The sequence below is a fragment of the Nitrospira sp. genome (assembly GCA_030692565.1).
In the GTDB taxonomy this organism is placed as follows: domain Bacteria; phylum Nitrospirota; class Nitrospiria; order Nitrospirales; family Nitrospiraceae; genus Nitrospira_D.
In genome coordinates this window covers 1-48,269 of sequence record JAUYAO010000016.1, presented here as the reverse complement: position 1 = coordinate 48,269, position 48,269 = coordinate 1, and the positions used below count along the sequence as shown (strand labels likewise).

At 58.9% G+C, this 48,269-nt stretch carries 46 protein-coding genes and 1 tRNA gene; 10 read left to right on the top strand and 37 right to left on the bottom strand.

The features are described from left to right. Window positions 1-305: 305 nt before the first annotated feature. From Q8N04_04185 to purM, 26 genes are all read right to left on the bottom strand, one after another. Entirely contained in the window at window positions 306-779 is a 474-nt protein-coding gene (locus Q8N04_04185; protein ID MDP3089849.1) for a hypothetical protein, read from the bottom strand. An 11-nt stretch (window positions 780-790) separates the two neighbouring features. Beyond that, window positions 791-1,231 (bottom strand): DUF2231 domain-containing protein, encoded by a 441-nt coding sequence (locus tag Q8N04_04180; GenBank protein ID MDP3089848.1) that lies wholly within the window; start codon window positions 1,229-1,231, stop codon window positions 791-793. Window positions 1,232-1,808: 577 nt separating this feature from the next. Next, a complete protein-coding gene (locus Q8N04_04175) occupies window positions 1,809-3,068 on the bottom strand; it encodes a hypothetical protein (protein MDP3089847.1) in 1,260 nt (419 codons plus the stop codon). 131 nt (window positions 3,069-3,199) lie between these two features. Continuing rightward, window positions 3,200-3,676, bottom strand: a complete 477-nt coding sequence (locus Q8N04_04170; GenBank protein ID MDP3089846.1) for a hypothetical protein — start codon at window positions 3,674-3,676, stop codon at window positions 3,200-3,202. A gap of 61 nt (window positions 3,677-3,737) precedes the next feature. After that, window positions 3,738-4,055 carry a hypothetical protein gene (locus Q8N04_04165; GenBank protein MDP3089845.1) on the bottom strand — a complete coding sequence of 106 codons (318 nt, stop codon included), beginning with the start codon at window positions 4,053-4,055 and terminating at the stop codon, window positions 3,738-3,740. Then, window positions 4,046-4,777, bottom strand: a complete 732-nt coding sequence (locus tag Q8N04_04160; protein ID MDP3089844.1) for a Rieske 2Fe-2S domain-containing protein — start codon at window positions 4,775-4,777, stop codon at window positions 4,046-4,048. The genes Q8N04_04165 and Q8N04_04160 overlap by 10 nt, the downstream gene beginning before the upstream one ends. A 167-nt stretch (window positions 4,778-4,944) precedes the next feature. Continuing rightward, on the bottom strand, window positions 4,945-5,826 hold the full coding sequence (locus Q8N04_04155; protein ID MDP3089843.1) for a fatty acid desaturase: 882 nt from the start codon (window positions 5,824-5,826) through the stop codon (window positions 4,945-4,947). Between the two features lie 241 nt (window positions 5,827-6,067). Further along, window positions 6,068-6,775 carry a hypothetical protein gene (locus Q8N04_04150; GenBank protein MDP3089842.1) on the bottom strand — a complete coding sequence of 236 codons (708 nt, stop codon included), beginning with the start codon at window positions 6,773-6,775 and terminating at the stop codon, window positions 6,068-6,070. A 233-nt stretch (window positions 6,776-7,008) separates the two neighbouring features. Then, entirely contained in the window at window positions 7,009-7,557 is a 549-nt protein-coding gene (locus tag Q8N04_04145; GenBank protein MDP3089841.1) for a hemerythrin domain-containing protein, read from the bottom strand. Between the two features lie 546 nt (window positions 7,558-8,103). Next, window positions 8,104-8,814 (bottom strand): Crp/Fnr family transcriptional regulator, encoded by a 711-nt coding sequence (locus Q8N04_04140; GenBank protein MDP3089840.1) that lies wholly within the window; start codon window positions 8,812-8,814, stop codon window positions 8,104-8,106. A 74-nt stretch (window positions 8,815-8,888) separates the two neighbouring features. Continuing rightward, entirely contained in the window at window positions 8,889-9,389 is a 501-nt protein-coding gene (locus tag Q8N04_04135) for a hypothetical protein (GenBank protein ID MDP3089839.1), read from the bottom strand. Window positions 9,390-9,392: 3 nt separating this feature from the next. Beyond that, a complete protein-coding gene (locus Q8N04_04130; protein MDP3089838.1) occupies window positions 9,393-10,154 on the bottom strand; it encodes a 2OG-Fe(II) oxygenase in 762 nt (253 codons plus the stop codon). A 50-nt stretch (window positions 10,155-10,204) separates the two neighbouring features. Next, entirely contained in the window at window positions 10,205-11,239 is a 1,035-nt protein-coding gene (locus Q8N04_04125) for a hypothetical protein (GenBank protein ID MDP3089837.1), read from the bottom strand. A 126-nt stretch (window positions 11,240-11,365) separates the two neighbouring features. After that, window positions 11,366-12,316 (bottom strand): SUMF1/EgtB/PvdO family nonheme iron enzyme, encoded by a 951-nt coding sequence (locus tag Q8N04_04120; protein ID MDP3089836.1) that lies wholly within the window; start codon window positions 12,314-12,316, stop codon window positions 11,366-11,368. A 46-nt stretch (window positions 12,317-12,362) separates the two neighbouring features. Beyond that, window positions 12,363-13,163: a formylglycine-generating enzyme family protein gene (locus Q8N04_04115; GenBank protein MDP3089835.1), complete on the bottom strand. Its 801-nt coding sequence runs from the start codon at window positions 13,161-13,163 to the stop codon at window positions 12,363-12,365. Window positions 13,164-13,370: 207 nt separating this feature from the next. Further along, window positions 13,371-14,312 (bottom strand): carboxypeptidase-like regulatory domain-containing protein, encoded by a 942-nt coding sequence (locus Q8N04_04110; GenBank protein MDP3089834.1) that lies wholly within the window; start codon window positions 14,310-14,312, stop codon window positions 13,371-13,373. Between the two features lie 183 nt (window positions 14,313-14,495). Beyond that, window positions 14,496-19,436: a hypothetical protein gene (locus Q8N04_04105; GenBank protein ID MDP3089833.1), complete on the bottom strand. Its 4,941-nt coding sequence runs from the start codon at window positions 19,434-19,436 to the stop codon at window positions 14,496-14,498. A 490-nt stretch (window positions 19,437-19,926) separates the two neighbouring features. After that, complete coding sequence (locus Q8N04_04100) at window positions 19,927-21,321, bottom strand: sigma-54 dependent transcriptional regulator (GenBank protein MDP3089832.1); 1,395 nt, start codon at window positions 21,319-21,321, stop codon at window positions 19,927-19,929. A 60-nt stretch (window positions 21,322-21,381) separates the two neighbouring features. Then, window positions 21,382-21,942, bottom strand: a complete 561-nt coding sequence (locus tag Q8N04_04095) for a response regulator (GenBank protein MDP3089831.1) — start codon at window positions 21,940-21,942, stop codon at window positions 21,382-21,384. Window positions 21,943-21,999: 57 nt separating this feature from the next. Then, on the bottom strand, window positions 22,000-24,285 hold the full coding sequence (locus tag Q8N04_04090; GenBank protein ID MDP3089830.1) for a PAS domain S-box protein: 2,286 nt from the start codon (window positions 24,283-24,285) through the stop codon (window positions 22,000-22,002). 36 nt (window positions 24,286-24,321) lie between these two features. Then, window positions 24,322-25,698, bottom strand: coding sequence for a sigma-54 dependent transcriptional regulator (locus Q8N04_04085; GenBank protein ID MDP3089829.1), 1,377 nt, complete (start codon window positions 25,696-25,698; stop codon window positions 24,322-24,324). Window positions 25,699-25,982: 284 nt separating this feature from the next. Beyond that, entirely contained in the window at window positions 25,983-26,222 is a 240-nt protein-coding gene (locus tag Q8N04_04080) for a hypothetical protein (protein ID MDP3089828.1), read from the bottom strand. After that, window positions 26,219-26,476 carry a type II toxin-antitoxin system HicA family toxin gene (locus Q8N04_04075; protein ID MDP3089827.1) on the bottom strand — a complete coding sequence of 86 codons (258 nt, stop codon included), beginning with the start codon at window positions 26,474-26,476 and terminating at the stop codon, window positions 26,219-26,221. The genes Q8N04_04080 and Q8N04_04075 overlap by 4 nt, the downstream gene beginning before the upstream one ends. A gap of 1,265 nt (window positions 26,477-27,741) precedes the next feature. Then, a tRNA-Ala gene (locus Q8N04_04070) sits at window positions 27,742-27,817 on the bottom strand. Window positions 27,818-28,120: 303 nt separating this feature from the next. Continuing rightward, window positions 28,121-28,795: a phosphoribosylglycinamide formyltransferase gene (purN, locus tag Q8N04_04065; GenBank protein MDP3089826.1), complete on the bottom strand. Its 675-nt coding sequence runs from the start codon at window positions 28,793-28,795 to the stop codon at window positions 28,121-28,123. Then, window positions 28,785-29,822 carry a phosphoribosylformylglycinamidine cyclo-ligase gene (gene purM / locus Q8N04_04060; GenBank protein ID MDP3089825.1) on the bottom strand — a complete coding sequence of 346 codons (1,038 nt, stop codon included), beginning with the start codon at window positions 29,820-29,822 and terminating at the stop codon, window positions 28,785-28,787. Before purM ends, purN begins: the two co-directional genes overlap by 11 nt. 149 nt (window positions 29,823-29,971) lie before the next feature. On the opposite strand from purM, the gene Q8N04_04055 reads away from it, so the two are divergent. Further along, window positions 29,972-30,685 (top strand): DUF4197 domain-containing protein, encoded by a 714-nt coding sequence (locus Q8N04_04055; protein ID MDP3089824.1) that lies wholly within the window; start codon window positions 29,972-29,974, stop codon window positions 30,683-30,685. A 44-nt stretch (window positions 30,686-30,729) separates the two neighbouring features. Here the strand turns inward: Q8N04_04055 and Q8N04_04050 are convergent, their stop codons facing one another. From Q8N04_04050 to Q8N04_04040, 3 genes are all read right to left on the bottom strand, one after another. Further along, window positions 30,730-32,124 carry a sigma-54 dependent transcriptional regulator gene (locus Q8N04_04050; GenBank protein ID MDP3089823.1) on the bottom strand — a complete coding sequence of 465 codons (1,395 nt, stop codon included), beginning with the start codon at window positions 32,122-32,124 and terminating at the stop codon, window positions 30,730-30,732. A gap of 103 nt (window positions 32,125-32,227) precedes the next feature. After that, window positions 32,228-34,567: an ATP-binding protein gene (locus Q8N04_04045; protein MDP3089822.1), complete on the bottom strand. Its 2,340-nt coding sequence runs from the start codon at window positions 34,565-34,567 to the stop codon at window positions 32,228-32,230. A 127-nt stretch (window positions 34,568-34,694) separates the two neighbouring features. Continuing rightward, the gene (locus tag Q8N04_04040) at window positions 34,695-35,084 is read right to left on the bottom strand and encodes a DUF1844 domain-containing protein (protein ID MDP3089821.1); all 390 of its coding nucleotides are present in this window, start codon (window positions 35,082-35,084) and stop codon (window positions 34,695-34,697) included. Between the two features lie 130 nt (window positions 35,085-35,214). Between Q8N04_04040 and mazG the strand changes: the two genes are divergently transcribed. Together mazG and Q8N04_04030 are read left to right on the top strand one after the other, a co-directional pair. Then, on the top strand, window positions 35,215-36,096 hold the full coding sequence (gene mazG, locus Q8N04_04035) for a nucleoside triphosphate pyrophosphohydrolase (protein ID MDP3089820.1): 882 nt from the start codon (window positions 35,215-35,217) through the stop codon (window positions 36,094-36,096). Continuing rightward, window positions 36,093-36,710: a hypothetical protein gene (locus Q8N04_04030; GenBank protein MDP3089819.1), complete on the top strand. Its 618-nt coding sequence runs from the start codon at window positions 36,093-36,095 to the stop codon at window positions 36,708-36,710. The genes mazG and Q8N04_04030 overlap by 4 nt, the downstream gene beginning before the upstream one ends. Before the next feature lie 280 nt (window positions 36,711-36,990). Here the strand turns inward: Q8N04_04030 and Q8N04_04025 are convergent, their stop codons facing one another. From Q8N04_04025 to hemE, 4 genes are all read right to left on the bottom strand, one after another. Continuing rightward, window positions 36,991-37,398, bottom strand: a complete 408-nt coding sequence (locus tag Q8N04_04025) for a hypothetical protein (GenBank protein ID MDP3089818.1) — start codon at window positions 37,396-37,398, stop codon at window positions 36,991-36,993. Between the two features lie 58 nt (window positions 37,399-37,456). Continuing rightward, window positions 37,457-38,926: a protoporphyrinogen oxidase gene (gene hemG, locus Q8N04_04020; GenBank protein ID MDP3089817.1), complete on the bottom strand. Its 1,470-nt coding sequence runs from the start codon at window positions 38,924-38,926 to the stop codon at window positions 37,457-37,459. A 3-nt stretch (window positions 38,927-38,929) separates the two neighbouring features. After that, window positions 38,930-39,874 carry a ferrochelatase gene (hemH, locus tag Q8N04_04015; protein ID MDP3089816.1) on the bottom strand — a complete coding sequence of 315 codons (945 nt, stop codon included), beginning with the start codon at window positions 39,872-39,874 and terminating at the stop codon, window positions 38,930-38,932. Between the two features lie 80 nt (window positions 39,875-39,954). Continuing rightward, window positions 39,955-40,980, bottom strand: a complete 1,026-nt coding sequence (hemE, locus tag Q8N04_04010; protein MDP3089815.1) for a uroporphyrinogen decarboxylase — start codon at window positions 40,978-40,980, stop codon at window positions 39,955-39,957. 328 nt (window positions 40,981-41,308) lie between these two features. Between hemE and Q8N04_04005 the strand changes: the two genes are divergently transcribed. Beyond that, window positions 41,309-42,283: an acyl-CoA desaturase gene (locus Q8N04_04005; protein ID MDP3089814.1), complete on the top strand. Its 975-nt coding sequence runs from the start codon at window positions 41,309-41,311 to the stop codon at window positions 42,281-42,283. A gap of 22 nt (window positions 42,284-42,305) precedes the next feature. Here the strand turns inward: Q8N04_04005 and Q8N04_04000 are convergent, their stop codons facing one another. The 4 genes from Q8N04_04000 to Q8N04_03985 all read right to left on the bottom strand — a co-directional run bounded on the left by Q8N04_04000 (window position 42,306) and on the right by Q8N04_03985 (window position 44,214). Beyond that, a complete protein-coding gene (locus tag Q8N04_04000) occupies window positions 42,306-42,773 on the bottom strand; it encodes a hypothetical protein (protein MDP3089813.1) in 468 nt (155 codons plus the stop codon). A 15-nt stretch (window positions 42,774-42,788) separates the two neighbouring features. Continuing rightward, the gene (locus tag Q8N04_03995; GenBank protein ID MDP3089812.1) at window positions 42,789-43,658 is read right to left on the bottom strand and encodes a DMT family transporter; all 870 of its coding nucleotides are present in this window, start codon (window positions 43,656-43,658) and stop codon (window positions 42,789-42,791) included. Between the two features lie 95 nt (window positions 43,659-43,753). Next, on the bottom strand, window positions 43,754-43,957 hold the full coding sequence (locus Q8N04_03990) for a hypothetical protein (protein ID MDP3089811.1): 204 nt from the start codon (window positions 43,955-43,957) through the stop codon (window positions 43,754-43,756). A gap of 80 nt (window positions 43,958-44,037) precedes the next feature. Further along, entirely contained in the window at window positions 44,038-44,214 is a 177-nt protein-coding gene (locus tag Q8N04_03985; GenBank protein ID MDP3089810.1) for a hypothetical protein, read from the bottom strand. Window positions 44,215-44,378: 164 nt separating this feature from the next. Here Q8N04_03985 and Q8N04_03980 point away from each other — a divergent pair, with 164 nt between their 5' ends. The 6 genes from Q8N04_03980 to Q8N04_03955 all read left to right on the top strand — a co-directional run. Continuing rightward, window positions 44,379-44,693, top strand: a complete 315-nt coding sequence (locus Q8N04_03980; protein MDP3089809.1) for a zinc ribbon domain-containing protein — start codon at window positions 44,379-44,381, stop codon at window positions 44,691-44,693. Between the two features lie 62 nt (window positions 44,694-44,755). Further along, window positions 44,756-45,577: a substrate-binding domain-containing protein gene (locus Q8N04_03975; protein ID MDP3089808.1), complete on the top strand. Its 822-nt coding sequence runs from the start codon at window positions 44,756-44,758 to the stop codon at window positions 45,575-45,577. Window positions 45,578-45,598: 21 nt separating this feature from the next. Next, window positions 45,599-46,063, top strand: a complete 465-nt coding sequence (locus Q8N04_03970) for an IPT/TIG domain-containing protein (protein ID MDP3089807.1) — start codon at window positions 45,599-45,601, stop codon at window positions 46,061-46,063. Between the two features lie 213 nt (window positions 46,064-46,276). Beyond that, window positions 46,277-46,519, top strand: a complete 243-nt coding sequence (locus Q8N04_03965) for an AbrB/MazE/SpoVT family DNA-binding domain-containing protein (GenBank protein MDP3089806.1) — start codon at window positions 46,277-46,279, stop codon at window positions 46,517-46,519. Beyond that, window positions 46,519-46,857, top strand: coding sequence for an endoribonuclease MazF (gene mazF, locus Q8N04_03960; protein ID MDP3089805.1), 339 nt, complete (start codon window positions 46,519-46,521; stop codon window positions 46,855-46,857). The genes Q8N04_03965 and mazF overlap by 1 nt, the downstream gene beginning before the upstream one ends. Window positions 46,858-46,945: 88 nt before the next feature. Continuing rightward, on the top strand, window positions 46,946-48,269 hold a 1,324-nt coding region (locus tag Q8N04_03955; GenBank protein ID MDP3089804.1), incomplete at its 3' end, for a hypothetical protein.

Here is a 48,269-nt window from a genome sequence, read left to right as displayed (position 1 = left end):
CGGTCGCGATCTTGCGCCGACGCGATGGACACAATGCCGACCGGCAGCAGCATGGCTGCGGCCACTGCGATGGAAAGAATCATTCTGGACTTCATCTGACACCTCCTTGTGCACGTAACCGTGAGCGACATTGCTCGCGGCTAAAACAGGCCACAGGCCTGCTTCCTTACGCTCGCCATCCGGCCATAGCGATCACGTTGAGTAGGAGTCACCGTTCCTGAAATGGATTCAGCCTTCCCTGAAATCGCTCGCCCCCTTCACGATCCTCCGAACGCATTCTCCTGCTGATAACTGAACGCTGACGGTTACTTATCCACGCCGAATCGATACAAATCGTGGCATGTCGTGCAGCGCGCCGTCATGCTCGACAGACGCTGTAGAATCTGTTGCGGCGTTTCCTTCTGCGCGATCGCGTCGGCCAGGGCATCCATATCGCGATGGATCGACATTCCCATCTGTTTGAACGGCAGCGGGAGCTTCACCATGATCGCCGGATTCACATCTGCCGCCATACCCATGCCGGCGGCGCGCGCCGCCTGTTCAATCTGCTGCCGGTCTGCCGGCTGATCCTGCCCTGCCACGCCGGTGACCACTGCATGCACCGCCTTCAGCAGCTGTCGCATTTCCCCAAGGATCAGATCCCGCTCGCTTGGAGCCAGTCGTATTTCCATGCGACCGTCAGCTCCTTTGGTCGTCAAACCGTTCACGAAAAACCAACCGGCTCCGACGAGCGTGACGACCCAGAGCACAACCGCAACGATACAGAAGCGTGCTTTCATCTTAGTTCCTTTCAAGGAGCTTTCGCGGGATACCCCGCCACGCCGGCGCCATAGTCGTAGACCAGACTCCCGCCGTAGTAACTGGCCGCTAAGAGCACGACAATTCCTACAAGGCCAAGTCCCACCGAAACTGCGCGCCGCTCCCTCACGAACCCGAGCCCCATGATAACTCGCCATCCCAGCAGCCCGAGGAAAATCCAGAACGTCGCAAAACCCAACCCCTCATGCAGCTCAAGCACCGACTCTGGAACGCCGCTGGGCTCAACGGCTTCTTCAGCCATATGACCGGAGATTACGGCCGCGAGCGCGCCTGCAAGTCCCAACACCAGTGTATAGAGGCTGGCGATTCGGCACTCTTCAGAACGCCACTTCCCTCCCAGCAGATCGAAAAAGACCGCAGCTGATAAGAGCGCGATCGGAAAGTGCACCAGCATGGGATGAATGGGATGCATGGTTGTCCTCCGAGATCTGGGTTCCTTATTTTGGCGCTTCCGGGTTTCCTGTGGGTCAGAGAACGATCTCGCACCCCCGGCTTGACGCTCTCCACGTTGCGTCATCCCCCTCCTTCGTAAGGAGGGGCCAGGGGAGGTCGAAGACTTGGGGGCCATGCGGACAAGCACGGCAAACATACGCGCACGCTAGCCTTCGGAGACTCGACCCCACCTCCCCTCCCCTTACGAAGGGGAGGTATCGGAGAAGGGGAGGTATCGGAAAGGGGGACGCGACGCGGTAGACCGAGCCCCAGGCCCTTGACCCACTCGATTTCCGGATGCCCTTATTTTGTAGAGTGCAAGCAGAGGGCCGAAACTACGGCCAGGATCCGAAGCTATTCCCGGCAGGAACTTCCAGCAATTCCACAGTCCCAGACAAGCGGATGGGCTTCAGGAGGGGAGTCTTTCCCCAGCCATTCGATTTGCACTGAGGCAGAACGGGGCACTTGCGGGGGATGAGCCGGGCAGGGCTGGATCAGCCCTTGAGAAACAGCACAGGCCTCCGGACATGCATCCGGCGGCCTGTGCATCGCACTCGTTATTTTCTCACCGCGATTCCGTGAGTATCGGCGGTTTCTTTGTCGTCTTTCTTATTCGTAATGACCGCCTGTCCCTTGTAATGTCCGACTTTGCCGTCGGCATCCACATGGATCACACCGACACCGGGGATGGTCCCCTTGGCGTTGTGCGCGACCTTATCGTTCCCGGTTAATGGATTGGGGCCGCGAAGACCGACGAAGACGTACTGTCCATCCGGCGCGACATCCATCAAATCGGGAGCCGGATCCTGGTTCGCATCGCTCACCAGGTCGATTGAACCTACCGAGAAGTTACTGAGCGTGTCGATGATCTCAACGTTGTTGCCGGCCCGATCCGCACTCCAGACATAGCGGCCGACGCCGATCATGCCGTGCGAATCGGCAAACTTGTCGTCCCGCTGCGAGACCAGCTTGGCTGATACTTTGGCGGGCAGGCCCGAGATATCGAGCGCATACACATCGTAGGAGAGCGGCGCCACCGGCCACCCGCCTCCGGAATTGATATACATCGTGTCGCCGACTTGCACTCCGCCGCAGCCGGCCGGATGAACCTGGTTATTGTCCAGCATCGCCACCGCCTTCATCGGGGTCACCGTCACGTCAAACACCAGCAACCCGCCGCCACGCAGCGTCACAAACGCATAGCGGCTCGACGATTCGGTGATCGGGCAGATCGGCGATGTATCCGGACGCTCGCCCCCTTCGAACGCGACCAGGTTCACAACATCTTTCTCAGGATCGAAGCTGAACTTATGCGCGGCATAGTCCGTCCAGATCCGGATGAATTTCTTCTCTGCAATGTTCGCGGCAATCGCCATCTTCTGATCCGGCGTCGGCCAGGCGGCATGGACGTTCTTCCCCATGGACAGACAGGCATCCGGCTTCTTCGTCGCTGCGTCTATGAACAGGACGTGGCCGCTCAGGAAAGAAATAATGGCATGGTCCTGATTCTTATTGAAAAACAGCATGTGCGGGCGACGCACGGCCTTCTTGGTCGCCTCCTCGCAGAACTTGCCGATGTCGCCGGCAAAGTCGATCGTCATCGTCGGCTTCGCCGAGGCAGGATTCGCCGCGAGCTGCGCCCCATCATAGATGTGGAGATAGCCGCCGCTTTCCTTCCCGGTATCGGACTGATCGGTCAACCACACTTCATAGGCCCAGGCGGGCGCGCCGCCGCCAAGCGTCACCCCCAGAGCAACCCACGCACCAACGATCGTGGAGAAACACCATGTCCGCCTTGTAGTGCTTATCTGTCTCATGATTGTTGGCCTCCTTCTGCCTCGCGTGACGCGAACGAGAACAATTCCTCGCTCGCCACCTCGCACTCTGTTGTCTAGCTTAGAAGGATTACTGAATGAGAGCAACTGACCGGCCCTGGCATCTGCAATGGCTACGATCGAGCCAGCACCACCGCTGCGATCATCACTGCCAGCGCGACCAGCAGGGAGAGGCGCGGCACCCAACGAGCCGTCCGCACGAGGATCTGCTCCCACGCCGTCCTTGCAGCGGCTGGTGTCACGCTGATCTGACTGACCCGCGGCCCGAGCAGGAGATCATGCAGCACCGTGAGAAGGAGAAGGAGTCCGACGAGGGACAATTTTACGATCAAGATCGCGGGCCAGCCAGTCACAGCGACCAACGACAGTCCTCGGTTAAGAAGCAGCACGGGACCGGTCGTCAGCAACACGGCAATGGCACTCCACACAACGAGGCGGAATCGCAACGCGGCGGATCGAAACAGCGCCATGAATTCAGGCGCAGCCTTGCGGCTTCTGACAAGAGGGGCCAGGACCAGCGAGAGAAAGATCATCCCGCCGATCCAACTGATCGCGGCGAGCAGATGGAGCCAGATCAGAACAATCGTCATGCGTCACGCCCACTTCTCCGCCTATTTCCGAGTCGAGCGGAATCGGCTTTCGCATAATCCATCAGGTGACCCATCTGAGCGTGACCTTCTCCGGAACCGGATGCTGCGGGTTGGGCACGCCGGCCGATTTGTCCAGATGATACTTCTGCAACTGGCGGTACCAGACGGCCAGTCTGTCAGACTCCAGGCTCAAATTCATCGCGCTCTTGTGACAATGCCCCTGCTCCTGCAGTTCAATAATACAGCGGTCCTGCCGAAGGACGATCCCGCCTATCAGCCGCGCGAGCCAGACGAGCGGAAACACCCCGCGGAGAAAATTCCACCCCATCGTGAAGTCCAAGCGCGTGGAGTGTTCCGTGAGCGGCGTGATCACGACCATGATCGCCCCCCCCAGCGCGCGCCCACCTCGAACGTTTCCAGATGAATCCCCGGCATAAGGAAATCCACCGTGGTCTTCGCCGGCGCGAGCGTCGGAGTCACGGCGCGAAAGACAATCGTGTTCGGCAGGAGCACATTGGTGGACACGGTTCGAAAGCCCTGCGGCAACCGTATAAATTCTTTCTCCTTCAACCTCTGGGCCTTCCGCCGGCGAAAGATGCCGGTGTGAACGAAGGGGACGTGGGCCGGATCAATGAAGTTGTCGACCGCGAACTCCATCCTGCTCTTGACCGGCATGGACATCCTCAACATAGACACCGGACTGCCGTCCGCAGGCACTGGAAACGTCGGCGGCGGGGCCACCGGTATCGGACATCGTTCGTTCCCCACATAGACCCAGATCCATCCATCTTGTTCCTGCACCGGATAGGATCGGACACAGGCCGACTTCGGCGCGGCGCCAGCCCCTAGGACCGGCGCCTCCAGACAGGCCCCCGAAGTCGAAAATCGCCACCCATGATACGGACACTGGATAGATTCACCCTCCAACCTGCCGGACGAGAGAGGGACTCCCCGATGAGAACACCGATCCTCCAGCGCCTGCGCCGTTCCTGAACGGTTGCGGACCAGGACGATCGCTTGATTCGCCAGCGCTGTGGCCGTCAGATGGCCTGGTCGAACCAGCCGAGATTCGGCGGCAATGTACCAGAAACCGGCGAGCATTGTGTTACGAGGTCCTTTCTCTGATCATGACCGCTTCTGCTGCAATCGCCGCTGTTCAGGCGAGAGGCACGGGGCCAGAGGCTAGGGGTGACCAAAAGAAATATCTTCCCTCTCGCCTTGTGCCCCTGGCCCCTCGCCTGGTTTGTATCCGACTTCGCAACGAACCATCATGAATAATGTGACCTGACACCATCCTCCGAATCGAATCGGACCAGCCCTTCGGCGAGTCCAAACCGGGATAACCCGTAGATGAGCCACTTCGACGGATCAAAGTTGTACCACAGAGGCCCGTTCCGGTAGTCTCGCTGGAAGGCGTGATGGTAGTTGTGATAGCCCTCCCCCAGCGTGATCAGCGACACCCACCAACTGTCCCGACTGGTATTGGCCTGACTGTAGGGCTGACGGCCCCACAGGTGACAGATGGAATTGATGCAGAACGTGGAGTTCAGCACCAGAAAGACCCGCCCGACGCCGGCCAACAAGAAGCAACTGAGACCATCCCATGCCCCTCCGGCCGACAGACCAACCACAAACGGCAGCGCCAGGCCGGACAGGACGATGGGAACATACCAACGGTGCTGCCACATCACCACGCGATCTTCCCGCAGCCAGGGCGCGAATCGTTCGGTCTTGTGCGGATCTTTCGTGAAGAGCCAGCCGCAGTGGCTGTACCAGAATCCTTTCGTCGCATTGTAGGGATCCTCCTCCTGATCCACACGCGCATGGTGCCGCGCATGATCGGTGCCCCATTTCAGCGCCGAGTTCTCCAGCGCCCAGCCGCCCGCAACCAAAAACACAGCCTTGACCCAGTCGGGGCACCGGAAGCTGCGATGGGAAATCATCCGGTGGTACCCCACGGTAATGCCCAGTCCGCTGATGAGATAGAGGATGCCGCCCATGGCCCAGTCCAGCCGCGTATAGCCATGGACGTAGCCGAAGAGCGGCACCCCGATGAGGGCCGTCACCGCGACCAGCGAGAACAGCGCTGCCGTCGGGATATCCCACGCTCTTCGACCGTTCTCTACGACCGCATTCAGGTGATGGCTCATAGCCCCCGCCTCCTTATCCCGTGAGTGGCAGCCGCTCCAACGTACTGATCGTCGGAAAATTACAGAAGCTGGATCGTGTTCCTGTCTGGATCGACGAGACAGAATCAATAGCTGCCATCCCAATGGCGTCTAGCAGGAAATCCCGGAATACGTTGCTTCATTATCCTGTTCAAGCACGCGGCAAGAGGCGCAAGGCAAAGGGAAGAACAGCCCTCACCCCTTTGCCTTGCACCCGCATTGATCAGAACGAGATCCCCACGTACGGGCCAACCTGGAAGTAATCGTTCACCGTGTTGGTCATGCGGGCCGTCAGGTGATAGCGGGCATCGACGCCGACCTTGAACGCCTTCCACACCTGCACCTCAAATCCCGCGCCGAACTGCAGGCCCATATCGAGATATTGCGTCTTGTTCGACGGCGGGCTGATCACGTGAAAATCGAGACCGATTGGAATGATCCAGGGCCGAAACATGCTCCCCTCCATGAATTTAATCTTCGGCGCGACGTTAATCGTCATCATGGTGAGCTGGACTTCCTGCGGATCAAGGGCAGTTGCGCCGGTCAGCACATGGGTCGCGATGCTTCCTGCGGCATTGTTCACCCTGTGAGAGTTAATCCGGTTGAACTGTAGCCCGATTTCCCCGAGCACCGAGGTCTTGTCCATTGCCCCCCACACATCTTTCGAGAGCATCAAGTCGAGCCCCGCGCCGGCATACCACCCCGCATTGCCTCCATTGACTCCACCGGCTCCCAACACGCCGTTCGTATCCGAAAAAATCTGCGTACCACGATCCTGGTTCAAATTCATGAACCCGCCCTTGAAGAACACCTGATTGCCGGCGCCGTCCTCAGCCGAAACCGGCGACACACCAGAGGCAACGAGCCCCCCGGCGATCGCAGCTCCGACACACCACACTCCAATGCTCCGCACAATTCTCTGAACCTGCATGATATCCCCCTCCTTGATGTGGCACAGGAGAGCCTGATGGGCTCTCCTGTTGGCTTACCGTCTTGCACCCGCCGACCCGAGGCATGAGCAGGGTAAGCACGCGGTTTACTCTTCTGAACATCGTGACGTTCCTCTTCTTAGCCCTGCGACGATCGTCGAACGCATCGGCGGCACTCGTGTGGCCTCACTCAAGCGAGTCGCGCTCATCACGCCTTTCCCGCTCATAGTGGACTTCACACTTGCAACATGCGCCGGCTGATCCGCCGTTTCTGCTCGGTCGTCAGCCGCATCTCGGCCAAGACAAACAGCACCCGTTCCTCGCAGGAGATATGTCCGCGATAGCGACGGATCAGCGCGCAAAGTGCTGCGTTCAGCGGTCCCAGTCCACCGAGATTCCCCGCCACCGCTGAACTTCGACCATCGGCCCGTTTTCCTCTGAGCCTTCTCATCACCGCGGTCGCGTCGGCTTTCAGCATCCGGTGTTCGTCTAAGAAGCTCTGGAACTGTTCTTGCCCTTCCTGCTTCCGGCCAAGGATTCGCTGGAGGTCTGCGACCAACATCTCTTCCCGTTTGAAATGAACTCCCACGCGGCCGGTAAAGAATTGGAGCAGTTCCCGCAGCGTGCTCCGATCCGGTCCCACCGCCACGCCGCTCCCGGCGGAGCGAGGGCTCATCGCCGTTTCGATCATCGCCAGTTGGTCCAAAATCATTCCGTGCTCCCGCTTGAGAAGGGCCACTGGATCGACTGTGACACTCGTTCGCCTGCATCCTTGAGGCACCATCGTTCGCGAGTCCCATGTACAGAAGCTCGAACGTGCGAGCACCGTGGCCTCCTTACGTCGCGCTCACTCTACCGAAAAGAAAGGCGGACCCAGACTGGGATCGGTCAATCCGGCCTATGATTCATATCAATACTTTGGGATAGGCCATTGGACCTATGCCGCAATGGCGTGGCGAGGGGTCCGAGGCCAGGGGTCCGAGGCCAGGGGCGAGGGGGCGGAGCGACTTCTCAGACGGGAATCCTCAGGCGGGACTCCACGTTTCACGTTCCACGAATGAAGCTCCCCGCAGCAGCCTACTCCGCCGAAGTAGCCACTTCGGCTACGAAGGCCGGAAGCTGCGGGGTATCTTGCGAAATTCTTCGACCCGTCGGCCAGAGCCTTTGGGCGGCGTGCCGAAGCCACTACCCTCCTTCGCCAAGGCTACGGAGGGTTCTCCCCGCCTTCATCCCCGTAGCAGCCTACTCCGCCGAAGTAGTCACTTCGGCTACGAAGGCCGGAAGCTACGGGGTATTCGGCGAAGGAGAATAACGTTTGACGGGTTGTGGCTCAGCGTCGGGCAATTCTGGCGAGACGGTCTGGATTCAGCAATGTGATCGTTCTTCCATCGATAGTGAGCACCCTCTCATCCCGGAACACACTGAGCAGGCGGATGGCGGTTTCAACCGTGATCCCGGCCATCTCCGCCACTTCTTCCCGTTTGAGCGTGAGTCCAACCCGGACTTGATCGGCGTCGTGTTTGCCGAATCGGTCGCCGAGGTCCAAGAGCAGGCCGGCCAGCCGCTCGCGGGCCGTCTTGAACGTGAACTGGTCGAGATGATCCATATTCACCCCAACCTCATTACTGAGGAGTTGGATCAGCTTGATCGCCAGTTGGGGATTCCGGTGGATGACCGCGAGGTAGCGCTCCTTGTCGATAACGCAGACTTGAGAGGCCTCCAACGTCTCGCACGTCACTTCATGAAGGGCTCTATCTCCGAATACGTGTTTCTCGATCAGCTCACCAGGGCCCAAGATCCTGACGATCTGCCGCTGACCTCGCGCCGAAGAACGAGTCAGCTTGACCTTGCCCGCGCACAACACATAGAGGCCCAAACACACGTGGCCTTCGTAGAAGACGGTCTGGTGAGACTCGTAATCGAGGGAGCGTTTGATGTGCTGAAATTCGGCGAGGTCGTCTCCTTCGATGTCGCACAACACCGCCTTCGCGCGAAACGCGCAGGTGTCGCAATGCTCGATGAGACAGGGCTTCCGTTTCACGACCTGCCGATCATTGTGGCGGCACGCTCTGCATGCAATTCAACATTCACCATTGAACATTCACCATTCACCCCTCATCCCTCAGGCAGCCTGAGATTCGGGCACCACTCCACTTCGGCGTGTATCGCAATCGCCTTCAATTGAGCGCGAATGGATGGGACGCCGATCTCCCGAACGACTTGCAGGCAGCGCGCACAGATGAACTGGCAATGAGAGACACAGGCGCGGTCCGGGCAACTGCCCGCATCGCCGATCTTCGCGGCCTGCCGCGCGCAATAGGCCTGAGGGTCGAGTTCAGCCAGGCTTTCGCGGTAACACCTCAGCGCGCTCAAAAACTTCGTCAGACCTTCGACAGGTCGTTCATTGATCGACACCTGGACACCCGGAAGCTCGGCCGCCGCGCCGATCAGTCGCTCCACGAGATCGAACGACAGAGAAAGATCCGGAAAGGTCGCCAGGTATACCGGCGACCGGCCCTCCGTCTCCATTTGAAACATCGGAGCTGAACGGGCCAGGCTGAGCACCAGAGGCAATGTCTCGGACTTGGACTGGGGAATCCGCAGAGCCAAACGCATGACTTATCCTTTCCTCTTCGACGGATTCCACCGGAGCAGCGCGGCGGGTCCAAAGTAGGCAAACGCATCCTTGAGATTGGAAAACGTCTTCTTGAACGGTCCCATCTCCTGATTCGTCACGTACTGCAGCGTGAGCACCACCCGTTCCTCGCCCTTTCCGAGGGGCGTGACGGCATGCCAGAGTTTGTCGCCGTTGAAGAGCACGGCCGTCCCAGGGTCCATGGGAATCCGTGTTTCCCTGATTTCTTCGGTCTCTCCGCTCTTCCGGACGCGGGCCACCAGCCGGCAGCGTTCCGATCGCTCAACCAACCCGATCAACACCGTATATCGTTTCCCTTTGTAGTAGGAGGTATCGTAATGAAAGCCGATGTGATCGCCGGGCTGCTGGTAATAGTACAGGGCGCACGAATGGGGATCGTCTTCGGGACAGAGCAGGAGGGGCGCCTCCACGAGCCGGCTCAGGAATGTGAGCAGGGCCGGCGAGCGATAGAGGAAGAGGATGGCCGACGCCTTGTCGAGGAGCGTGTAGAAACTGACGCTGCCTCCCTTCTTGTGTCCGGGAACATAATTCCGATTGACGTCGGGCGTCAGCAGATCCACCTCGTCGAGCAACTGATCAACCACGGGCTGCGTGAGCGTGAGAAAGCGCTCCAGGACAACAAACTCATTCTGATCGCGGTAGCAACGGCCTATTTCCTCAAGATCCACCCCTTCGGTCGCTCGTATGACCTCACGTTCGATGCTGAGCTTGAGATTCCGCATCATCTCTCCCGACGGGAACAGCCCGCGCCTGTTCTTAGCCCGGACGGCCTCTTTCAGGGACTCATCGTCGCCTGAGCCTGACACTCGCCGGGCGTCATATACAGCAGATAGTTCCCCATCCCATGGTTGGGCTGGGGATCGTGAAGAGGCCGGTGATGCACCATCACCACCTCGTACGCATCGCGGCGATTCACGCCGAACCCCTGGGCGCTGTGATAAATCTGATGCGGCAGGAACGACAAGAAGGCTCCATCCGGTCCCACGTCGGGCACCGTTCGAAGCAGCGTCCGTTGCGCCGTCTTGTTTTCCAGCGCGATCAGCAACACTTGGTCGTGCCCGTGCGGGTAGGCAAACTTCACGCAGCCATCCATGCTGAACGTGAGCGGCGCCTTGTCCACCTGCACGCCGGGTTTGACTTCGATCCCCTCATCGGTTTCGTCCGCGCGCCGTTTCGGGAATTGGCTGTAACAGACCGTGTTCACGCCGACCTGGTAGACATCCAAGGCTTGTAGTACGGTCCCCTTGGGCGCCATCTCCATCGTGAAGCTGGCCATCACATCCTTCGTCGGAGGCACGCCGTGATAGAACGCGACGATGGCCATGAGTTTCTGGGCTTTGGCGATCTTTACGCCATACCCGGCGGGAAATCGCGCCTCCGTCATCTCCAGACCGGCCCCGGCGAAAAACAACGGCTCACCTGGGCACGAGACACTGTCTTTATCCTGGTTGATGAGCAGAATGTGGTGAAGATACTGGCGCGGCAGATCCACCCCGTCCTTCGTAAACACCCTCGATTGATATCCGACCATCGTCATATCGTCGGGCAACGTAAAGACGTGTTTCGGCAGGCTGGCCGCCAGGTCACCATCGTGTCCGGACGGCAAGTCCACCGGCCCGAATGTCACCGTCACACGGTTGCCCTCATACGTGACCGCCGTCCTCGTCTGCCCCAGCAGTTGGGGCACCTCATGCGCGCTGTGCGTGCCACCGGCCAGCGCAGTGCCCGTCAGAGCGAGAGCGAGGACACAGGCGCCCGGCGCCGACATGACGCCTGGGCGAGACCGTAGCAGAGCGGAGAATCGAATCATCTTACTAGCCCTCCTTGATAGCCCTTCGCGACTCGTCATGCGCCAACCGTCACTGACAGGACGTCACACGCCAACCGTCAAACGTCATTCGATCAGCGGCTTTCACGGTTGACGAATGACGACGACTCACGACTGACGGTCACCGCTTGACGGCTGCGCCGACTGCGCGCAACGAAATCCCATCCAATTGATCTTGGTGTTGGGATCGGTCCCGTTCCGCATGGCAACGCGCATCGTCGTCGTGCTGTCCATCCACCCGCCTCCGCGGAAGGCCTTCTGCGTGCCCGTCTCCGAGCCTTTCGGATTGCGATCCGGCGCGGACGCGTAATAATCCTTGTCGTACCAGTCGGACACCCATTCGGACACGTTCCCGATCGTTTGATAGAGCCCATACGGGCTGACGGCTTTGTCGTACCGATCGACAGAAATGATCGGGGGATAGAGCAGCAACCGCTCCGGACGATCGCGCACAGGACCGGACAGCCCGGTCCGTCCAAAGTTTGCCCTCGTGGGTCCGGCAAGCTCCGGTCCCCAGGGGAAAAGCCGCCCATCGGTGCCGCGCGCCGCCTTCTCCCATTCCGCTTCCGTCGGCAACCGCCGCCCCGCCCACTTGCAGTAGGCATCCGCGTCATACCAGGACACATGCATGATGGGATGGTGCGCCATGGTCTCCTGGAAATTCCCACCGTCATACCGCCAGTCCAATTGCGGCTTCCGATCGGTCGCCAGGATAAACTTCAGATATTCCAGCGCCGTCACTTCGTACTTGCCGATTTCGAACGCATCCAGATAAACCCGGCGCTGCGGCATTTCCCCGCGATAGGCAAGCCGATCCGTCTTTTTATCGCTGCCCATGATAAATTCACCGGCCGGCACCAGGACCATTTCATCCTTGGACTTCCAATTCGCCACCCGATCAACAGCGATTTTCTTGCCCGCCTCAGTCCACTCGATGACGATGTCTTGAGTATCCAACCCCCAGGCCACCTTCGCCATGACCAAGAGTGCAGCCGTAATCAACACCGCGTTGATCACCCACTCCCACTTTCTGAAATGCTCCGCTTCCTTCCGTTCCATACTCGGCCTCCTCGTTATTGAAGTGTCAATCGTCATGCGTCATACGTCAATCGTTCCGGACGGTGAGGCCCTTGACGACATCCTCACCGGTTGACGATTGACGAGTGACTATTGACGGTCTTTCTGATCGTGCACAGCGAAATCCTGTGAGGTAACTCTTCCTTGTCGGCTCTCCGCCGTTGCGCCCGGCGGACCGCGCTACTTCCGGATCTTCGTTCCATGAGCCGCCGCGAAACACTTTCAACTCCCCCGTCTTCGGACCTTGCGGATTTTCGTTAATCCCCGAGCGGTAATAGTCCGGATCGAACCAATCCGACACCCACTCACTGACGTTGCCGGCCAGCTGGTAGACCCCGTAGGGACTCACCCCTTTGTCATACCGATTGATGTTGGCCAACGGCGGATACTTGGCGCCCCGCTTCGACCCGGAATGCGCGATGTTACTCTTGATCCAGCCGGCCGGTTCATCGCCCCAGGGAAACATCCGGCCATCGGAGCCCCGGGCCGCCTTCTCCCACTCCGCTTCGGTGGGCAGGCGCTTGCCCGCCCAGCGGCAATAGGCATCGGCCTCCTGCCAGCTGACATTGATCACCGGATGGGTGGCCATCTTGTCGGGGAACGGCTTGGCCCGCCAGAACTGCGGCCAGCTCGCGCCGGTTGACAGCACAAATCTCAGATACTCCACGTTCGAGACTTCGTAGCGATCGATCTCAAATGCATTGAGCGTGACGCGGTGCAGCGGTTGTTCTTGCGGCCCGGCCGCCGGATCCTTCCGGGGATCGCTGCCCATCAAGAATTCACCGACCGGCACCGTGACCATGCCGCCCGGCACGTCCATTGTGGCCATGTACTCGACCTCGTCCAGCGGCGTCCAGAGCGGAGGCTGTGCCGAGGATTCATGATTGGCGTGAGCTACGCTCCGGGCTACGAGGCAAGAGGCAAGGGGCAAGAGGCAGGAAAGAACACCCGCGTACAACAAACCGCTCCTCCTTTTGCCTCTCATTGTCTACCCTCTCGCCCCTAGGCTCTAGCCCCTCGCCGTTTAGTATAGCCTTCAGTGATCCTGCATGTGGTCCTGCTTGTGGACCAACGGATCAATCTCTTTCTTGGTTTCCTCGGTCACGTTATAGCGCGTGTACGCATGCTCTAACACCTCGTTGGCGTAGAGCCTTCCCGTCGGAGCCGGAACCCCGATCGTGGTCTCGACAGTGGCCTTCGGGCCGATGGTGACCATCTGCTCGGTCGCGGTCCTGACATAGGGATGCCATACCACCAGCTTGTAGGTGCCCGGTGGCACATCCGTGATCGTGAACCGCCCCTGCTCGTCTGTCTTGGCAAAGTACGGGTTCGTAACAGCCACTCCCCAGCTTTCCATATAGGCGTGGAACCCACATTGCATCACAAAGATCCGGCGGTTCTTGCTGAGCTTCACCAGTTCTTTCATCGGCGGGCCGGCCATGTGTTTGTGATACATCCCGGCTTCGGTGCGATCCTTAAAGTTGCGCGGATGTTGCGGATTCATCGGCAGCGGCACGTTGAAGAGGACGCGCGCGCCCAAGTTCGACGTTTCGTAGGCCTGGATATCATGCATGACCGGATCCATGTTGACCACGGTCACCGATTGATCGTCCCGCACGACCGTGGTGAACGGCAGGAACAGGCAATCTTTGGCTTCGATTTGCGGCACGCCTCCTCCATTGAATGGCTTGCCTTTCTCGATCCCTTCCAGATAGACCACGACCTCGCGAAACTCGCCCGCCGGGCCGACTTGGAATGGTTGCAAGATCCGCCAGCCCTGTCCGTCCGAAATGCGCCCGCAATAGAACGGGTCAGGCAACGTAGTCAAGTTGTAACCCTTGGGCTTGGGAACTGCCCCCTCAAGCGTCACCGCCCCCTTGATGGTGCCTCCATCAGAAACCGTGATTTCTTCATAGGCCAAGGCGGGACTTCCCAGTGCCAGCGCCAGTATCGCTGCTATGAATTGTGTCCTGATCATTTGTGTTCTCCAGCCTCCTTCGTCATTCCGAGGTTGAGGTTAAAGTTGAGCATCCATCCATTATACAGAATACAGGGACCTCAACCCTAACCTCAGCCACGCCCTGACCTTCAAAAACACAAGTGGGGGAGCCGCATGTTACAGGCAGCTCCCCCACGAGGTGTTACACCATGTCCGCTCCGCTTACTTCATCGCGGTCGGAATGGCTTTCACTGCGGGCTCCACTTCCGCCTGCTTGGCGCCCATCCCGTGGGTACCGAGCGGTTGGATCCGTGAATCGCCGGCCGGCAAGACACGGAGGTAGCCCCACTGTCCTGACTGCGTGTAGGGCAGCCGTGCGTTGGACCACACGAAGTCTCCCACCTGACGATACGGGCCGCCCGCACCGCCACGGAGGAACACATCGAGGGTCTCCGATCCGGCATACTCCACCACACTGATCTGGTCGGCACCGGGCATGTACGGCTCGATCGGCCACTCATGGCCTTCGACCGCAAACATCCCGTTCTGCTCGCTGTTCGCACCGATGACATGGATGCGAACGGCATCACCCGCATGCGCCTCGATCAGAGGCGTGATGGGATCCTCGGGCTTATCCACCGCACAGGGCTGGAAGATCTTCCCGAGCGAGCAGCCTTGCTCTTCGCGGAACTTGTACGGTTCGGCGCGGTAATTTACCGACGTCAAACCGGCGACGTTCTGCACATAGGGCATGAACGCGGTTCCGATGATGTTGTCTTCATCCTGGAAGAACAGGGCGACATCGCGATAGTTCCGCTTGCCAACGTTTTCAGGCAAGCTGGCATCGACGATGACGTCCGCTCTCCATGAATTCTTCTGAGAGCTGTCGGCACCGGTCACCGGGTCGCGATACTGCGACCCGCGCGGACCGACGACGATGGCGCCGTACAATCCGTTACGCGGATTGACGACAACGTTCCCACCGTCCCACACCAGCGACGTCGTTTCCTTATTGGAAGGATGCGCGTAGTAGGTATAGCCGCGGCTTTCGCCAGGAGCGATGGTTTGATCGCCGGGGTTGTTCCCGACGTTCAGGCCCTGGCTGTCTTTCGGATCAAAGGCCAATCCTGGCGCAAAGAACGACGCCCGGCTCGCCTTCATCTTGTTCTTCAGATTCACCTTGATGCAGTCACCAAGGTTGACGCGCAGCGTCAGCGGATTCGGTGTTGCCCCGCTGGCTACCGTCGTGGCTTCCGCTTCGAGCGCGAAGATCTTGCCTTCCGGCATGGTCATTTCAATCTTCCGCTCGAAGTCCACCTCGATCGCATCCGGCGCCTTCGGATGGAGCTTCATCGGGCGATCCAACGCCACGACGTTGAAGCTCTTCACCGGAGCGTCAGCCGGACAGACTGAGCTGGGGGTGGCTGGGATCCCGAGGGGATTGGTCCCCTTGGGGAGCGGCTTCAGATCCGCCGTTTCCTTATCGAGCACACGCACGATGCCCCATCCACCTTCGGCGAAGTGCGACGTTCTGCCGTTGAAGTGGATGTAGTCACCGGGCATACCCTGGAATCCGCCCGCCTTGGTCACGAGGTCATACCGCTCGGCGATCCCGACGTGAATCGAGTTCTTCCGGTTGGCATCCGCCGCATACCGTTCCGTGAGGAAGGTGTGGCCGGCGATCGTCCAGACGTGCGATTCGTTCATCAGCTGGTGCAACAGACGGAACACCATGGTGTCGCCCGTGTACGCCCGCAGGAGCGGTGTACCCGGATCCCCATGGATCGCACTGCTGAACAGCTTTGACGTATCCGGATTGTTCGAGAGGCGCTGCGCAAACGGGGCCGCGCGGAAGTTGAAACCGCTGCCGGTCGTATGCGTCCCGCCGTTGATGTACTTATTCGGCGCGTTCAAGATCTTATCGGGCATCTGGAACGACACCGTCTTCCCGGCTTCCAACGCCACTTCGATCGGCTGTCCCGGAGGATTGCCGGCTTCGATGACGTTGACCGTGTGCGGCACCGTGTCGTGGATGGAGACCATCAACTCACGGAAGCTGCCGCTCACACCGGCGCCGATCGGCTCGTTGCTGTGAATGTCCGCGATCGGACCGCTCCACACCAGCTTGCCGTTCTTCGGATCGTGATAGGTGGACCCGAACGGCTCCACGATCGTCACGCCGAACCCGCCATGCGGCCAGGTCGTCGCGCCGAACGCGTGGTCATGCCAGAACACCGTCCCCAAATCCACATCCACCCACCACCGATAGCGCACAAACTCCGGCGACACGAGGTCGTTCGCCGGATGATTGTTCTTTAACGGCTTGAAGAACGTCACCTGATCGCCCTTGATGTCCTTGATCCTGACGACTTCGGAACAGCTCTTGTCCCGCGGCAGCGACGCTGTGGCATCATTGCCCTTCTCCAAGCAATCCATACCCACCATCAACTCGGTGTTGGGGTGGAACAGCGCCGCTCCCGGCGCCATCTGGATCTTCACGGAGGTGGCGCCGGCCTTTGCCTCGCCCACGAGCTTGGCAACCATCGGTGCAGGCAATCCGTGCTTCGTTTTCTTCCCCCACATCGTGAAGGGGCGCACGGACATTTCATACTCCATCCCGGAGATCACACCGTCCGAGTTCCCTGTATCGAACTGGAAGAAGTGGGGATGGATATTGATCTTGGACGACTGGAAGTTCGTGTAGTCGTCGTCGTCCCACTCACTGGTGAGAACCAAGTCCACACAGTCATACACGTTGGCGCGAATGACCGCCGGGAGCTTGAGATCGTCGTTGGCTCTGGTCAACCGCTCTTCTTCGTGGAGCAGATAGATCAGACCATCCTTGTCCACCATGGCCGGCTCTTTTCCTTGCTTCTTGGCGAGGGTGATCGGCATGCGGACAAAGTGAATGTTATAGAACTTCCGGTTCGCATTGACCGGGCAGAGACTCCAACGTCCCTGCTCACCGGGCTGTGCCGGTTCGGACGTCCGCTCACCGTTGGCATCCTGGTGGATCGGCTCCAGCCAGGGCGCACCACTGTGGTTCGCGGAGAACGGATTGCGCTTGCCGAAGTGCGGCTTCAGCAACGGCCAGGCCATCTTCCCTGTCGTCGGATCGAACAGGATTGCAGGCCTCGTGCTGTCATCCCACTTGGCTGCGGCGGGATACTTTGGATATTTCGCTGTACTTTCCCGCTCACCGACGGCCACGTTGCCGTTCCACTTCCAGTCCCACACGGTCGCATCATAGGCCATGATCTGGCCCTTTTCGTCGTCCGTATGGCCCGGCTTGCCCTGAGCTGGAACGAACATCTCCACCCAATCCTTGACGCTCACGATGATCGGGTCGGACTTCCAGTTGGTCTTCTCGTTCTTGTCGACGATCTTGAAGGTCTTCCCGAACCAATCGACGGTCGTCCCGATCAATTTGTCGGACGACACGCCGAGCCTCATCCGGCCTTTCCGGTCCGGCAATTCCTGCAGGTCCGGCATCGTGTCGGTATGCGCCGCGCCGACTTGCAACGTGTTATAGAACCGGCCGTACCCCCACATCCCCGCCACATAATGGTGCGCGACGTGGCAGTGATAGAGGAATTCGCCGGCCAGATGCTGACAGCCGCCGCCGCCGCATTCCGGCTCCAGGTCCAACGCTTCGGACGGACCGATGACTTCCACGTCGACACGGTCGGACTTCGTCCGGACGACCGGGTACTTCACCGGACCATCCTGACCCATGGCCCACATGTTATTAGGCTCGGTGCCAGGGCTACGCTGCCAGCGGATGGTTCCGCTATGGGGATGGTGGGAATGGAACACTTCCGATCCACCGTGCACGACCCGCCACTTCACCGGCTCGCCCAGATACCCGCGGGCAACCGTGGTCGGCGGATCGCCGAACGTATAGCCGCTATAGGCCATCGACTCATCCTCGAAGCCGAAATACTCGTGCTGGAGGTGCATTTCATCGATGCCGAACGGCTCGCTGCGATAATTCAGCGCACGACCGCCCGGTCGATACGCATCCGTCAACGGATCGCGCTGCGGCAAAAAGTCACCCTTCTTGTTCAGCGGCCGGAACGCCTCGTCGCCGATTTCGTGATAGAAGATCACGAACTCGCGGAAGTCCGGTCCGGATCCGTTATCGATGTTCACCTGCCAACCACTCGCGACTTCCTTGTCAGGGCCGCTACCGATTGAATCGAGATACTTCGACCCCTTCGGCTCCACGATAAAGGCGCCGAAGAGACCGAGCACCGTCAACTCACGGTCATGGCTGTAGGAATGGAATTGGCGCACCCCTTCCTGCATCTGCGGATGGATGTACCATTCGAATTCCTGGCTCTTGCCCGGCGCTACGATCGACTCCGGATTGGTCGTCGTCGCCGGCTTCCCGGTGGCGCTCACGATCATACTGGAGGCGCTGATGAACAGACTGCCATCCTCGCTCTCCATCTGGTTGCGGAGAGTCATCTTGACGCAATCGCCCTGGTTCGCGCGAAGCACCAGCGGCTGAATCGCGTCACCCTGCAGGCCCGTCGTGACCGCGCCCGGATCAAACCCGTCCTTTTCACGAGCCGCTTTGTTCTTGGCTTCCTCGCCGCGAACCTTGCCGAGATCCTGGGTCAGCGCATACATATAGCCGGGATAGAAATCGAGCCAGCGGTTTAACGTGACCTCGATGTTGATCATCGAGACATCGTACTGCTTGGTGGGCGCACCGGCCGGGCACTTCCCACCGGACGTCATGACGGGCTCGCCCTTCGATCCATCCGACATGAGCAGGAAGCTGCTGCCGTCCTGTCCCATGTACTGGTGCATCATCGACATGTCGTTGAATGCACCGGACGCCGGGGTCGCCTGCGCATCTTTCTTCGCCTGGCTCCCCAGCTTCTCCATCAAACGATGGTGCTGCATCTCCATCTTCTCTGCATTACCGGCACGACCCTCGATGGCGTTTTCCACCACCGTCTGGCCCTTGAGCTGTTGCGTCCAACCCGGCATCGCGACCGGAGTCGCGTGACCGTCATGCGACGGTTCACCAGGCCCTGCCGCAAACAGCCCTGGTGCAACCACCAGGCTGCCCGTCAGCAACACGCTGTGCAGCATCAACGACAGGCGGCTACACCGCCGCTGACGCTGAGATTGAAGTTGAAAAACCCTCATACACGGCCTCCCCCTGTTATGACCGCCTCTTCCATGGGCGGACTGTTGAAACACACCGATGAAACAACCGACTATGAATACCCTTCAACTGCCCTCCGAGTACCTTCTTTGCTAAAAGTACCGGCCTCCGACTCTCTCCGGCCTCTCCCCTGGAGGGAATTAGAGCTGGTGAAGGATCCTTCTTGCGAAGGAAGGGCTATTCGGAGGCCGGTCCAAAATGACCCAGACCTTCACCAGCGAGACGTTTTACCCGCAAGCGTTGTGCCTAAGTGACGACCGTTCCAGCATATTTTCGATTCTCCAGTCCTGGAGCGGCTCCAGTGCCGTTCACTCTTTCCTCACCACCTGTCACTCGACAGGCATGATTCCACATCCGTAGACAGTCCAACAGGCCACGAACTTCCAAGGCCTGCGTTTTCAGATAGTTGCACTGTCTACACAACTAGACAGTACGGCATGATCGGTTGGGGCAAATGAGGACACAAGAGGATTATTGGAGGCCGTATTCTCTGAGCTTATTGTAGAGGCCCGCCCTGCTGATCTTGAGCATCTTGGCTGCTCTGAGTCGATTCCCGCCGGTCTTCCTCAAGGCCTCGACGATGCGCGCCCGTTCGGTATGACTGACGGCATCCCGGACCACCATGCGCAGTCCTTCCTCAGGCGCCTTGGATCCCAACGCCACAATATCGCCGCAGGTCAGATCCGGACCTATCGTTGTGACGACCGCCCGCTCAATGTAGTGCTGCAACTCACGAACGTTCCCCGGCCAGGCCGCCTCACTGAGCGCATGCATCACATCGGAGGATACCGTTCTCGGCGACTGACGATGGCGTTTACAGGAGGCAACCACAAAATGGTCGACTAACAAAGGAACATCTTCTCGCCGCTCTCGAAGCGGAGGGAGAAACAACGGCAAGACCGCTAGACGATAATAGAGATCCTGCCGGAACGCCTTGGCCTTGACCAATTCGGTTAGGTCTTTGTTCGTCGCCGACACCACCCGCACATCGACTTTGATCGGCTGGTTGCCTCCCACCCGTTTCACTTCCCCTTCCTGCAGCACCCGCAACAATTTGGCCTGGAAGGTCGGCGTCGTATCGGCGATTTCATCCAGAAAAATCGTCCCGCCGTCAGCCTCTTCGAATAGACCCCGCTTATTGGCCGTGGCCCCGGTAAATGATCCCTTCATATGGCCGAACAACTCACTCTCCAACAACGTCTCCGGAAGCGATCCGCAATCCACCACCACAAACGGTTTATCCCGGCGATCGCTGAGGCGATGAATGGTCTTGGCGACCAATTCCTTGCCCGTGCCGCTTTCGCCCTGGATTAAGACCGTCGCCTGACTTTCCGCCACCAGCGCAATCATGTCGAAGAGTTGCTGCATCGTCGCACTGCGGCCGATGAGGTCACCCAGATGCTCCCGTACCATCGGAGCCGGAAGATCCTCCGGCACCTGAAGTGCCGGTCGAGGGGTTCGCTTAGTGGGAGGGGTAAACAGCACCAGCATGGACGCGATCTGCCCGTCACTTCCAACCAGAGGAAACGCCTGATACATCCCGCAGGCCGCTCCGTCCCCTCCGGCCGTGCAGGAGACCGACTGAATCCCCGGCGACTCAAACACCTTGGTAGCCGGACAAGCACCACAGGGGTCACTGCGATGCGCAAACGCCTCGTAGCACTTCGCATGAGACGACTCACCCTCGTCGGCCCCATGGTCCGTCCAAGCCGCCGAGTTGGCGTACACCACATTGAAGTCGCGATCCATCACCGCCACACGATCCGATATCCCGCCCGCAAGCTGCCGGATCGCTTCAATCCGCGCCGCGATGATTGGATCGTCGAAAGGGGAACCCACAGCTCCATCCGCCTGAGATCCGGCCATCTCATCTACTCCATTCCATTTGAGCGCACGTGAACGATAACCCGCCGTGGCCACTCCGTCTTAGCTCATAGACCAACTTTTATTGCCAAGCAACTGCTTCACACAGCACTTCAATTCTGCCAGGTGAATCGGCTTACTGAGGTAGGCCGTCGCGCCAGCCCGAAGCACATCCATCCTCACTCCGTCGTCCCCGAACGCCGTCATGACGACGATAGGACAATGCGGAACGACCGCCCGCAGACGATTCACATAGTCAACACCGCCCCCGGTCAACCAAATCTCGGTCAGAATCAAATCCGGCACTGCCCGGAGGACCAAGTGAAAGGCCTCTTCCCCGTCTCCGGCTTCCCGAAGAACGTATCCTTCACTCCGCAACCCGTCGAGCAGGAGGCTGCGCATCTCTCCATCGTCATCCACCACAAGTACTGACGGCTTGCCTTCGATCACAACCACACCTTCCTGAGCAATCCCCTTCCACGGCCCATCCGTGTGTCCGACGAAGTCGCAAAGACAGTGCCATTGCGACAGCTCACCGTCCCTCACAAATCTGGCTATTTTACAGGCGATTTGTAACGAAGGACCGGTCCCGCGACCGTAGGCTGAAGAGAAACACCCCAACATCTGAGCATCCGACTGGTGCAAGATGCCCCAACCGAGACACGACGCGATCGGCGACCGCTACCCGCTCTTGGGCAACAAAATCGTAAACGTCGTTCCCTTACCCTCCAGACTTTCAGCTGCGATCGAACCGTGATGCTCTTCGATAATGCCTTTCACCACTGTGAGCCCCAACCCCGTTCCTTTGCCAAACTCTTTGGTGGTGAAGAACGGGTCAAACACCCTGGCGATCACCTCCGGAGGAATCCCGTGGCCCGTATCAGCCACCGTGAGCTTGACCATGGTGTCAGCCTGAGCCATCCCGATGCGGAGCTGCCCGCCTTCCGGCATGGCGTGGACGGCGTTCATGATGAGATTGATGAGCACCTGATTCATTTGGTCGGCATCAGCCTGCACTTGGGGGCACGCCTCATCCAGTTGCATCTCGACCTGCACCCGGCTTTTCGCCAGCCGTTCCTGGAACATCTCGACACTGTTCTCGATGACATCCCGCAGGACCAGCGGGCCGCGCGCCGGCGGTTTCCGCCGGGCGAACGCCAGGAGCTGATTCATGACACGCGTAATCCGTTCCACCTGCGCCACGATCGTCTGCAAGCCCTTCTTCACCGTCTCATCCGTCACGCGATCCATCAGATATTCTGCGCGGCCCAGAATGACGTTCATGGGCGTCCCGATTTCATGCGCCATCCCTGACGCGACGGTCCCAAGCTCCGCGATTCTCTCCGTCTTTCGCAAACGGTCCTGCAACCGTTTCCGCTCGCTGATGTCGCGCAGCATCACCAAGATGGCCGGACCTTCTTCATCGGAGAATCCCGCCGAGCTGACCTCGACATCCATGGCTATGCCATCTTGCCTGGTGATCCGCTCCTCAACCATCGGTGTCACCTGGCTGCCGCCAAGCAGTTCACCGGCCCGCTCGCACATGGCCTGATGGCAATCCTGATGAAAGAGATCGAAGGAAGACCTTCCGACAATCTCCTCGGCCTTCACGGCGCCGAACAGCTTGAGCGCCTGATCGTTCGCAAAAATGACCCGATCGGCCCGGATCACGAGAATGCCGTACGGTGACACCGCGACCAGACGCCGATATCGCTCTTCGCTCTGCCGGATCAGATGTTCCACGCGCTTGCGAGCGGTCACGTCCTGCGTGGTCCCGACCACACGAGTCACTCGAAGGCCGGCGCCCGCTCCTTCAAAAAACGCCTGCGCCCGCACCACCATCCATCTCACTTCCCCGTCGGGATATTGCATCCGACACTCTGACGTAAACCGCGCGTCAGGCGCGTCAGGCCGATGCGTCGCCGTCATCAGCTCCTGCAGGGCGTGAAGATCGTCGGGATGCACGCAGGCCATCATGGCTCCGAGCGAAACGCCGGTCCCGCAGCGATAGATCGCCTGGGCACGGGCATCCAGCTGGACCAGATCTGTCTCCACATCATGTTCCCAGGCCCCGAGCTGCCCGGCTTCAAGAGCGAGTCTGGATCGCTCTTCGATTCCCCGCAGTTGTTCTTCGGCCCGCAGCCGCTCCGTAATGTCTCGAAGAATGACGGTGTAAAACGTTTTGCCTTCCACCACGATATGGGAAATCGCGGCTTCGACCGGAAACTCTTCGCCGTTCGCGCGAAGCCCCATCACCTTCCCGAGCTGCCCCATCTTCCGGCTGGTCACGCGGGATCGTCCGAACTCCTCCACATGATGCCGATGGGCTTCTCGAAACCGCGCCGGCAGAAATCTGTCTACCGGCTGACCAATCGCCTCGCGAGCAGGGCATTGAAACATCTCTTCGGCGGCCGCGTTGAACAACAGGATCTGCATCCGGTCATCGCTGGTGATAATGGCATCCATGGCGGACTGGACAATCCCGTCCAATCGGAGGCTGCTGAGCAGTAATTCGCGGGCGGCTTGCGACTCCCGGTGAATCGCGCCGGTGGCACTGGCTTCAGCCAGTTCACGCGCCGCCACCGCCGCTTCCCGCCCGGCTTCTGCCTGGGCCTGCGCGGCCCGGGCACCGACGAGCTGGCTGCGCGCCTGCTTCTGCCGGACGATCATCCAGGTGACGCCCCACATGACCATCAGGCCGAGCACACGATTCATCAGCGCCACGGCCGGATGAATGTCGCGCGGCGAAAAATACCCGCCTAAGGCGGTCAACAAGGTGACCACCGCGGCAAAATTGTAGGAATCACGATCGCGAGGAGATTGCAGGGTCAACACAAGGGGGATGAAATACAACAGCCAGTCAGCCCATCCCAATGGAGTCAGGAGATCGAGTATAAAAATAGATAGGGTGAGCAGGACAACAGCCCCTGCTCCCAGGCGGGTAGATTTTTCCAGCGGCGGATTCACGAGGGTCTTGGACCGGCGTGCATGGTGGACGATAGTCTACTCGTGAGTCTTCGCTTCTTCAATCTCGCCGAGCTTGCGGTAGAGGGTCTTCCGGTCGATGCCCAAGGCCTGCGCGGCCTGATACTTGTTCCCGCCGGTCTTGTCGAGAATCTTCTTGATATACTCTTGCTCGATCTCATGCAGCGGCAGCATCTTTTCCGCCGCTTCGTCGAGCACTCGCCGGTCCCCGCGAGCCCCCTGCACCGCCGGCGGCAGATCGTCCGGCGCAATCTTCTCGCCGCGATTGAGCGTCACCGCGCGCTCCACGACATTTTCCAACTCTCGGACATTGCCCGGCCAGCTGTAATCCATCAACATCGCCAAGGCTGACTCGCTGACGCCTTTGACCTCCTTGTTCCGGGCCGCGGCGCATTTCTTCAAGAACGCTTCCACCAGGATCGGAATATCCTCCCGGCGATCCCGCAACGGAGGCAATACCACTTCGATCACATTGAGGCGATAGAACAGATCGTCACGAAACCGTTTTGCCTTCACCTCTTCCGCGAGATGCAGGTTGGTGGCGGCAATGATGCGCACATCGACGGCGATCGGCTTATTGGCGCCGACCCGGCGAATTTCCTTTTCCTGGATGGCGCGCAGCAGCTTCGCCTGGAGCATGATCGGCAGCTCGCTGATCTCGTCGAGAAAGAGCGTCCCCTTTTGCGCCTCCTCAAACAACCCGCGTTTGTCCGACTTCGCATCGGTAAACGCCCCGCGCATATGACCGAAGAGTTCGCTCTCCAACAGCTGCTCGGGAATCGCAGCGCAATTCACCGGGATGAACGGGGCGTCTTTCCGGTCACTGTTGTAATGAATGGCTTTCGCCACCAGCTCTTTCCCCGTTCCACTTTCTCCGGTGATGAGCACATTGGTCGGACTATCCGCGACGCGACGGATCAAATCGAACACCGCCTGAATCGCCTTGCTCTTCCCAAGAATGTGATGAAAACTGTACTCCTTGTGCACTTCTTTCCTGAGCCGGCTCACTTCTCTCCGAAGCGCGGATTCGCGTACCGCGCGCTCGACGACTCGAATAATTTCCTCGGTCTTGACCGGCTTGGTGAGATAATCGCTCGCGCCTCGCTTCATCGCCTCCACGGCCGTTTCGACAGACCCGAACGCGGTCATGAGGATCACGCCGATGTCGGGGTACAGCCGCTTGATCTCCACCAACAGTTCGGTCCCCAGCATCCCCTTCATTCTCAAATCGGTGAGCACGACGGCGAAATCTTCTTCGGCCAAGAGCTTCAGCGCCTCCTGCCCGCTTCCCGCCGTCGAAATCTGATGGCCGCGATCCTTGAGCACGTCAAAGACCAGCTCGCGCATCTCAGCGTCGTCATCGACAACCAGCACCGCGCCCCATTCTTCCGTCATACTCGACTCCTTCATCTCGTCATCGCTGGGGCAGCCTAATCCGCCTTCGCTGGCTCTTCAAGCCCAAAGTGCCCCGAAATGCCACAGTGAAATTTCGACCCCTGTGGGCTTATGCCCCAAAGAGGATCCTTTACGCGAGGAATTTTCCGGTTCCCACGCTACTAAGCAAAGGGAAGGCCAGGGGAGAGGAAGGGCAGAAAGGAAACCGGCAGGCTAAACGCAAAACACCCGCGCAAAGACTGAGAAACAACACGGCATCCTAAATGTCTTTCTCAGTCTCAGCATTACGCAACGTGCTGCATCTTGGTGGCGAAGTCACGCCCGGAGGTTGGAAGAGGCAACGGCTTACCATCCTTGGTATACAATTCGATCGCCTCCTCAACCACCTGGCAAAGCTCGTTGAAGACTTCTTTTTCATCACTTCCGTGGCAGCCTCCATATATGAGACCAGGAGCACTTCCTACGTAGCACTGATCCTCCTCCGACCACTCAACAATCTTCACGTATTTGGCGCTATCTTTCATTTCTTCGCCTCCTCAATTGCAAGCTGGACAGCTCGAACCTGATAGTGTTTCGCATCCTCGCCTGGTTTGCCAGAAATAGTCACTGGTTTGGTCGCCTTCGGGTGGACAAAGTTTCTGTGGCTTCCTTTGCCGCCTCGGTTCACGAACCCAGCCTGTTTCCCTCCGCCTGTTACACCATCAATACGAAGCCCATGGAAGGAATACGCCAGCACCGTTGCTGTTTCAATGAGCCGCACATTGCAGGATGCTTTCACGGCTTATTCTGATGAAGAAACGGAAACATTCTAAGTTCTTCTAGTTTCCATGATCGAAAATGAGCCTGTGGCTCGTGACCAGGCTTCCTCACGGCCAGAAGTGTAGAGTGTCCCCGATTTCTCTCTCAAAAACCGGGATGCAATAACTGGCAATGCCCAAATGTCATGCGGACACGGCGTTTAATCGCGGAGCCTCGAACCCGCTCGGCGTAAAACGGGCACTTTTTCATGTACTACCCTGCCCCGCGACTGAACGCCGCCCTTGTTGGGTGCTCTTCTACCAAGCTCACGAACTAGAAGTGCCTCGTTTCCGTACCACAGGTACGCTGTTAGAAACATGAGTCGTTGAATCAGGCCATCCATCGTCGGCAGGTAGACCATTAAGATAGGAATGATGGTTGCAGTTACCAGGGCTGCAACATCGAATGCCCGACTGTACAAGTCGTGTCTTTCTCGTTGGAGCAGCCGCACCAAGACCCCTAACGCGAACGCGAAGCCCATCGCCGTAGCTGTGAACGAGTGCAAGAAGTCTTCGACAGGATCGAAAGGGGCACTGGCCACCCATGGTCGATGGGAGAAGGCAGCCGTCGCTATCATAAACACACCGAAGGCCGCATGCAGCCAATTCGCGCCGCGTGCCCACACGGACCTCAAGGATGCAGCCAGCCACAACACCGCCAATCCGAATGTGAGAAACCCGAGGCGTGCGAGCCAAGCACCAGCGACACCCTGTGCGCCGGACTCACTAGTTGTATTCGATAGCCACGAGTAACTCTCTGGCATAACCAGCGGCGCAGCCAGCAGTGAAAATGCCGAAACTGCTAGAACCAGGAGCACGCCAAGGGCCGCGAGCCTATTGCTCTGCTCTGTGGTGGGCGAAGGAACGCTCTTCATTGAAGAAAGCATGCTGAGGACAGCACCCAACAATATTTAGGCGGATCCGGATAAGAGCCGGAGTCGAAGTCGTCTGTCCGTATAACACGCCAGGAATCTTCGTGAACGATACGCCACGACCAAGGCCAATCAATGGGTCCCAACGTCGCAGCCCTGCGTTACGGGTTCTTATGCGGATCGGCATAACAAGCGTTCGGCCCTTTTGCTGAGACTTGGGCCGACGAGGTTATACAACCGCTATCGCACGGAGTACGGGGAAACTACCCAACTGTGACTGAATCAAAACAGAGACTGGCAAGAGCAAAGGGTGCGGCGTTGCTGCCCAACCTATTTTTACTGGTTGGCCGGCCAACCGAAGCTTGAGCGAAGGTTGGTGGAGGGCAGGGGAGTTGAACCCCCGACCCCTACGTTGCGAACGTAGTGCTCTCCCAACTGAGCTAGCCCCCCACCTGGCGGAACTGATGACGCGAGCCGCGGATCCCACAGGGTTGGTTGCGCATGAGCGCGCAAACGATTTACTGCGGTAGAAGAACGGGGAGGAAGTATGGCTCGCATCCTCTTCGCAGCCGGATTATACACAACCGGCCCCCGACTCTCTAGCAGGAAGCTGAAAAAGTTTGCCGGCGTCGTTCTCGCGTCGCTCAGACCCTCAACGTACCCGCTGGGGTACGCTTTCGGCCCTTCGCTCGCTGCGGCTTTGCTGACAACCTTTTTGAGCATCCTGCGAACGTATTTTTCTTCACGGCACTTTTACGACGGACCGATGACGGCCTCCCCGACCGGCCTCCCCTGCTCGATCAAGACCCGGCGCCCCTCTACGCGCAGACGGCCTTCGGCGAACAGCTGCACGGCTCTGGGATAGAGCTTATGCTCCTGCACCAGAATCCTGGCAGCCAACGTCTCGGGTGAGTCGTCATCCAAGATCGGTACGGCAGCCTGCAAAATGATCGGCCCTTCATCGACTCCCTCGGTGACAAAATGCACGGTGCAGCCGGCCAGCTTACATCCCCACTCTATGGCTTTCTTCTGCACATCCAATCCGGGGAACGACGGCAACAGCGACGGATGGATATTCATCATGCGATTGGCATAGGCGTTCACCAACACGGCCGTGACAATTTTCATGTAGCCGGCCAGCAATACCAGTTCCACATCATGCTGCTGCAGGATGGCCAGGAGCGCCCGATCGTAGGCTTCCCGGCTGTCGGGCTGCCCGGCAAACGGCTTCGGATCAACAAAGAGATCCTTCAGCCCGTGCTTTCTGGCCCGTTCAAGCGCCACGGCGTCTTTTTTATTGCTGATGACGGCGACGATGGTCGCCTGAACCGCATTGGCTTCGATACTATCGATGATGGCTTGGAGGTTGGATCCGCGCCCCGATGCGAGGACGGCCACTCGAAGAGGAGCGGTTCTCTTACCCGACATACGTTACCTGTTGATCCGTCTCAGTGCCGGCGACGATTTCGCCGATCACATATCCTTGATCGCCTAACGCCTTCGCCCCCGCAATGACGGCATCAGCCGACCCGGCGGGGACCACGAGGATCAACCCGATCCCCATGTTAAACACGCGATACATCTCGTCACGCTCGACGGAACCCAGCCGGCTGATCAGCGAGCAGATCGGCGGCACGGCCCAGCGATCCCGATGGATACGCGCCCGCACGCCGGACGGGAACACGCGCGGCAGATTTTCGGTGATCCCGCCGCCTGTAATATGTGCGACGCCCTTGATGGGATGCTCCTGAATGAGTGCCAGAATCTGCTTGGCATAAATTCTGGTGGGAACCAGCAAAGCCTCGCCGACGGTCGTCGCGAGTTCCGGCACGCGGCTGGTCACGGTGAGCTTGGCCTGTTCAAGCAGTACCCGCCGCGCGAGCGAGTAGCCGTTGCTATGCAGTCCGGATGACGCCAGCCCGATGATGACGTCACCCGGCACGATGGACCGGCCGTCGATAATCTTCGGGCGGTCCACGACGCCCACGGCGAAGCCGGCGAGGTCGTACTCTCCGTTTCCATACATCGACGGCATCTCTGCCGTTTCACCTCCGATGAGCGCACAGCCGGCCTGGCGACAGCCCTCGGCGATGCCCTTCACCACTTCCTGGGCTTTGGGAACCGATAACTTTCCCGTAGCGAAATAGTCGAGGAAGAAGAGGGGTTCAGCGCCGCTGACGACAATATCGTTCACGCACATCGCTACGAGATCGATGCCGATGGTGTCATGCCGATCCATGAGGAAGGCCACTCGGAGCTTGGTGCCGACCCCATCGGTCCCGGACACCAGCACCGGGTCCTCATACTTCTTAGCCTGGAGACGAAACAGCCCTCCGAATCCGCCAAGATCCGTCAGAACTTCCGGGCGAAAGGTCGAGCGGACGAGCGGCTTAATGCGATCGACAAATTCGTCGCCCGCATCGATATCCACACCTGAATCGCGATAAGTCGTCATAAGAGGGTCGCATCTTATACGGAGCGTCTTGTGAGGGTCAACGCAGGAATTCCGGCCCCCGACTTTTCCTCCGATGCGCCGAGACAGAGGCTCAACATTTCACTATACTGAAGCGCGCCATTCCCCCGGGCACACGAAGGAGACTCACGGTGCGACAACTGATTCCCTGGTTGGGACTGTTTTTTCTGTCATTCGCGGCCTGCACCGAACTTTCTCAATCGCTTCAGCTGTTCGGACTCCCGGCGCCGGCAGGTCTCACGCAAGACCAGATCGCCGCCGGACTCAAAGAAGCGCTCCGCATCGGGACAGAACACGCGACTGCCCTGACGGGGAAACCGGATGGATATTACCGCAATCCGTCGATCAGGATTCCTATGCCGGAACAGCTGCACTCATTTGAAAAAGGCCTGCGCGTATTCGGCTTCGGCCCGCAAGTCGACGAGTTCGTGTTGAGCATGAACCGGGCGGCAGAACGAGCCGCTCCGCAGGCCGCAGAAATATTCGCCGGTGCGATTGCGCCGATGACGTTTGCCGACGCTCAACAGATTCTATCGGGCCCGAACACCGCCGCCACCGAATACTTCAAAGCCAAAACCTCCGCGCAACTGACCGCCGCCTTTCGTCCCCATGTCGAGCAAGCCATGAACCAGATCGGCGTCACACGTCAGTACAAAGAGTTGGTCCAACATTTCAGAACGATCCCCTTCCCCAAGACCGAGCTTGTGGACCTGGATCAGTATGTAGTTGGGAAAGGACTGGAGGGGCTATTTCTGATGCTGGGCCAGGAAGAGCAGGCCATCAGGACGAATCCGGCCGCCCGCGTCACCGGCCTCCTCAAGCAAGTGTTCGGACAATCGCCTTAGGATTGCCCCGACGCCTCTCAACACGCTCCCGAAGTCCGTGACTGCTAGACCTCCGGTCGCATCTCTACTTCCAATAACTTGATTTTTCGATGGAGATGGCTGCGTTCGATCTTGAGATCTTCGGCGGTCCGCGAAATGTTCCAATGGTGCTCGCGCAGCTTCCGGCCGATATAGTCCTTTTCAAACGCATTCCGGGCATCGCGCAAAGAATCGTAGGATTTCGATAGCAGCGAACTGCTCGCCTGGGCACTCGCCGCCACACTCTGGCTGCTTCCCCGCCCCTGTAGAGACATCGCCGCCTGCGGCGCATCGATCACGCCCCCCGGCACCATGATCATCAACCGCTCAATGAGATTGCGCAATTCGCGGATATTGCCGGGCCATTCATACTGCTGAAACACCGCCATCGCTTCGGGCGTCACTTCTTTGATGCGCAGCCCCTGCTCCTCGGCATGGATCTTCATGAAATGACGGACCAGCGCAGGAATATCTTCGCGGCGTTCCCGCAACGGCGGCACGATGATCGGCACCACGTTCAGCCGGTAATACAGGTCTTCGCGGAACGTTCCCTTGGCGATTTCCTTTTCCAGGTCTTTGTTCGACGCGGCTAACACCCGCACATCCACCTTCATCAACTTGCCGCCGCCGACCCTCGTGAACTGCTGTTCTTGAAGTGCCCGCAACACCTTCGCCTGCGTGTTCAGGCTCATATCCGCGATCTCGTCCAGAAACAGCGTCCCGCCGTCGGCCTGCTCGAATTGCCCCCGTTTCATCGAGGTCGCGCCGGTAAACGACCCTTTTTCATGGCCGAACAATTCGCTTTCAATCAACGTCTCGGGAATGGCGGCGCAATTCACCGCCACGAACGGATGTTCGGCCCGGGCGGAGTGAGTATGAATCGCGCGCGCCACCAGCTCTTTGCCCGTCCCGTTCTCGCCGCCGATCAAGACCCGGCTGTTGGTGGGACCCGCCGTTTCAATCAGCTGCCGCAACTGCTGCATGACGGGAGACTGGCCGACGAGCTCGAACTTTCGCTGCACCTTCGTCTTGAGCGTCCGGTTCTCCTGCTCCAGCCGGTATTGATCGAGCGCATGCTTCACACGGAGCGTGACGTTCTCCAAAGACAGGGGCTTTTCGATGTAGTCGTAGGCCCCCAGCTTGATCGCCCTGACCGCGGTCTCGATGGACCCATGCCCCGACATCATCATGACCTGGGCCGTCGGCACGAACTCTTTCACCCGCTTCAGAGTCTCCAACCCATCCAACTCCGGCATCCAGATATCCAGAATCATGAGGTCCGGCGGATCCGTCGTGTAGATTTTCAAGGCCTCGACCCCACTGCTGGCCACGGAGACGTCATATCCCTCGTCCTCAAGGATGCTTCGCAATGAGGTCAAAATAGCGGCTTCGTCGTCGACGATTAAGATCGATGCTGACATGCGTCCCCCATATTCAGTGACTGGTAACGCGTGACAAGTCCGAGGCACACCCCCTGCCTCTTGCCACCCGTCACTCGTCACATGTCACTCGTCACTTCTTCAATTACACCGGCAAATCGAAGGTAAACACTGCGCCCTTCGGCTGATTATTCGAGGCCTGAATCTGGCCGTCATGATCGGTAATGATCCGGCGCACGATCGCCAGCCCCAGCCCCGTCCCGGTTTTCTTCCTCGTAAAGTATGGCACAAACAGCTTCTCTTGATCCTCGGGCGTAATCCCGACGCCTTCGTCGGCCACACTCACGATCGCCCGCTTGCGCTTGGTGTCGTACTTCGTACTGACCCAGACCCGCCCCGTGTGATTCATCGCCTGGATGGCATTGTCGAATAAATTCACGCAGACCCGCTTCAGCTGTTCACGATCGAAGTTGAGCACGGGAAGATCGTCATCCAACTCGACACAGAATTCGATGTCCTTATGCGCCGCGCGATAGAGCGTCAGCACCTCCTGGATCACCTCGTTCAACGACTGTCTGGCCATCTGGGGCGCAGGCAGGCGGGCGAACTTCGAGAACTCATCCACCATATGCTTCAGGCTGCCCACCTCCGTCACGATGACATTGGTCGCTTCGTCGAAAATCTTGTCGAAGTCCGGAGACTTCTCGAAAAACTTCTTGCGCAAGCGCTGGGCCGACAGCTGGATCGGCGTGAGCGGGTTCTTGATCTCATGGGCCACTCGACGGGCCACTTCCTGCCAGGCGGCGACTTTCTGCGCCTTGATCAACTCCGTCAGGTCGTCGAAGATCAGCACGTACCCTAAGTCTTTATTCGCCTCATCCCGCATGCGCGATCCGCTCAGTCGAATCTTCACCGGCTTCCCTTGCACATCCACTTGTCCTTCCAGCGACCAGTCGTCCCGATCATCGGCTTGCATCCGATCGTAGACCGCCTGAAAGACATCCAGGCCAAACTCTTTAAAGACCTCGTTCGCCTGACGATCACGAATCCGGTCGGCGGACAGCCCGAGAATACGCTCTCCGGAAGGATTGAAGGTCGTGACTATTCCGTTCCGGTCGATCGACAGCAATCCGGCGGCGATCGTCTCCACGACGGTTTCAATGTACGCCCGGCGGCGATCCAGCTCGACGTTCGTTTGCCGCAGCGAACGGTTGGCATCTTCCAGCTTGAACTTGCTGCCTTGCAAGTCCCCGGTCATGCGATTGAACGACTCGATCAAGGTGCCGATTTCGTCGGTCGCCTTGGCATCGATCTTCACCGACAAATCCCCTTGCGCCACCGCCTCGGTCGCTTCGGCCAGCCGCTGAATCGGCACCGTAATGCTGCGGGCGACATAAAATCCGAACCAGGTGGCGCTGAAGAGAATCATCACGGTCACGACCGCCACAAAGAGGTAGGCGCCGGCCTTGATCGGATTCTTCATGGCCTTGATCTGCTTATACTCTTCGTATTGCCGCCCGATTCCTTCCATCTTGGTCAACAGCGATTCCGGCACATAGGCCTCGACGACCACGACTCCGGCCAGCTCACCTCGATTGTTCCCGGCGGCCACCGGCACCCCGGCCCGCACCAGCCGGCCGGTCTGGGCCTCTTGCACGGAGGTGAACTCTTGCTTCCCGTTAATGACCTGCAACACCAGTTGGCTGACCGGAAGGTCCAACACCCCGGCGGGAATTTCCGCATCAAGCGCTTTGGTGAGCGTCTCCATTTTCGACGAAAATACTTCGATCCCCGCCACCCCGTATTCCATCCGTTTGCGGGCCATGGCCGCGATCAGCAAATCGCGCTGCTCGGACGTCAACATATCCTCGCGAAACAGTTCCTGCCCGATCGCGCGTGCGCTGTTGACGGCCAGCGCAATATGTCCGGCATGTTGCATGCGCGCCACTTCATACGAATCCTTCATCACCCGATCGATCTGATCGCTGAACCAGACATCGACCGCCTTATTGACCAGCCCGCTCGCCACAATCGCCAGCAGGATTGTCGGGATCAGCGAGAATCCGATAAAGGCCGCGATGAGCTTGGTGCGAAATCCCGACCCGACCAGCCGGTGACGCCGTTCGAAATAGGCCTTGATCAGGTTGCGCGAGAGCAGCAACGTCAGGACAACGAAACCGATCAAATCGAGGTTCAAGAGCAGCAGGACAAAGGCGTAACTCGTCGTCGGCAGAAACGAATCGGCTTCCCCCCCGCCGGGTACCGCCATCTGCGAATAGTAGAAGGTCAACGCCAGACTGGGGATGAGGAGGATCAGAACGATCCAGACCGGACGGAGATGAGGAGCCTTACGCTCAGGCTCTGTGAGACGTGAGGATTTGGTGGAGACAGCGGAACCGGACGCCCCTGCGCCGGGCAGAGGACGTTCCGCCCTGCCAGATCCCGCAGAGGAGAATGCGCGCGATGGCTGTTCCGAATCCGGCATGGGGTCGCCGACGCTCCTCGCCTGGTTGCACGAACACTGAGCCCACTATAACGGAATTGGCGGACCGTCTCAAAAGTTCCGCCATGAGCGGATCCGCAGACAACAGGTGAGCGCTGCCCCGTCGGGTCTATTTACCGGACGAGAGGGACACGTACTTCATGCGAAGCGCATAGAGCATGTCCCGTAAGACCGTCTGCTCTTCAGAGGTGAGATTCCCTTTGGTCTTCTCTTCAAGCACGGAGAGCAAATCGATAATTTCTTTGGCTTGCGGGAGATTGACGGGAACGGCCTGTTGCTGAGGGTCGAGTTTCTCCCCCATCAGCATCAGCGACGAGGAGCCCAGGGAAATGACGAAGGAGGAGAAGGTGACGGGAAACGCAGGCGCGTGATGCGCCGCATCCGATTCCGAGGACGCCGCCGGGTTGGGGGATTCGCTTGGACCAGAGGCTTTCGCGGCGGTCTCACTACTCCCACCCCGCCGATCCCGAACGACGAATCCTTCTTCTTGTTCCGCCATGGCTCCCTCACCGAGGACGCTGACTTCGTGCGCGGTACCCTACCATAGGCCCCCGGAGCTCGCAAGCCACGGACAACCGTTGAAGCCGGCATTCCTATCGGTATAGAGTGGGCGCTCAATAGAGGAACGTATGTCCGATCGCTTTTCTAAATTGATCGATCTTATGGCCACCCTCCGGGCTCCCAACGGATGTCCGTGGGACCGGAAACAAACGCACGAATCGCTGAAGCCCTACCTGCTTGAAGAAGCCTATGAAGTCCTGGAGACCATCGACCACCGGGACACCGCCAAACTCAAGGAAGAACTCGGCGATGTGCTGCTCCAAGTCATCTTCCACAGTCAGATTGCCTCCGAGGCCGGCACCTTCACCATCGACGACGTCGTCGACCACTTAGCCGCGAAACTCGTCCGCCGGCACCCGCATGTCTTCGGCGATCCGGATGCGGCGACGACGCCGACCAATGGCGAACAAGTCCTGAGCCAGTGGGAAGAGATCAAGCGGACCGAACGGCAGGCCGCCGGCGGAGCCCAGTCGGCGTTAGAGGGAGTGCCCAAAGCGCTCCCGGCTTTGCTCCGGGCCTATCAAGTCCAAGCCAGGGCGTCACGGGTCGGATTCGACTGGTCACACGATGCCACCGGGCTCGCGGATGTGTTCAAGAAGATCGCGGAGGAAATCGGCGAACTGCAAGCAGCCCTGGCAGCAGAAGCCGCGCTAGGCTCTTCCCCATCGAGCCGCGACGAGGTTGCGGGGGAACTCGGCGACCTGCTCTTTTCGCTCGTCAACCTCGCCCGCTTTCTGAAGGTCAATCCCGAAGATGCCCTGCGGCTCTCGACCAACCGCTTTGTCGACCGGTTTGTCCTGGTGGAATCCCAGGCTGCCGAACAACAACGTCCGCTGTCCGGCATGACGGCAAGTGAATTGGACGGGCTCTGGAAAAACGCCAAGCGTCGGCTTCGTGAAGCCGCCGGGCAACCAGGCACCACGATACCGGCAAAGGATATCCCCTCATGAGCGACGAGCAGAATCCCTATCAAGAAGGCAAGCGCGCCGGAGCCCACCCCCTCGTGGTAGTCTTTGCCATCTTGCTGGGCCTCTGGCTGTTTGTCGCGTTGATCGTACCCAGCTCGCGCAACAAACAAGCAGCCGGTACGGAGGGCCCTGCGGGACCGGCAGTAGAAGATCCGGAAGCCGCCCCGGTCATGTACACAGTCCACAGCAACATCACAGACATGAACGTGGTCGCGATTGTCGTCCCGCCGGAAGCCACAGATAGCCAAGTGGCCGGCCTCTTAAAACAGCTGAAGAGCGAACGGCTGGCCGGCACCCTGGGAGACCATATCCCGGCCACGACGCCGGGACATACGCTCGGCGATCATGCCGTCGCCGACATTTATGTGTTTTCGGATAAGCAATATGCGGGAGCAGAGGCGCTCAAAACCCTGGCGCTTGGCGCTCATGCCCCCGGGACACTCCTGCCGCGGGCGATTCCCTTTGAAGTAACGATGGAAGAGGTGCGTGGCCACTACCGGATCGACCTGAACGATACCGGCGCGCCGGACAAGGGATCGCTCGGCTATACCGACGAATCCGGCGTTCATTCCAAGCGCTATCGATCGATTTTCTAATGAAATCCGGTGGATTTGGCTGCTTCTTGACAGGGTCTGTCCACAGGCCCAGCACGCTTGTCAAGAGCCATTCAGGCTGTGATCGTCTCTACAAGATCTAGTAGGGGGCGACGCAGACCCCCCAATGCCTAAATCTCGGGCAGGGAGCTCGTCGGCAGATCTCGCAAGCAGATCCTCGCTTCCGGATAGAGCTGTCCACAGACGTATCCCCAGAAACTGTGTGTGAATGCATCCTGAGCGGAGGAGTATGAACAATCGCTTTTAAAGGAGGGACGATCTGCTACAAGCCAACCCGTTTCCTGACCTCTTCCCGCAAGGTCGCCTTCTCCTGCTCGAACATGGCGTCAAGCTTTTGAAATAGATGGACCAAGGGGCCCACAAAGGGGGCGAGCATCACATCGCGCCGCTCAAGCAGCATCCCCTCCGCCTCGGCAATTTGCACTTTCCAATCCGCGATCGTCCGCGACAGAACCTTGCCGATCACCATCTGCTGCCCGGGAGAACCCGCCACCGGTCCCAGCAACCGCTCGCGCAACACATCCAGCTCATCGGGAATCGAAACCTTGACGCGAATCCCGACCGGCGTCGCCCAGGCCTGCCGTTGAACGGAATAGTCATAGGAAAAGATCGGTTCCCGCGGCTCACGGAACGGCCCGCTCACATCGAAGATCGTCAGCTTGTTATCCATACACCTCGTCCCATTGAAACCATATGAACCATGTGCAACCCGTATGACGCTTTGACGCTCAGCTCCGGCCGGACGAAGCAGCGTGACGGGGCTTGAAGAGATACCCTAGCACTTTTTCTGCTGCGACTGCTCCATCGCGGATACAGTCAGGAATCCCCACGCCACGATATCCTGCGCCAGTAAGCACTAAGCCTCCGTACCGGCTCAATGCTGCATCAAGTTGGGTCAGACGATCAAGATGCCCGAGCGTGTATTGCGGCATGGCTTTCCACCAACGATTCACTTCGACATAGGTTGGCATCGCGTTAATGCCGCACAAGGCGGCCAAATCCGCCCGGATCTTCGCGACCAATTGGTCGTCGCTCAGCTGAAGAATGGCTTCACGCCCCACCCCGCCGACGTAGCAACGCGCCAGAACTTGGTCCGCCGGCGCCCGATGAGGCCACTTCAGCGATGTCCAGGTCGCCGCAATCAGATCTCTCGCCTCCGCGCGCGGCACGATGAATCCAAACCCTTCCACCGCACCCGCAACCGCCTGAGCGGGAAACGCCACGGCAACGGTCGCCGTCGATGCATAGGGAATCATCTCCAAGAGCCCGCCGGCAATCGGCGTCAAGGGACGAAGCAGCTCGGCGGACACGTACGCGGGCGTCGCCAACACCAGCGCCTCCGCCGAAAGCGCCGACCCATTATTGAGAATGAGGTCGTACATCCAGCGGCCCGGTTCATGAGATCGCACGCGCAACGCCTCGACCTGACAGCCCGTGCGCAACTCCACTCCCTGCTGTGCGAGACGCGCCGTTAAGGCCGTCACCAGATCGCCCAGCCCGTTCCGCAAACTGACGAACATGGTGCGTTTAGGTCCGCCTGCAGGAGCCGGCGGCTGCTTCTTCTTGGCGGCCATCATACCGCGAATGATGCTGCCGTATTCCTGCTCCAGCTCGACGAATCGAGGGAAGGTGGCTTTCACACTCATCTGATCCGCATCGCCGGCATAGATCCCGGCCATGAGCGGCTCTAACACTCGCTCGAACGCTTGCGATCCGAATCGCCGCCGGAAAAATGATGCGAGCGATTCATCCCCTTGTGCGGGACCGCGCGGGACCACCACGTCCAGCCCCATGCGCGCCAGTCCGGTCCAACTCAGGAGGCCGCTCCGGAGAAACGGCCCCAACTGCTTCGGCACAAAGGTGATGAGCCCCTCGGGCAATTCATGCAATCGCCCGCGCGAGAGAACAAACGCACGCTTGGCGGTCTCGTTGGTATTGATCAGTTGATCGGTCAGGCCCAGCTTCCGGCATAACTCCAGCCCGGCCTGCTTTTGCGAGAGGAAGGAGTCCGGCCCGGCTTCGGTCGTCAAGTCGCCGATTCGATGCGTCACGATCTTGCCGCCCCAGGATGGCCCGGCCTCCAACACCATGCAGCGGATATGCTGTCCGGCTGCAGCCGCTTGCTCCTGAAGAGAAAACGCCGTGGCCAGCCCCGAGATGCCGCCGCCGACGATGACGACTGTGCGAGGAGTGCTCACGAATTACTGTGCCTGAGACGATTGGTGGGCATCGATCACCGACACTAAGGTTTCAATCAGTGCCGGATCGGCGTTGAGCATGGACATCCGTTCTAATTGCATGCCTCTCTTCGCCGCCAACTGCTTCAATTCAATGTCGATATCGAACAACGTTTCCACATGATCGCAAATGAAGCCGATCGGCGCTACGAGCACCTGCCGAGGTCCTTCGCAATGTAACGCCTCCAGCGCAGACTCCACGGTCGGGCCCAGCCACGGCTCACTGGATCGCCCCTGACTCTGGTAGGCAAACCGCGTCGGCTGGGATCCGAGGCAAGCCGTGATGGCATCGACCGTGCCTTTGACCTCATCGGGATAGGGATCTTTCATGGCTACGATCCGCTCCGGCAGACTGTGGGCCGTAAACAGAATCGGAACCTGGTTCCGGATGTCCGCGGAAAATCTCAGCAGCCCCTGCCGGATATTTTCAACGATCGCCGCAATCAGTTGCGGATGCCGGTTCCAGCTTCCCACATAGCTGACGGCGCAGGTGCTCTGCAGTGCGGAACGTGCCTCTTCCACCTTTTTCCGGTAGGCCCCGGTGCTCAACGACGACTGTTGCGGCGCCATGCAGAGGCCGATGACCTGCTCCGGAGCCTCGCCGAGCAACTCGGCATAGGTCTCCTTGATGAAGGGATGCCAATGCCGCAAACCTACATACACCCGATACCGTGCGCCTCCAGATGCATTCAATCGGTGTTCAAGTTTCTTTGCGACCTCTTGCGTAATGCCGACTGCCGACGACTTCCCACCGGTGGCGCGATAGCGTTCGCGGATTTCTTCGACGAGTTCGGGAGGGGTCGGACGCCCGCCACGGACATCCAGCAAGAAGGGCTCAACGTTGTCGAGGGAGTCGGGTCCTCCCATCGCCATCAGGAGAATCGCCGTAGGGTGTTGCGGGGTCGCCATCTCACTCCTCGTCATTCGTCACACGTCAACCGTGGCAGAGTCCCCACGCTTGACGCAGGACGATTCACCATTGACGGATGTTAGCGTTGGCTGAGTTTGTGGATCATGTCGATCGTCGCCGCCACATGATCGACCGGTGTGGTCGGAAGAATGCCATGACCGAGATTGAAAATGTGGCCAGGCCGATTGCCGGCACGCCGTAAGATATCTTCGACGCGGCGTTCAATTTCATGGAGCGGCGCAAACAGGACCAGCGGATCCAGATTCCCTTGCACGGCCCGATCATGTCCGACCATCGCCCAGGCTTCATCCAGATGGATGCGCCAATCGATGCCGATCACATCGCCGCCGGCCTCGCGCATCTGCCGGAGAATTGCGGTCGTGCCGGTGCCGAAGTGGATGAGGGGAACACCCTCGTGCTTGAGCCCGTCGAAAATCAATTGGACATGAGGCTTTACATACTCGGCGTAATCCCCCGCCGAGAGACAGCCGACCCAGCTGTCGAACAGCTGCACCGCCTGCGTCCCGGCCTGGATCTGCCGTCGCAGATACCCGGTGATAACCCGCGCGAACTTATCCATGAGCTTATGCCAGCTCGCGGGATCGCTGTACATCATCTGCTTGGTGTGGAGATAGTTTCGCGATCCGCCGCCTTCGATCGCATAACTCGCGAGCGTAAACGGCGCACCGGCAAATCCGATGAGCGGCACACGCCCGTTCAACGCCCGACGCGCCTGCCTGATGGCTTCGGCCACATACTCGAGCTCACTGCCATCCACCACTTTTAGGCGTTCCACCGCAGCACGGTCACGGACCGGATTGTGAATCACCGGGCCTTCCCCCTCGGCAAACTCCAGATTCAGCCCCATCGGCTCCAGCGGCAGGAGAATGTCCGCGAAAATGATGGCGGCATCGAGTGGAAAGCGGTCGATCGGCTGCATCGTGACTTGTGCGGCCAATTCGGGCGTCTTGCACAAATCGAGCATGGAATGTTTGGCCCGCAGTGCACGGTATTCAGACATATACCGACCAGCCTGGCGCATAAACCAGACCGGCGTACAATCGACCGGCTCACGCCGGCACGCTTTGAGGAAACGATCGTTCATGAGTCGCGCATTTTAGAGACGCAGGGGCAAGAGTGTCAAATCAACAAGCGCCGATGTCTCGCCCGTCAAAAACAATAGACACTCCTCGTCACTCACATATAGAGAATAAAAGTTGGAGATCAGAACCGCTGTTTCATTTTTCAGCAGTCCATGTATAATAAGATTCTGATATCAAGCTGGCCCCCATTAGCGTGACCAGAACGGCAAATATCGGCGGCCTGCCTTTTCAGATTTCTCCAAGTGCGCCGATTACGTTGAGCATAATTGGGATCTCGCCCCATGGCGTCCTACGAGCCAGGCCGAAGTATCCCTGACCTGGAGGTAGCGAATGTCTGACGTGAGCACCTTACAACCGACCAGAGGCCAGGATCTGTGGCTGACCGTCCTTCGCTGGTTCGACTCCTGGGCGGGTCTGGAATATATGAAAACGGACGGCGTGCCGAAGATGGACTGGCTTCGCGCCATCCCCCTGATCGCCGTCCATTTGATGTGTCTCGGGGTCATTTGGGTCGGATGGAGCTGGACGGCTGTGGCGGTCGCCGTGGTCTTTTACTTCCTCCGCATGTTTGCCATCACCGGCTGGTATCACCGCTACTTTTCGCACCGCACATTCAAAACCTCCCGGACCGTCCAGCTCGCTTTCGCCATCCTGGGTGGCTCCTGCGCCCAACGTGGTCCTCTCTGGTGGGCCGGGCATCACCGGCACCATCATATTGCCTCCGATACACCGGACGATGTCCATTCGCCGAGGCAAGGCGGGTTTCTCTGGTCGCATATCGGCTGGTTTACCTCACGGACGCATTTTGCGCCGCGGCTCAAAAATATTCAGGACTTTGCTAAATTTCCAGAATTGCGATTCCTGGACCGATTCGACATTCTCGTGCCAACCCTTGCCGGATTTGGCATGTTCGGACTCGGGAAATTGCTTGAGGCCTATGCGCCAGGACTCGGCACCAACGGCCCACAGATGCTGATTTGGGGGTTCTTCATTTCTACCGTTGCGTTGCTGCACGGCACCTGCACGATCAATTCGCTGTCCCATGTCTTTGGCTCACAGCGTTACGTGACGGGCGACGACAGCCGGAACAATTTCATTCTCGCGCTCATTACGATGGGCGAAGGCTGGCACAATAACCACCACTACTATCCCGCCTCAACGAGGCAGGGATTCTATTGGTGGGAAGTCGACATGACTTACTACTGCCTGAAGATGATGGAGAAGGTCGGGTTGGTGTGGGACATTCGCGACGTGCCGGACTACGTGCGGGAGGGGAAGAGCAAACAGGACACCCTCACCGCCTGATACGAGGGCGCGTCTTCGCTACTTAGACCCAGTCGGATTCCTCGGGTGCGGGCTTTGTCGCCACTTGGCCGGCGAGCGATGCTCGTATGCGTTGGCTCTGCGCATCAAGGGCCAATACTGCATCCCCCTTTACAATCCACGCATCTTCCGGCTCCAGCTCGAAGCGGTAATGATTCTTCCGCAACGAGAACCATTCGATGTAGGGATGCGGCACCAGATTGGGATGGGGATCGAAGGACATGAGATTCACATCACCGATCTGCGGATTCTCCATGTCACCGATGACCTGCCCGGCCACATCATCGTCCTCAAAGTGCCGGTTGCGGAACTGAATCAGCTGCCCGGCGATCTCGCCTTTAAAATCTCCACAAAAATAGACATCAACCGGTCCGATCGCGGCAAAGGTAATGCGGCCGACGACAGTCCCCTCGATCCGATTATCCAAAAATCCTTCCTGTACCCACCGGCCGTTCCCGAATTTCTGCGCCATGCTAAAGACCTTTCATCATGCAGCCGGTGAAATCTGGAGCGGGCGATCGGATCCAGCCACACTCGCCCCCAACGAACCAATAATCACCGCGATCAAAATCAATCCGCTCCCGACCCACCCGAGCCAATCGAGCGACTCCCCGAGAAAATACCACGCCAGCCAGGCCGCGTAGGCCGGCTCGAGTGAAAAAATGAGCGCCACCTGTTGCGCGGGGAGCAACTGCTGCGCCCACATCTGTACAGCAAAAGCCAGGGTCGCCAAAACTCCGGTAACCGCGAGGCCGATCAACAACACCGTCGTGGGCTCAAACGCGCTTAACGTCGGATGCTCCCAGGCCATGGCCACCAACATGAGTCCGGACATGGCGACCAACTGCCAGACAAACAACGACGTCGCATCCAACTCTCGCGTGTACCGCTCCAGACAGGCCATGTGGGCGGCAAATGCCAGTGCACACCCAAGTGTTAACAGGTCTCCTAGATTGACGCTCGTTGTCGGCTTGACCAAACACCACAAGCCGATGGTGGCGATCCCGGCCGCCAACCACGAGCGCGGGCCGAAACGCCGCAAGATGAGCGGAACGAACACGACGTAGAGCGTCGTGATAAAGGCAGAATTAGACGCGGTGGTGTACCCGAGCCCCACGGTTTGCAGCACATAGCCAAGAAAGAGCCATCCGGTCGCGATCGCGCTGGCTCGGAGGACCGCCCGGTCCATCGAGACCGGGCGAGCCATCAGAACCAGGCACAGCCCCACGAGTGCCGCCCCGAGGAGAAATCTCAAAAAAAGGAACGACAAGGGGGGAATTTGGTCAAGCGCCGCTTTCGTCGCAGGAAAGGTCGCTCCCCAAATGAGAGTGGTCAGAAGTAACGCAAATCGGGGCATGGGATTGAAAGAGCACTGAGACTTGGGTGCTGAGTGCTGGGCTCGAATCTCAGAGAACGACTCAGGACCGAGCACTCAGAACTCGGCACTGCCTCTTACGGTCGACACAACGCACAGCGCCGCTGCACGTTCGTCCCGGCCTGCTCCATGGCCCGAAGAGCCCGCTCTTTATCAGGGTAATCGAACCAACCGCCCTCCCAAAAGTCGCTGGAGAAGACGTTCGCGGGAACTTCCGAGCAACGTTCTTTATGGAGCGTCACGCGATCAATGGAGCGGGCGATATGGACCCAATAAATCATGACGGCCAATCTACACTGGAAAGGGAGTGCCGGACAGAATCACCGAGGCGATACTTCGATGACCCCGCCCGACAATCGAATTACGGAACGAGAATCCACTCGTCTTTTTCGATGACGACCTTGACTCCGGTCTCCAACTTCTTCACATCGTCTTTGTCGAAGAGACGCATATACCGTTCAATGCGATCCTCGTCATCGATGCGCTCTTCCTGCATCATTCCGTTGTTCCCTTTGTACTTTCTAATCAACACCGACATCGACAGCCTCCTGTGATTCACGCTGGCAGTTCAACTACTTGGTTGTGTACAATAAGACAAAGTTCGTCGGCCGGTCAAGGGCACCGGTGTGGTATTTGCCGGGATTCCTCCGTGTGTAAAATTCACCGACGGAGCGGATCTGCCAAGAGAAAGGGAACTCGATCATGCCTGTGTATGAGTATCGGTGCGGGCAATGCTCAAAAGCATTCGAGGCGACGCAATCCGTCCATGCGCGACCGGAAGATACCGAATGTCCGTTCTGCCAGGCGCAGGACGCCACGCGGCTCCTCTCCTCCTTTGCCTCAACCGTCAAAGGCGATCACAAACCGGGCTTCGCAGAAATGAAGGCCGGCTCGATGCTCAACGAGCGCATGGACCGATTCGCCAAACTCCCCCCCTTGAACGCCAAGCGCAACGTTCCCCAGCCCAATGCCGCGTCGACCTCCGATTCCGGATCGGGCCCAGGAGCAGACTCCTAGCACATGACCACCAGGTGGCACTCATATCGACTCAGTCACGTCTCGACCACAAGGGAGCTGGCATGATCGTCAGACTGCTGTGTGCCTGTTGGGTAAGCGTCGTAGCTCTCGTGGGCTTCTCTTCCCTTTCCCATGCAGAAGTGGCGGGAAGCCTGGTGATCGCGGGCAACGGGCCGGAGAACACCACCATTGAAGCACTGGCGCACGCCTTTGAGAAAGCGAACCCCCGGGCCTACGTCGATCTCCTGTGGGAAGACAACTCCAAGCCAGTCGACATGGTGAAGTCCGGACAGGCCCATATCGCGATCACAGGATCGGAGGATCCAACCCTGGCCGGCAAACAGATTGGATGGGACGGGATCGGCATCCTCGTCCACCTCTCCAATTTCACCAAGGAAATCACCAAGCAGCAGGTCGCTGAGCTCTTTTCGGGGAAATTCACGACCTGGGCAGACGTCGGCGGGCCGGACACGCGAATCCTCCTGATCGACCGCCCGCGCAATCAGAATATCCGCGAGGCGTTTGAGTCACAACTAGGCATTGCAGGAAAGATCCCGGAGACAGCCAAAATCATCGGCCATGATGATAAAGCTGTGAAGACGGTGGTCGGCACACTCCCGCCGCTCTCCGCCGTCACCTATATTTCACTGAGTACCGGCCTCTCAGTCGTCTCTACGGGAGTTGCCGTGCGCCTGCTCCCGGTCGATAAGATCGAGCCGGAAGCGCCGACCGTCAAAGACGGCCGGTACCCGCTGCGCCGGCCGATCATGCTGCTCTCCAAGAAAGAGGCAAATCCTCTCGTCGAGGCGTTTGCGCAGTTTGCGCTGTCCGCTGCCGGGCAAGCCATCATTGCTGAAACGTACGTGCCGATGCCGAGTCCCTAGATCTTCATTAAGGAGGTCAGCATGCAGCCCCGTTCTTTACTCGCTCTTTTCGTTCTCTTCGGTTCGTTTCTTATGCTTCCGCTCTCGTCCATCCAAGCCGGTGCGGAGGACAATAACGGAGCCTTTGTCGATGGCGCGGGGTTTACGCTGTACGGCACGGAGTCCATCAAGGGGTCGGGCTCCGATAAAGTAGAGCAAGATCCGATCTGCGATCGGAGCAAGCGCCCGAAAATATTCAAGGTCCAGCCCGACGAAGCGAAGCCCGGCCAGAAAGTGACGATCACGGGCGAGAATTTCGGCAGCAAAGAATGTTTCCGCGGCGTAGCCTTCAGCGCGGCGGGGTCGGCCAAGATCGAGTACACCTTCGTCAACGACACGACTATCGAAGCCACGGTCCCCGATGTGAAAGCGGGTATGTCGTTCATCGACGTCGTCGCCGGCGGCGGCAACGCCCGGTCCAAAGGATTCTTAGTCCAGGCCAAGTAGGCGAAATCCGGCTGTGACTTCATCGGGGAGAGAGACCTTGTCTCTCCCCCTGATTACTGCCACCTCTCCATCACACACCACATTCCCTCGTCAGCTTCCATACATTGCCGACCGCGCAGAAGCGAGATCCCTTCAAGAAACCGAGCACCCTTGCTTGACGCACCTGCCACCTCATTGTAGTATCTACGCCGTATCTACATAGGGAGAATCGCGATGAAGACGACCGCGCAGAAATGGGGAAACAGCCTGGCGATCCGAGTGCCGAAGAGTGTGGCCATGCAGGTGGGGCTCAAAGCCCACGACGACCTTGAGATCGTCGTCCAGGAAGGGAATGTCGTCCTGAAGCCGCACCTTCGCCGCATCTATCGATTGGACGACTTAGTACAACGCATCACATCGAAGAATGTGCACGACGAAATCGACACCGGTGATCCGGCCGGACGAGAGGTCTGGTGATGAAAGCCCCCCGATATGTTCCAGACCGGGGAGATATCGTCTGGCTGCAATTCAATCCTCAGGCTGGCCACGAACAAGCGGGACATCGGCCAGCCCTCGTCCTGTCGCCGGCCAGTTACAATCGCGCCAGCGGGTTGATGCTGTGCTGCCCGATGACCAGCCAGAAAAAGGGCTATCCATTCGAAGTCGTCGTCACAGACGAACCCAGCCATACGAGCGTTGTGCTGGCAGATCAGGTCAAAAGCCTGGATTGGAAGATCCGAAAGGCAGTCAAGAAAGGAATCGCGCCGCTCGACGCTGTCGCAGAAACGCTTAGCAAACTACACGCGCTCCTCTAACATCCGAGTCATGATTCAGGCAGCTGAGAAACCTGAAACCCATAGAGACACATTCAGGTGTGGTCTCAAAACCGACACCTCGAGTGGCATGCCTCCGGCCCGTGAGCTTGTGAATTCCAATGCCTTCGGTTTTAACACCGCCTTGATGGACTACGACGACCGGCTTACCGGCGAAGGTACCGGGCAGACGTTGACCTATACCGCCGGGTTCAGCCGTGAGCGCTTCTCGCTCCAGACCGACGGGACCTACCGGGCGGATCGCACGCCCCTGCTGGCCGGGATGATCGCGCGGCGCAATCAAGACGGCAGTTCGACCCTGCGCGACAAGAATGGGACCGTCAGAACGTTCGGTTCCGATGGCTGGATTCGTAGCATCACGGACCGGAATGGGAACACCGTCACCATCGTGCGGAGCGGGAGCCAGATTCAGCAGATTCTTGAACCAGGCGGCCGCGCCCTCACGTTCCAATATGGTGGCGGCGGCATCAGCCAGATCGTCGATCCCTTAGGTCGGACCGTCACCTATACCTACGAAGCCTCACCGTCACCCTGGGGGAGTCCGCGCCTTCACGCGGTGGCCAATGCTGCCGGGGGTGTCACCACCTACGGCTACTCAGGTCCCTTTAATATTGCCTCCATCACCGACGCGCGCGGCATCACCTATCTGACGAATACCTATTGCAGCGGGGGGAATTGTCCGCTCGACCCGGCGGTGGTCACGCAAACCCTGGCCGATGGCGGCGTCTCGCAGATCGACTATGTCGTGACCAATCGCACGGTCACGCAAGCGACGGTGACGGATCCCCGTGGGAAAAAGACCATTCATCGATTCAATACCCGTAGCCATGACGTGGCGGTCGTCGATGCCCTCGGCCAGCAGACGCGCATGACCCGCGACTTCACGACGAATCAAGTCATGGAAGTCCGCGATCCGCTCAATCGGTTGACCAAGTTTACCTACGATCTGGCTGGCAACGTGAACTCGGTGCTCGATCCCCAGCAGAATCCCACCCTCTTTGAATATGAACCGACGTTTAACCGTGCCACGAAAATCACGGATGCCCTGAATCAAAACACCCGCTTCACCTATGATTCAGTCACCGGGAACATGCTCACCACCCTCGATCCGCTCTTGCATGCGACGAACATCACGTACAACCAGTTCGGCCAGCCGATCACGGTCACCGACGCGCTGAACCATACGACCACCTTTGAATACGACGACGTCGGCAACCTCATTGCCACCGTCGATCCCTTGGGCCACCGCACGCTGCGATTCTACGACGCCGTGTCCCGCCTGGTGGCCATCGTGGATGCACGAGGGAAGAGCACGCAATTTACCTACGATAATTTGAATCGGGTGACGCAGATTCACGATGCGATCAACGGGATCACGGCCTTCACCTATGATC

Excerpts from the sequence above, each read along its gene's own strand:
- Q8N04_04185 (MDP3089849.1), bottom strand. The coding sequence starts at position 779 with ATGAAAGCACGCTTCTGTATCGTTGCGGTTGTGCTCTGGGTCGTCACG.
- Q8N04_04180 (MDP3089848.1), bottom strand. The coding sequence starts at position 1,231 with ATGCATCCCATTCATCCCATGCTGGTGCACTTTCCGATCGCGCTCTTA.
- Q8N04_04175 (MDP3089847.1), bottom strand. The coding sequence starts at position 3,068 with ATGAGACAGATAAGCACTACAAGGCGGACATGGTGTTTCTCCACGATC.
- Q8N04_04170 (MDP3089846.1), bottom strand. The coding sequence starts at position 3,676 with ATGACGATTGTTCTGATCTGGCTCCATCTGCTCGCCGCGATCAGTTGG.
- Q8N04_04165 (MDP3089845.1), bottom strand. The coding sequence starts at position 4,055 with ATGGTCGTGATCACGCCGCTCACGGAACACTCCACGCGCTTGGACTTC.
- Q8N04_04160 (MDP3089844.1), bottom strand. The coding sequence starts at position 4,777 with ATGCTCGCCGGTTTCTGGTACATTGCCGCCGAATCTCGGCTGGTTCGA.
- Q8N04_04155 (MDP3089843.1), bottom strand. The coding sequence starts at position 5,826 with ATGAGCCATCACCTGAATGCGGTCGTAGAGAACGGTCGAAGAGCGTGG.
- Q8N04_04150 (MDP3089842.1), bottom strand. The coding sequence starts at position 6,775 with ATGCAGGTTCAGAGAATTGTGCGGAGCATTGGAGTGTGGTGTGTCGGA.
- Q8N04_04145 (MDP3089841.1), bottom strand. The coding sequence starts at position 7,557 with ATGGTGCCTCAAGGATGCAGGCGAACGAGTGTCACAGTCGATCCAGTG.
- Q8N04_04135 (MDP3089839.1), bottom strand. The coding sequence starts at position 9,389 with ATGCGTTTGGCTCTGCGGATTCCCCAGTCCAAGTCCGAGACATTGCCT.
- Q8N04_04130 (MDP3089838.1), bottom strand. The coding sequence starts at position 10,154 with ATGATGCGGAATCTCAAGCTCAGCATCGAACGTGAGGTCATACGAGCG.
- Q8N04_04125 (MDP3089837.1), bottom strand. The coding sequence starts at position 11,239 with ATGATTCGATTCTCCGCTCTGCTACGGTCTCGCCCAGGCGTCATGTCG.
- Q8N04_04120 (MDP3089836.1), bottom strand. The coding sequence starts at position 12,316 with ATGGAACGGAAGGAAGCGGAGCATTTCAGAAAGTGGGAGTGGGTGATC.
- Q8N04_04115 (MDP3089835.1), bottom strand. The coding sequence starts at position 13,163 with ATGGCCACAATGGACGTGCCGGGCGGCATGGTCACGGTGCCGGTCGGT.
- Q8N04_04110 (MDP3089834.1), bottom strand. The coding sequence starts at position 14,312 with ATGATCAGGACACAATTCATAGCAGCGATACTGGCGCTGGCACTGGGA.
- Q8N04_04105 (MDP3089833.1), bottom strand. The coding sequence starts at position 19,436 with ATGAGGGTTTTTCAACTTCAATCTCAGCGTCAGCGGCGGTGTAGCCGC.
- Q8N04_04100 (MDP3089832.1), bottom strand. The coding sequence starts at position 21,321 with ATGGCCGGATCTCAGGCGGATGGAGCTGTGGGTTCCCCTTTCGACGAT.
- Q8N04_04095 (MDP3089831.1), bottom strand. The coding sequence starts at position 21,942 with ATGTTGGGGTGTTTCTCTTCAGCCTACGGTCGCGGGACCGGTCCTTCG.
- Q8N04_04085 (MDP3089829.1), bottom strand. The coding sequence starts at position 25,698 with ATGACGGAAGAATGGGGCGCGGTGCTGGTTGTCGATGACGACGCTGAG.
- Q8N04_04080 (MDP3089828.1), bottom strand. The coding sequence starts at position 26,222 with ATGAAAGATAGCGCCAAATACGTGAAGATTGTTGAGTGGTCGGAGGAG.
- purN (MDP3089826.1), bottom strand. The coding sequence starts at position 28,795 with ATGTCGGGTAAGAGAACCGCTCCTCTTCGAGTGGCCGTCCTCGCATCG.
- purM (MDP3089825.1), bottom strand. The coding sequence starts at position 29,822 with ATGACGACTTATCGCGATTCAGGTGTGGATATCGATGCGGGCGACGAA.
- Q8N04_04050 (MDP3089823.1), bottom strand. The coding sequence starts at position 32,124 with ATGTCAGCATCGATCTTAATCGTCGACGACGAAGCCGCTATTTTGACC.
- Q8N04_04045 (MDP3089822.1), bottom strand. The coding sequence starts at position 34,567 with ATGCCGGATTCGGAACAGCCATCGCGCGCATTCTCCTCTGCGGGATCT.
- Q8N04_04040 (MDP3089821.1), bottom strand. The coding sequence starts at position 35,084 with ATGGCGGAACAAGAAGAAGGATTCGTCGTTCGGGATCGGCGGGGTGGG.
- mazG (MDP3089820.1), top strand. The coding sequence starts at position 35,215 with ATGTCCGATCGCTTTTCTAAATTGATCGATCTTATGGCCACCCTCCGG.
- Q8N04_04030 (MDP3089819.1), top strand. The coding sequence starts at position 36,093 with ATGAGCGACGAGCAGAATCCCTATCAAGAAGGCAAGCGCGCCGGAGCC.
- Q8N04_04025 (MDP3089818.1), bottom strand. The coding sequence starts at position 37,398 with ATGGATAACAAGCTGACGATCTTCGATGTGAGCGGGCCGTTCCGTGAG.
- hemH (MDP3089816.1), bottom strand. The coding sequence starts at position 39,874 with ATGGCGACCCCGCAACACCCTACGGCGATTCTCCTGATGGCGATGGGA.
- hemE (MDP3089815.1), bottom strand. The coding sequence starts at position 40,980 with ATGAACGATCGTTTCCTCAAAGCGTGCCGGCGTGAGCCGGTCGATTGT.
- Q8N04_04005 (MDP3089814.1), top strand. The coding sequence starts at position 41,309 with ATGTCTGACGTGAGCACCTTACAACCGACCAGAGGCCAGGATCTGTGG.
- Q8N04_04000 (MDP3089813.1), bottom strand. The coding sequence starts at position 42,773 with ATGGCGCAGAAATTCGGGAACGGCCGGTGGGTACAGGAAGGATTTTTG.
- Q8N04_03995 (MDP3089812.1), bottom strand. The coding sequence starts at position 43,658 with ATGCCCCGATTTGCGTTACTTCTGACCACTCTCATTTGGGGAGCGACC.
- Q8N04_03990 (MDP3089811.1), bottom strand. The coding sequence starts at position 43,957 with ATGATTTATTGGGTCCATATCGCCCGCTCCATTGATCGCGTGACGCTC.
- Q8N04_03985 (MDP3089810.1), bottom strand. The coding sequence starts at position 44,214 with ATGTCGGTGTTGATTAGAAAGTACAAAGGGAACAACGGAATGATGCAG.
- Q8N04_03980 (MDP3089809.1), top strand. The coding sequence starts at position 44,379 with ATGCCTGTGTATGAGTATCGGTGCGGGCAATGCTCAAAAGCATTCGAG.
- Q8N04_03975 (MDP3089808.1), top strand. The coding sequence starts at position 44,756 with ATGATCGTCAGACTGCTGTGTGCCTGTTGGGTAAGCGTCGTAGCTCTC.
- Q8N04_03970 (MDP3089807.1), top strand. The coding sequence starts at position 45,599 with ATGCAGCCCCGTTCTTTACTCGCTCTTTTCGTTCTCTTCGGTTCGTTT.
- Q8N04_03965 (MDP3089806.1), top strand. The coding sequence starts at position 46,277 with ATGAAGACGACCGCGCAGAAATGGGGAAACAGCCTGGCGATCCGAGTG.
- mazF (MDP3089805.1), top strand. The coding sequence starts at position 46,519 with ATGAAAGCCCCCCGATATGTTCCAGACCGGGGAGATATCGTCTGGCTG.